At 65.1% G+C, this 56210-nt stretch carries 60 protein-coding genes and 1 pseudogene (1 of these 61 running past the window's edge); 31 read left to right on the top strand and 30 right to left on the bottom strand.

All coding sequences use genetic code 11. The features are described from left to right. From AC5Y4F_RS25660 to AC5Y4F_RS25650, 3 genes are all read left to right on the top strand, one after another. On the top strand, nt 1–2227 hold the 3' portion of the coding sequence (locus AC5Y4F_RS25660) for a hypothetical protein (protein WP_231122295.1). 935 nt of this gene lie to the left of the window's left edge; only the last 2227 of its 3162 coding nucleotides appear in the window; its start codon lies beyond the left edge, outside the window; the stop codon is at nt 2225–2227. Between the two features lie 230 nt (nt 2228–2457). Next, nucleotides 2458–2943: a terminal protein gene (locus AC5Y4F_RS25655; RefSeq protein ID WP_231122296.1), complete on the top strand. Its 486-nt coding sequence runs from the start codon at nt 2458–2460 to the stop codon at nt 2941–2943. 65 nt (nt 2944–3008) lie between these two features. Continuing rightward, entirely contained in the window at nt 3009–3620 is a 612-nt protein-coding gene (locus tag AC5Y4F_RS25650; RefSeq protein WP_232232241.1) for a hypothetical protein, read from the top strand. Between the two features lie 420 nt (nt 3621–4040). On the opposite strand, the gene AC5Y4F_RS25645 is transcribed toward AC5Y4F_RS25650, so the two are convergent. Next, complete coding sequence (locus AC5Y4F_RS25645; protein ID WP_139813796.1) at nt 4041–4496, bottom strand: hypothetical protein; 456 nt, start codon at nt 4494–4496, stop codon at nt 4041–4043. 212 nt (nt 4497–4708) lie between these two features. Between AC5Y4F_RS25645 and AC5Y4F_RS25640 the strand changes: the two genes are divergently transcribed. Continuing rightward, nucleotides 4709–4999 carry a hypothetical protein gene (locus AC5Y4F_RS25640; RefSeq protein ID WP_036473510.1) on the top strand — a complete coding sequence of 97 codons (291 nt, stop codon included), beginning with the start codon at nt 4709–4711 and terminating at the stop codon, nt 4997–4999. A 936-nt stretch (nt 5000–5935) separates the two neighbouring features. Here AC5Y4F_RS25640 and AC5Y4F_RS25635 read toward each other — a convergent pair. Then, entirely contained in the window at nt 5936–6406 is a 471-nt protein-coding gene (locus tag AC5Y4F_RS25635; protein WP_036473513.1) for a DIP1984 family protein, read from the bottom strand. Between the two features lie 45 nt (nt 6407–6451). Continuing rightward, nucleotides 6452–8011, bottom strand: a complete 1560-nt coding sequence (locus tag AC5Y4F_RS25630) for a hypothetical protein (protein WP_036473515.1) — start codon at nt 8009–8011, stop codon at nt 6452–6454. 76 nt (nt 8012–8087) lie between these two features. Between AC5Y4F_RS25630 and AC5Y4F_RS25625 the strand changes: the two genes are divergently transcribed. Next, nucleotides 8088–8615, top strand: coding sequence for a hypothetical protein (locus AC5Y4F_RS25625; RefSeq protein WP_083063902.1), 528 nt, complete (start codon nt 8088–8090; stop codon nt 8613–8615). Between the two features lie 188 nt (nt 8616–8803). Further along, the gene (locus AC5Y4F_RS25620) at nt 8804–10888 is read left to right on the top strand and encodes a serine/threonine-protein kinase PknH/PknJ (protein WP_231122297.1); all 2085 of its coding nucleotides are present in this window, start codon (nt 8804–8806) and stop codon (nt 10886–10888) included. 104 nt (nt 10889–10992) lie between these two features. Here AC5Y4F_RS25620 and AC5Y4F_RS25615 read toward each other — a convergent pair whose 3' ends face one another. Further along, nucleotides 10993–11400: a hypothetical protein gene (locus tag AC5Y4F_RS25615; RefSeq protein WP_139813798.1), complete on the bottom strand. Its 408-nt coding sequence runs from the start codon at nt 11398–11400 to the stop codon at nt 10993–10995. 248 nt (nt 11401–11648) lie between these two features. Between AC5Y4F_RS25615 and AC5Y4F_RS25610 the strand changes: the two genes are divergently transcribed. Both AC5Y4F_RS25610 and AC5Y4F_RS25605 read left to right on the top strand, forming a co-directional pair. Beyond that, the gene (locus AC5Y4F_RS25610; RefSeq protein WP_499999368.1) at nt 11649–12572 is read left to right on the top strand and encodes a DUF4333 domain-containing protein; all 924 of its coding nucleotides are present in this window, start codon (nt 11649–11651) and stop codon (nt 12570–12572) included. A 48-nt stretch (nt 12573–12620) separates the two neighbouring features. Next, nucleotides 12621–13211 (top strand): hypothetical protein, encoded by a 591-nt coding sequence (locus AC5Y4F_RS25605; RefSeq protein ID WP_036473529.1) that lies wholly within the window; start codon nt 12621–12623, stop codon nt 13209–13211. Between the two features lie 306 nt (nt 13212–13517). On the opposite strand, the gene AC5Y4F_RS25600 is transcribed toward AC5Y4F_RS25605, so the two are convergent. Genes AC5Y4F_RS25600 through AC5Y4F_RS25590 form a run of 3 tightly spaced genes read right to left on the bottom strand, consistent with a single transcriptional unit; the run spans nt 13518 to nt 16593 of the window. After that, the gene (locus AC5Y4F_RS25600; protein WP_036473531.1) at nt 13518–15374 is read right to left on the bottom strand and encodes a hypothetical protein; all 1857 of its coding nucleotides are present in this window, start codon (nt 15372–15374) and stop codon (nt 13518–13520) included. Nucleotides 15375–15376: 2 nt separating this feature from the next. Further along, the gene (locus AC5Y4F_RS25595; RefSeq protein ID WP_036473533.1) at nt 15377–16009 is read right to left on the bottom strand and encodes an RES family NAD+ phosphorylase; all 633 of its coding nucleotides are present in this window, start codon (nt 16007–16009) and stop codon (nt 15377–15379) included. Next, a complete protein-coding gene (locus AC5Y4F_RS25590; protein WP_036473535.1) occupies nt 16006–16593 on the bottom strand; it encodes a helix-turn-helix domain-containing protein in 588 nt (195 codons plus the stop codon). Before AC5Y4F_RS25590 ends, AC5Y4F_RS25595 begins: the two co-directional genes overlap by 4 nt. A 153-nt stretch (nt 16594–16746) precedes the next feature. Between AC5Y4F_RS25590 and AC5Y4F_RS25585 the strand changes: the two genes are divergently transcribed. Beyond that, nucleotides 16747–18168, top strand: a complete 1422-nt coding sequence (locus tag AC5Y4F_RS25585) for a neutral zinc metallopeptidase (RefSeq protein ID WP_051641723.1) — start codon at nt 16747–16749, stop codon at nt 18166–18168. 316 nt (nt 18169–18484) lie between these two features. Here the strand turns inward: AC5Y4F_RS25585 and AC5Y4F_RS25580 are convergent, their stop codons facing one another. Beyond that, nucleotides 18485–18751 carry a hypothetical protein gene (locus AC5Y4F_RS25580; protein ID WP_036473540.1) on the bottom strand — a complete coding sequence of 89 codons (267 nt, stop codon included), beginning with the start codon at nt 18749–18751 and terminating at the stop codon, nt 18485–18487. Between AC5Y4F_RS25580 and AC5Y4F_RS25575 the strand changes: the two genes are divergently transcribed. Beyond that, nucleotides 18750–19328, top strand: a complete 579-nt coding sequence (locus AC5Y4F_RS25575) for a sensor domain-containing protein (RefSeq protein WP_255359027.1) — start codon at nt 18750–18752, stop codon at nt 19326–19328. The genes AC5Y4F_RS25580 and AC5Y4F_RS25575 overlap by 2 nt on opposite strands. Nucleotides 19329–19846: 518 nt before the next feature. Next, nucleotides 19847–20701 (top strand): hypothetical protein, encoded by an 855-nt coding sequence (locus AC5Y4F_RS25570; RefSeq protein WP_499999365.1) that lies wholly within the window; start codon nt 19847–19849, stop codon nt 20699–20701. 124 nt (nt 20702–20825) lie between these two features. Here AC5Y4F_RS25570 and AC5Y4F_RS25565 read toward each other — a convergent pair whose 3' ends face one another. Continuing rightward, nucleotides 20826–21218, bottom strand: a complete 393-nt coding sequence (locus AC5Y4F_RS25565) for a hypothetical protein (protein WP_036473545.1) — start codon at nt 21216–21218, stop codon at nt 20826–20828. A gap of 2 nt (nt 21219–21220) precedes the next feature. Further along, nucleotides 21221–21799: a DUF4333 domain-containing protein gene (locus AC5Y4F_RS25560; protein ID WP_231122300.1), complete on the bottom strand. Its 579-nt coding sequence runs from the start codon at nt 21797–21799 to the stop codon at nt 21221–21223. A gap of 361 nt (nt 21800–22160) precedes the next feature. On the opposite strand from AC5Y4F_RS25560, the gene AC5Y4F_RS25555 reads away from it, so the two are divergent. Next, a complete protein-coding gene (locus tag AC5Y4F_RS25555) occupies nt 22161–23264 on the top strand; it encodes an FHA domain-containing protein (RefSeq protein WP_036473549.1) in 1104 nt (367 codons plus the stop codon). Nucleotides 23265–23321: 57 nt separating this feature from the next. Here the strand turns inward: AC5Y4F_RS25555 and AC5Y4F_RS25550 are convergent, their stop codons facing one another. The 9 genes from AC5Y4F_RS25550 to AC5Y4F_RS25510 all read right to left on the bottom strand — a co-directional run bounded on the left by AC5Y4F_RS25550 (nt 23322) and on the right by AC5Y4F_RS25510 (nt 31668). Then, nucleotides 23322–23933, bottom strand: coding sequence for a hypothetical protein (locus tag AC5Y4F_RS25550; RefSeq protein WP_231122301.1), 612 nt, complete (start codon nt 23931–23933; stop codon nt 23322–23324). A gap of 3 nt (nt 23934–23936) precedes the next feature. Then, nucleotides 23937–24731, bottom strand: coding sequence for an SseB family protein (locus AC5Y4F_RS25545; RefSeq protein ID WP_232232243.1), 795 nt, complete (start codon nt 24729–24731; stop codon nt 23937–23939). A 104-nt stretch (nt 24732–24835) separates the two neighbouring features. Continuing rightward, the gene (locus AC5Y4F_RS25540; RefSeq protein WP_036473551.1) at nt 24836–26866 is read right to left on the bottom strand and encodes a serine/threonine-protein kinase; all 2031 of its coding nucleotides are present in this window, start codon (nt 26864–26866) and stop codon (nt 24836–24838) included. An 8-nt stretch (nt 26867–26874) separates the two neighbouring features. Further along, nucleotides 26875–28086, bottom strand: coding sequence for a DUF7373 family lipoprotein (locus AC5Y4F_RS25535; RefSeq protein ID WP_036473554.1), 1212 nt, complete (start codon nt 28084–28086; stop codon nt 26875–26877). After that, nucleotides 28083–29156: a DUF7373 family lipoprotein gene (locus tag AC5Y4F_RS25530; RefSeq protein WP_083063901.1), complete on the bottom strand. Its 1074-nt coding sequence runs from the start codon at nt 29154–29156 to the stop codon at nt 28083–28085. The genes AC5Y4F_RS25535 and AC5Y4F_RS25530 overlap by 4 nt, the downstream gene beginning before the upstream one ends. Next, on the bottom strand, nt 29137–29361 hold the full coding sequence (locus AC5Y4F_RS25525) for a hypothetical protein (protein WP_142279298.1): 225 nt from the start codon (nt 29359–29361) through the stop codon (nt 29137–29139). Before AC5Y4F_RS25525 ends, AC5Y4F_RS25530 begins: the two co-directional genes overlap by 20 nt. After that, a complete protein-coding gene (locus AC5Y4F_RS25520) occupies nt 29358–29765 on the bottom strand; it encodes a hypothetical protein (protein ID WP_036473556.1) in 408 nt (135 codons plus the stop codon). The genes AC5Y4F_RS25525 and AC5Y4F_RS25520 overlap by 4 nt, the downstream gene beginning before the upstream one ends. 87 nt (nt 29766–29852) lie before the next feature. Further along, nucleotides 29853–30605 carry a sensor domain-containing protein gene (locus tag AC5Y4F_RS25515; protein WP_051641689.1) on the bottom strand — a complete coding sequence of 251 codons (753 nt, stop codon included), beginning with the start codon at nt 30603–30605 and terminating at the stop codon, nt 29853–29855. A gap of 43 nt (nt 30606–30648) precedes the next feature. Further along, nucleotides 30649–31668 carry a sensor domain-containing protein gene (locus AC5Y4F_RS25510; protein WP_051641690.1) on the bottom strand — a complete coding sequence of 340 codons (1020 nt, stop codon included), beginning with the start codon at nt 31666–31668 and terminating at the stop codon, nt 30649–30651. A 236-nt stretch (nt 31669–31904) separates the two neighbouring features. On the opposite strand from AC5Y4F_RS25510, the gene AC5Y4F_RS25505 reads away from it, so the two are divergent. From AC5Y4F_RS25505 to AC5Y4F_RS25485, 5 genes are read left to right on the top strand one after another with little or no spacing between them, the layout of a single operon-like run. Then, nucleotides 31905–32687 carry a sensor domain-containing protein gene (locus AC5Y4F_RS25505; protein ID WP_036473566.1) on the top strand — a complete coding sequence of 261 codons (783 nt, stop codon included), beginning with the start codon at nt 31905–31907 and terminating at the stop codon, nt 32685–32687. Nucleotides 32688–32727: 40 nt separating this feature from the next. After that, nucleotides 32728–33408, top strand: a complete 681-nt coding sequence (locus AC5Y4F_RS25500; RefSeq protein ID WP_036473568.1) for a hypothetical protein — start codon at nt 32728–32730, stop codon at nt 33406–33408. Between the two features lie 12 nt (nt 33409–33420). Next, complete coding sequence (locus AC5Y4F_RS25495; RefSeq protein ID WP_036473570.1) at nt 33421–34032, top strand: hypothetical protein; 612 nt, start codon at nt 33421–33423, stop codon at nt 34030–34032. A 35-nt stretch (nt 34033–34067) separates the two neighbouring features. After that, on the top strand, nt 34068–35228 hold the full coding sequence (gene macS, locus AC5Y4F_RS25490) for a MacS family sensor histidine kinase (protein WP_036474078.1): 1161 nt from the start codon (nt 34068–34070) through the stop codon (nt 35226–35228). After that, nucleotides 35218–35892 (top strand): response regulator, encoded by a 675-nt coding sequence (locus AC5Y4F_RS25485; protein ID WP_036473572.1) that lies wholly within the window; start codon nt 35218–35220, stop codon nt 35890–35892. The genes macS and AC5Y4F_RS25485 overlap by 11 nt, the downstream gene beginning before the upstream one ends. Nucleotides 35893–35944: 52 nt before the next feature. Here the strand turns inward: AC5Y4F_RS25485 and AC5Y4F_RS25480 are convergent, their stop codons facing one another. The 6 genes from AC5Y4F_RS25480 to AC5Y4F_RS25455 form a co-directional block, all read right to left on the bottom strand. Then, entirely contained in the window at nt 35945–37258 is a 1314-nt protein-coding gene (locus AC5Y4F_RS25480) for an acyltransferase family protein (protein ID WP_051641691.1), read from the bottom strand. A 135-nt stretch (nt 37259–37393) separates the two neighbouring features. Continuing rightward, nucleotides 37394–37684: a YiaA/YiaB family inner membrane protein gene (locus AC5Y4F_RS25475; protein WP_036473574.1), complete on the bottom strand. Its 291-nt coding sequence runs from the start codon at nt 37682–37684 to the stop codon at nt 37394–37396. 44 nt (nt 37685–37728) lie between these two features. Then, entirely contained in the window at nt 37729–39015 is a 1287-nt protein-coding gene (locus AC5Y4F_RS25470; protein ID WP_036473576.1) for a hypothetical protein, read from the bottom strand. Nucleotides 39016–39255: 240 nt separating this feature from the next. Then, nucleotides 39256–39735, bottom strand: coding sequence for a hypothetical protein (locus AC5Y4F_RS25465; RefSeq protein ID WP_139813799.1), 480 nt, complete (start codon nt 39733–39735; stop codon nt 39256–39258). A 48-nt stretch (nt 39736–39783) separates the two neighbouring features. Then, nucleotides 39784–40767 (bottom strand): hypothetical protein, encoded by a 984-nt coding sequence (locus AC5Y4F_RS25460; RefSeq protein ID WP_139813800.1) that lies wholly within the window; start codon nt 40765–40767, stop codon nt 39784–39786. A 60-nt stretch (nt 40768–40827) separates the two neighbouring features. Further along, the gene (locus AC5Y4F_RS25455; protein WP_499999390.1) at nt 40828–41637 is read right to left on the bottom strand and encodes an ESX-1 system-associated protein; all 810 of its coding nucleotides are present in this window, start codon (nt 41635–41637) and stop codon (nt 40828–40830) included. On the opposite strand from AC5Y4F_RS25455, the gene AC5Y4F_RS25450 reads away from it, so the two are divergent. The 7 genes from AC5Y4F_RS25450 (at nt 41540) to AC5Y4F_RS25420 (ending at nt 46405) form a co-directional block, all read left to right on the top strand. After that, complete coding sequence (locus AC5Y4F_RS25450) at nt 41540–41851, top strand: hypothetical protein (RefSeq protein WP_139813802.1); 312 nt, start codon at nt 41540–41542, stop codon at nt 41849–41851. The two genes, AC5Y4F_RS25455 and AC5Y4F_RS25450, sit on opposite strands and share 98 nt — an antisense overlap. 362 nt (nt 41852–42213) lie before the next feature. Beyond that, nucleotides 42214–42519 (top strand): hypothetical protein, encoded by a 306-nt coding sequence (locus tag AC5Y4F_RS25445; RefSeq protein WP_036473583.1) that lies wholly within the window; start codon nt 42214–42216, stop codon nt 42517–42519. Between the two features lie 114 nt (nt 42520–42633). After that, nucleotides 42634–43632: a hypothetical protein gene (locus tag AC5Y4F_RS25440; protein ID WP_036473585.1), complete on the top strand. Its 999-nt coding sequence runs from the start codon at nt 42634–42636 to the stop codon at nt 43630–43632. A gap of 371 nt (nt 43633–44003) precedes the next feature. Next, nucleotides 44004–44342: a DUF732 domain-containing protein gene (locus AC5Y4F_RS25435; RefSeq protein WP_064942984.1), complete on the top strand. Its 339-nt coding sequence runs from the start codon at nt 44004–44006 to the stop codon at nt 44340–44342. A gap of 49 nt (nt 44343–44391) precedes the next feature. After that, entirely contained in the window at nt 44392–44691 is a 300-nt protein-coding gene (locus tag AC5Y4F_RS25430; protein ID WP_139813803.1) for a hypothetical protein, read from the top strand. 101 nt (nt 44692–44792) lie between these two features. After that, nucleotides 44793–45041: a hypothetical protein gene (locus AC5Y4F_RS25425; RefSeq protein ID WP_196771085.1), complete on the top strand. Its 249-nt coding sequence runs from the start codon at nt 44793–44795 to the stop codon at nt 45039–45041. 263 nt (nt 45042–45304) lie between these two features. Continuing rightward, nucleotides 45305–46405, top strand: a complete 1101-nt coding sequence (locus tag AC5Y4F_RS25420; RefSeq protein ID WP_139813804.1) for a hypothetical protein — start codon at nt 45305–45307, stop codon at nt 46403–46405. Between the two features lie 10 nt (nt 46406–46415). Here AC5Y4F_RS25420 and AC5Y4F_RS25415 read toward each other — a convergent pair whose 3' ends face one another. From AC5Y4F_RS25415 to AC5Y4F_RS25400, 4 genes are read right to left on the bottom strand one after another with little or no spacing between them, the layout of a single operon-like run. Beyond that, entirely contained in the window at nt 46416–47135 is a 720-nt protein-coding gene (locus tag AC5Y4F_RS25415; RefSeq protein ID WP_036473593.1) for a Csf3-related protein, read from the bottom strand. Between the two features lie 9 nt (nt 47136–47144). Further along, a complete protein-coding gene (locus AC5Y4F_RS25410) occupies nt 47145–48011 on the bottom strand; it encodes an RAMP superfamily CRISPR-associated protein (RefSeq protein WP_036473596.1) in 867 nt (288 codons plus the stop codon). Further along, nucleotides 48008–48475, bottom strand: coding sequence for a hypothetical protein (locus tag AC5Y4F_RS25405; RefSeq protein ID WP_036473597.1), 468 nt, complete (start codon nt 48473–48475; stop codon nt 48008–48010). The genes AC5Y4F_RS25410 and AC5Y4F_RS25405 overlap by 4 nt, the downstream gene beginning before the upstream one ends. A 55-nt stretch (nt 48476–48530) precedes the next feature. Beyond that, entirely contained in the window at nt 48531–49178 is a 648-nt protein-coding gene (locus AC5Y4F_RS25400; RefSeq protein WP_036473599.1) for a hypothetical protein, read from the bottom strand. A gap of 223 nt (nt 49179–49401) precedes the next feature. On the opposite strand from AC5Y4F_RS25400, the gene AC5Y4F_RS25395 reads away from it, so the two are divergent. From AC5Y4F_RS25395 to AC5Y4F_RS25370, 6 genes and pseudogenes are all read left to right on the top strand, one after another. Continuing rightward, nucleotides 49402–50289, top strand: a complete 888-nt coding sequence (locus AC5Y4F_RS25395; RefSeq protein ID WP_036473601.1) for a hypothetical protein — start codon at nt 49402–49404, stop codon at nt 50287–50289. Further along, nucleotides 50289–50708: a hypothetical protein gene (locus AC5Y4F_RS25390; RefSeq protein ID WP_036473603.1), complete on the top strand. Its 420-nt coding sequence runs from the start codon at nt 50289–50291 to the stop codon at nt 50706–50708. The genes AC5Y4F_RS25395 and AC5Y4F_RS25390 overlap by 1 nt, the downstream gene beginning before the upstream one ends. Continuing rightward, nucleotides 50705–51544, top strand: coding sequence for a phosphoadenosine phosphosulfate reductase domain-containing protein (locus AC5Y4F_RS25385; RefSeq protein WP_036473605.1), 840 nt, complete (start codon nt 50705–50707; stop codon nt 51542–51544). The genes AC5Y4F_RS25390 and AC5Y4F_RS25385 overlap by 4 nt, the downstream gene beginning before the upstream one ends. A gap of 383 nt (nt 51545–51927) precedes the next feature. Continuing rightward, nucleotides 51928–52557 (top strand): TetR/AcrR family transcriptional regulator, encoded by a 630-nt coding sequence (locus tag AC5Y4F_RS25380; RefSeq protein WP_036473607.1) that lies wholly within the window; start codon nt 51928–51930, stop codon nt 52555–52557. Beyond that, the gene (locus AC5Y4F_RS25375; protein ID WP_036473608.1) at nt 52554–53798 is read left to right on the top strand and encodes a glycosyltransferase; all 1245 of its coding nucleotides are present in this window, start codon (nt 52554–52556) and stop codon (nt 53796–53798) included. The genes AC5Y4F_RS25380 and AC5Y4F_RS25375 overlap by 4 nt, the downstream gene beginning before the upstream one ends. A gap of 56 nt (nt 53799–53854) precedes the next feature. Next, nucleotides 53855–54076: pseudogene (locus AC5Y4F_RS25370) on the top strand (F0F1 ATP synthase subunit C); the annotation flags it as partial. Between the two features lie 242 nt (nt 54077–54318). Here AC5Y4F_RS25370 and AC5Y4F_RS25365 read toward each other — a convergent pair. Beyond that, entirely contained in the window at nt 54319–55446 is a 1128-nt protein-coding gene (locus AC5Y4F_RS25365) for a hypothetical protein (protein WP_064942985.1), read from the bottom strand. A 386-nt stretch (nt 55447–55832) separates the two neighbouring features. Between AC5Y4F_RS25365 and AC5Y4F_RS25360 the strand changes: the two genes are divergently transcribed. Further along, nucleotides 55833–56210 (top strand): hypothetical protein (locus AC5Y4F_RS25360; RefSeq protein WP_499999346.1); only part of this gene is annotated, 378 nt, incomplete at its 3' end.

The following is a 56210-nucleotide window of genomic DNA, read 5'->3' as shown; positions in this document are numbered from 1 at the left end:
CGGCGCCGGCCTGCCCGCCGCTCGGCTCGGCATCGAGCAGGCGATCGTGTGGCCCCAGCAGACCCGCCTCTTGGAAGCCTGGTCGACGCGGCTGCGCGAAGCCCGGGAAGAGTTCGCCAACGATGCGCCACTACGTGCGCTCGTCGATTCGGCTGCCGCGGAATATCTGCAGGCGCTGGCCGACCCCGAACCGTGGGCTGATCCAGCGTGGCGACAGCACTTCCAGCCAGCCTGGGCCGCGGCGATCGCCGCGCGAGTGCGATTCCGTGGCCGGCGGGCAGCGATGCGGATCTCGCGCGAATACCGGCTGTGGCCGGTGTATGCGCGCGATGCCGCGATGATCTATGCGACTGGCCTCGACGAAGCGACGGGTGAGCCAGTGGATCTGTCCGACACCCATTCCCGCCTGGGACGCATGACGGTGACCCACCAAGCGGCGGTGACTGACGAGCTCATCCTCGAGGTCCTGACCGCTGAGAACACCGCCGAGGTCGCCGCTGCGCTGAGCGCTGCACTCGAGGGACCCGGCCAACGAACGCCCATCGCCGTCGCGCCCAAGATGGAAGCCAGCAATCCAAGAGGTGTGGAGAGCCCGGCATCGGAAACCGCTGCTGTGGATGCTGACCAGGGGCCCCTCAACGGGGCGTCGGTAACGGCTAAAGGATCGGCAGCCAAGGACGATGTGACACCGTCGCCGACGACGGCCGGGACCCAATCTGGCCGCGCCTCGAACAGGGCCGTATCTGGCGGCGCACCGGCCGCGGTGTTACACACCGACGGGCTCTGGCTGGCCGATGGCACCCGAGTCGAACTGGGCCCACCGATCGTGCACGTGGGTCAGGTCGCCGAGCTTGCCTATACGCACCATCTCGGGTACCGCCTCACCGCGAAATACAATGAGCCAGGACAAATTTGGATCACCGAAGCGGCGTGCCAGGAATTCGGTATCGACGTCGCTGCCATCAGTCGCCGCGATCGCGCCAAGTCGCTGCGCCAACTCACCGAAAACATCGACTTCGTCACCGGCGCGGTCAACGAAGGATGGAGCCTAGGCGGGGCGGGGGAGGACCCTAACGCTCACCGGCTGGGCACCTGGACCCGCGTCTATCGAGACGACAAGCGCGGTGTGATGATCGCGCTCATCCCCGGCATGGGCACCGGCGCGGATGAGATGCCGATCTTGTCCGATGAACCGGCGCCAGCTCAGATCGCCAAGCGGCTGCAGCTACTGGCTGACGCGTTGCGGTTCCCGTGGAAAATCAACGCCGGTGTCACCGCGGTGGACTTGATGTTGCAGACCAGAACCAAGACGTGGTCCCCACAGGAGTGGCGCGACGTCGTCTTCGCGCCGTCGACAACCGCGCCGCCGTTCGGTATCGGAGATGTGGAATCGGACTTCGATTGGTCACGCCGACCCACCAGCGACGAACGCCAACGCCGCTACATCCACGCCTATGACCGTGGCGGCTCCTACGTGGCCGGCATCGCCGGTCTGGAGTTGCCCATCGGCGACCCAATCCACCACCCCGATGGGGCACCATTTAACGCCAAGACACCGGGCTACTGGCTAGTCGACATCCCCGAAACCCCCGACTGGCGGCTGCCCTATGTCCTCAACCCGAGAGGACTGCAGTTCACCGGCCCCAAGTGGGTATGCACCCCGACGTTGGAGCGCGCTATCGAGCTCGGCTACCAACCACAAATCCTGCAAGCATGGCTGTGGTCGCGCCACGGCCGAGTGCTACTGGGCTGGTACGAACGGTTCCGCGACGCCAGTGCGATGCTGGACCTCGACGATCCCGACGCTCAAGCCGCGCGTGATCAAGCCAAAATCATCCGCACCCACGGGATCGGCATCATCGGCTCCGATGAGCACCTCAAAGGCAAACCCGCCTACAGCCCCGAACGGCGGCTGCACGTACTCGCCAAAGCCAAGGCCAACATCGTCTACCGGCTACACCAAATCGGTGAGAAGACGGGGCAATGGCCCTTGGCGGTGGCCACCGACACGGTCCTCTACGCCTCCGATGACCCGGATCCGGTGACAGCCTGGCCTGGCGGGCCAGAGTCGTTTGGCCGCGGCTTCGGGCAGTACAAGCCGGAAGGCTCTGGGCTGCTCGACGAGCACCTCGAGCACCTCAACGGACGTGACTACCGCGGCAAACGAGACTTGATCCCCGCCCGTGAGTGGCGCGCCAATCTGTGCACTGACGCTGAGGGCTGCTGATGGCGCGCCGAGGCAGACGCAGCCGAATCAGTGCCAGCGACCTGGCGGGGTACGGCTCGGTCGCTAACGGAACGGTCGACGTCGACCGCGCCGCACGGGGCTTGGGTGCATCCAAACGCGATGTCCGCCAAGCGATCCGGCAAGCACAAGCAGCGCAAAGCAACACGTTCTTGCGGCGGATCTCAGGCCGGCGTGAGGCCGACTCCGCAGAGGGCAGCAGCATGCGAGGCATGTTGCAGGCAGTGTTCGGCCGGGGCCCGCGTGGTGGGACAGTCAACGCCAGAGCCGCCGCGCAATCACTCGGAGTTTCCCAGGGCACCGTACGGCGCTGGGCCGCTGGCACCCAACAACCGTCGAAGGGCCGACTGGCGTCGATCCGGGCAGCGGCGCGGCGCGTCACGACGACCAAACGGGGTCGACGGGGGGCCACGGCGGACTTCCGCAGCAGCTCACAAGGCAGGCAGGCGCTTCGCACTGGCAGCAAAATCTGGGTCAGCGGTGAGCAAGGCGTGGGCGGCTACGACCAGGGGTATGCGCGCGATCGCCGCGTGGCCAACGACATCAGTCCCGAGGAGATCGAGGCCCTGTTGCGGGCTTATGAGGACGGCGGCGATGAGGGCCTTCGAAAGTGGATGAAAGAGTTCTTCGACGACAAGTACGTCGCTGGCTGGGACTTCGTCACTATAGACGATTTCGGTATCGGTACCCCCGAATGAGCCTGCAAGCCAAAGCAATACGACCCAACGCTGGCCCCCGGTGGAGCCGCAAAAGACTCATCGACATGCTGCTCGACTGTTACGGCGCCACCAACCGGAACACCGTCGACGCGGCGGCGGTCGCCGCGTATGCCGGTGTCACACCCTCCACCGTTCGCCGCTGGATCTCCAAGCGACACCCGCCATCTCGGCGCATGGCCATCCCGAAACATCGGATCGCCCAACTGCAACGCGGTCCCGCCGATGTCGAGCGGCGCAACGACCAGCAGTATCGATACGCGCTCAATGCGCTCGCATCGATCGAGGACGAGAGCGCAATCCTGCCGCCCTGGCGCGAACAAGGCTGGCTCGACCCGCACACCGTGGCCATCATCGCCATTCACGCCAAGCCCTGGCTGCAAGTCGCCGTCACCAACGCCAGCACACGGGCATTAGGGGAACTGCGACGCCGGGGAACGCTAGTGGCCAGCCGGACGGTGCCGACACGATTCCACGCCCAAGTCCTGGCCCACGCCGTGATGGTCCGTCAACAAGCATGGCGAGTCCACCCCGCACCGCGCTATCTTGCTGCCGGCCGTACACAAGCCTGGATGGCAGACGCGCCCCCGGTCGACCTCGCCACGCTGGCCGCTGACCTGGGAATAGTGCACCCGGCCTCCGACCAGAGCGCCGGTTAGGCTTAGCAAGTGGTCCTGTTCAGGCGCTTCGCCGCGCGGACTCGAATCAAACGCGCCTCCGCCGAAGCCTTGAGTCAGCCGCTCTTTGGCATGCGGCGTCAGAGCTCGATCGACTCATCGGCGATCGACTTGCCATCAGGGACGGCGCCCCCCGTCGCAGCGACCCAGGCCGGGGCCCCCGCGCCGCGCTCAATGGCGGTGGCGGTGGCCGCTGAGCCAGTCAGTGAACGCCAGCATCACGCCGGTGCTGTCGTCACGCTCGAGGCATACGGGCTGGCAGATCCCTACCGACCTGACGCCTATGCGCAGTGGCTTCCTGACTGCCCGAACTGGCGTTTGACCCGCCGTGCGTACAGGCGACAACGACGCCGTCGACGACGAGTGGGCGCGGCCTGAACCAGTGTCTTGCTCGCCGGAAGGTCAGCGCGAAGCGGACTGCGTAGCTTTGGGCGCCAACGTGGGCAACGTGATTGTTGTCAAAGGATTCTGAGTGGGCCTGGTGGGGCTGCGGTGGCTTTCCTTGCTGGTTGCTATGGCCACAATCAGTGCGACAATCAGTGGAATCATAATGAGCGGCAGCCACATCCACCATTTGGTGTACGCCGGACGGGTGGGTGGAGGCGCCCATACATGGATGTGGCGGCCGCCTGCTTGGTAAGTCGCCCACCATAGCGCGTAGTCGTGAACTTGACCGGCTTGGCGGCGCAGCACCGTGCGGGCGCGCGCGTTTCGCGCCAACGAGATCGGATTCCACACCAGCGAGCCCATGCTCCACCAACCGGCCAGCATGCAGTGCTGTTGAGCAGCATCGATCGCGGCCTCGCACTGCGCATAGCTACCGGTGGTGATGCACGGCTGATTCAGCCACAACATCACAGCGCCAGTGTGTTTGAACGTGCGCACCTGAAACGTCGGCTCCACTGGCGGCGGTGGATATGCCGCCGGAGCCGAGCTTGAGGGCGCTGGATAACCCGGCGACGCTGGCGGCAGATAACCGGGTCTCGCGCCCCCGGCGCTAGGAGGATAACCGCCCGGTAGTGGCTGCGGGTTCGGCTGCGACACCCTTCGACCTCGATCTCTCAAGACGCGTGAATCTTGCAGCAATCAAAGTAGCCGAGTTTCATGACGACACGAAGCTCTTGGTGGTGCTGGTGCCGACGCTGTGGTTGCTGGTGACGGTGCAGCGCGTGCTGGCGGTATCGACTGCGCAGGTGCTGGACCACGTTGTTGGCGTAGGTCAGACTGTCGCCCGTGGGCAGCGGGATGCATCCGGCCGCACCGGTGGATTCGCGGGTGACGCCGTCGGATCCCACGCGCTGCGCGCTGAGGAGTTTTTTCGCGTGTGGTCTTCGAAAAGCCACCTGGGCTCGTGGTCGTGATCCGCATGGTTGGCTCCCTGAGCGGGCAAGCGTCTCAGGGTTTGACCCGATCTGGATGGTGCATGACCCTTCCGACCCAACAGCTGTGCGATAGGCTCGACTCGTCGGTCAAACCCCCTGCCCGGAAAGAGCTTTCGATGCGCATTGCCAGCGGGCCACGGTGGGGGTGGGCCGCATTCGCCGCGGTCTGCTTGACCGCATGTTCGTCCCATCCTTCGTCGTCGGCGCCGACCCTGGCGCCATCCACCAAGGAGCCCATACCAGCGCTGAACGGAAGCTACACGTTCACCACTGACGGCGCGCGACTCACCCGTTGACGGTCAGCCACGCGCGGGAGGCGTCGTGTCCAAGACGGTCTGGGAGATCAATGCATGCGGGCCTGGTTGCGCTCATGTGCAGTCCTCACTGGGCTGGACGGCTGAGTTACACCTTGTCGAACACACATGGCAGGCAACGCGGAAACTGCCCGCCGACTGCGCCGCGGAGCCCTCCAACATCAGCTACTCGCTTGACGCCCAAACATTGACGGGGACCGCCACCAACTCCTTACCGTGCGCGCAGCCTCCGGGTGTCGCCGTGGTCCCAGCAACCCTCACTAAGAACTGAGGCCACGGCAGGCCCAATCCTGTTCGCGGGCACGACATGCCACGAGCGGCTGGCGTGTTCTGCGCCTCGACGAGAGTGTTCTGCGAGACCCTGGTGGCGGCCTACCGCGAGGTGTATGCCCCATGCCCGCCCTCATCGTCCCGGATCTGCACGTGGTGATGTGCTGTGTGCCGTGCCCTGTCACCTGTGCGCGATGCTGGGCTGCGATGTGAAAGGGGAAATCGAATCCCCCGCACTGCCCTTCGTGCGCCAGCAGAGACCGGGCTTGGCCCGCCGGTCAAGGCTTGTGCACGCCTCCGCGACGACTACCTGCTACACCTCGGGGTCCTGTCACTCCTGTAGGTCGACCTCCCAGTTCGATCGTTGGATCCGCACGTCGAGCTCACGGAGGTCGCGGGCAACCTGATCGGCCCGGGCCCGCAGATCAGCGACCGCCACCGCAGACAGCATCTTGAGCTCTGAGCGCAATTGCCGCGTGTAGCCCTGCTGATTCTTCCCGGCGGCCGCGTCCGCTGCGCTGGTCAGAACATGGTGGCGCCACCGCAGCGCGTCGCGGCGGCCCAACGCGTCGGTCAGCGTGCCGTCCGAGCCGATCGTCGTGGCGGCGTTCGTACGGTTGATCCGCTGGATGAGGATTTGATACTCGTCGATGACGCCGTCGACTTCGGCGAGCAAGGCGGCAGCATCCTCGGCTGGTTCTTCGCCCTCCTGGTAGCGGGCGTTGCTCACGATGCGGGTGCGCAACTGTTCGATCTTGCGGACCGCATCCGCCCGCAGCGACAACGCCTCTGCCAATTTCACAGCTACTCCTTCACAGTTTGCCCAACCATGATGGTCCAGCACCGGTTAGCCGGCAACGCCTTTTCGGCTGCGCGCGGTGCCCTCAACCGGATTGGTCGATTCGAGATCCTGCCGCGCGGTCAGGTAGCTCTTCGACAAGGCGAGCGCCACGCTAGCCGCGGCGACGAGAACGTAGACCGGCAGCAGGTGCATGAAATCGGTGTAGCCGATGGCGAAGTGGACGATAAGGACCGGCGCGGTCGCGCACGCACATCCCAACAGCAGAGTCCACCACACCGCGCGCTGGCCCCGACGCCAACCCCACGTGCTGATCAACAGGACCGCCAGCCCCGCCCCGATCAGGGCGCCGCCGAAGCCCGCCCGATCATGGGCGATGAACGGCAGCAGATGCGCGTCAGCCGCCTGCAGATGATGGGCGCAGGTGCCCATGAAGCCGAGGTCGGTGGGCACAAACACCGAGGTGAATCCGACGACGGAGATGACCACGCCGGCCACCGTTAGGCCTGCGCCGACGCCGACCATCAACAGCTGCCCGAATAGCGCCCGGCGGCGCTGCGCCTCAGGCCCTTCGACCACCGGCGCCCAATGCGCCCCGGTCGCCCGCCGGCACACCGCCATCACCAGCGTCGGGAATAACACGACGACGACCACCGTGTGCAACGGTTCCACGAACCCGCCGGTGCCAAGGAAATAGAAGTAGCTGCCGAAGACAACCACACCCGAAATCAGCAGAACACGACGCGCCCACCGGTAGCCTTGGCGCATCGCCGCAGCCACGCCGAGATAGAGGATCCCGATGCCGATCATGTTGGCGGCCATGGTGATTCGATCATGCTGCAAAAAGCCGACCAGATGTGGGTTGAGCCGATGCAGATCGGCCACCGTTGCACCCAGATAGGCGCGGTCATAGCCCAGTAGCACCGGGCCCAACGCGACCACGCCCGCACCCAAGCCGGCCACGATCAACCCCAGCCCGGTCAGCGAGGCCCAGAACCAATCGGGCCAGCGGCGCGGACCCGCGGCGAGGCTGCAGCGCGACGACGGCACCGGCGAGGTGGGGGTAGCCGCTTCAATTACCCGGTTGAACCAGCCCGGCCCCGCCTCGAGTAGCACTGAGGGCCGGGCCAGCACCGTCGTCGACGCATCGGTGAGCGCAGACACCGCCGGCGCCAAATCCGCGCCGCTCAACCGCACAACGGGGCCGTCCGGATCGCCGACGCTGACGGCGTCGACGTCGCCGGCGATCGCTGCACATGTTTGCGCGTTGTCGGCCACCACGGTGACCCGGCACCGGCGGCCGGCCGCCGCGCGACGCACGGTCGCGACATCATCGACACCGACCGGGTTAATCTCGATTACCGAGGCGCCTTGCACAGGAAGAACCGCGATGGCCTCCCACGCGATCCGGGGTGGGACCGAGGCGCCGAACCGGCCGGCCCACTGCGCCGGCACAGCCGGGTGATCGAACACCAGAGGAATCCAGCGTCGCCCGCCGGTGTAGCGAATCAATGCAGCGAGCAACCGCAGTGCCCAAACCTGGCTGAGGCGCTCACCGAGCAACAACGCCGCAGGCCGACGAAGCGGCACATAAGTCCAATCCGGCACAGCCCGGATTCTGACACGCCTCGGTGTCATTGGCGCAAGGCTCAAGGCGCGCTGAAATGGCACACAACTGTGTTAGATGTGGACGAATGCAGACCAGAACCCAAGCCACGGCTACCTGGGCATGACCCGCGTACTGATCTGGTTGATGCCGCTCTACGTGCTCGCGTTCACGGCCCTCGATGCCCTCTTCGGCCCCCATCGCCAGCACGGCCCTCTACCGACAGCAGCGGTCATCGCAGCCGGCGCCGGGGCCCTGCTGTTTTTCGCAGCCGGCATACACCTGGCCGCCTCCTGGGAACGGCAACGACGAACCGCAGTCCAAAACGGGCGCAGAACTGGTGCGGCCCAAGCCTTCCTAGACCGCCACCCCCACCTGTCGGAACTGCTAGTGGTGGCAGTCGGATCCCCCTCAAATCAGGCACTGGGCTGGCTGATCGGCCTGGCACTATCCGGCGGCACCAGCTACGGCCTTACTCTCGCGCTGACGGCGGCGTTCCACGGAGCCCCTATTGCGTTGCTGGTTTCGGTGAACATCGCCAGCTACACCGTGCTGGTGGCCACCGCGACTTACCTCAACAGCCGCACGACCGCCCCTGACATCTGAGCGCCGGCGTGAACCGTTTTTCGCAGCGGTCGGACCTCGGCCGCCGACAGCCGCGAGCTGAGCCCCGGGGTCCCCGATTACTCAGTTCTTGGATTCTCCCGTCGGGACCGACGGCGGCTCATTACTCTCAGGAGCCGTGAAACCACAGCTGGCCGGCCCGCAATGACTGCGGGGAGGACGTCAACGCTATGCCATTGACGACCGGCCAGACGTTCGCCGGGTACACCATCATTCGCTTGCTTGGGTCGGGCGGAATGGGCGAGGTGTATCTCGCCCAACACCCACGGTTACCGCGCCGAGATGCCCTCAAGCTGCTACCTCGCGAGTGGTCGGCCGACGACGAATTCCGGGCCCGCTTCAACCGCGAAGCCGATCTCGCGTCGACGCTGTGGCACCCCCACATCGTCGGTGTCCACGACCGCGGGGAAGAAGATGGTCAACTCTGGATCTCGATGGACTTCGTCGACGGACTGGACGCTGCCCGGCTCCTGGCCGATCGATACCCCGCTGGAATGCCCCCCGAAGACGTCGTCCGCATCGTAAGCGGCGTCGCCAGCGCGCTAGACCACGCCCACAAGCAAGCTTTGCTCCACCGAGACGTCAAGCCAGCCAACATCATGCTCACCCATCTCGACGACAAGGGTGAGCAACGAATCCTGCTGACCGACTTCGGGATAGCTCGTAACGTCGACGACATCAGCGGGCTGACGAAGACCAACATGACGGTGGGCACGGTGGCCTACTGTGCACCGGAGCAGTTACTCGGCGAAGACCTCGATGGTCGTGCGGACCAATACGCACTGGCTGCCACGGCTTACCATCTGTTCTGCGGCTCGCAGCTCTTCCACAATTCAAACCCCGCGGTTGTCATCAGCCGTCACCTCAATGTGCCTCCACCAGCTCTGGCTGACCTGCGACCGGCACTTGCCAAATTCGACCCCGTGCTGGCCGTCGGTCTCGCCAAACGTCCCGAAGACCGCTTCGAACGTTGCTCCGATTTCGTGCACGCCCTGGCCGAACAACTCGATTCTGCCAGTGCCTCAACACCGTCGGCTCCTACCGTGTCAGCGCCGCGGGCTACCCCTTCGGTCGATGCCGAGGCCGGGCCATCGCGGCGACGGCGGGTAGCCGTAGCCGTCACCGTCGCTGTTCTTGTGGGCGCTTCAATCAGCGCGGCCGCGTTGCTGATGCGGCAGTCCTCGCACGACCAATCCGCGCGGAGCACCGCAACTACCGCGGCGCCGGCTGCGTCACCGGTCACGTTCGAGAACATGCGGGATTTCGTCACCAGCTATTACGGGGAGCTCCCAGCTCATCCCACAGACGCGTGGACAAAACTCGATAGCAAGTACCAAAACCAAACAGGGCAACGTGAATTCGTTGATTTCTGGGCGACAATACAGTCGGTGACCGTTCTTTCGGTCAGCCCCCGCGACGCCAGCAGCGTGGTTGCCGAACTCAAGTACGTCCGACCAGACGGAACATCAAGTACCGAAACCCGTTGGCTCAAAGTGGTGTTGGTGAACGGCGTGATGCTCCTCGATGGATCTGATCGCGTCGGATCAGTCAGTGGATCGCCGACGTCACCAACGCAGCCGTTATTCTCGCCAAAGGCGATCGATCAAGTGTTGCTGACTGCTGACCAGCTGAGCAAGGTGCTCGGAGTGACCGTCGCCAGCACTCCCGCCGGTGATGGGGGCGGCGGCCTTGCCATTGAATCGTCGTCGTACGGGATGTCGGATCATTCAAGCCAAGTCACGCCACGATCATGTGTTGGCGTGGTGTTCACCGGTGAGCATGACGTCTATGCCCCCTCCCAGCCCACCGAAATCAAAACTCAAACCATTGGCCACGTGTACCTCGGTTCGCCGGGCCCGCACCTCATCGAACAAACCGCAGCGGTGTATCCCTCCGCGAAAGACGCCCAGGACTTCTTGAATTCGGCGCAGGCTCAATGGAATACCTGTGCGAAAAGTGAAGTCGATGCCTCCCTGGGCTTCGAGAACGGCGCCGGTTATGTCTTGGGCCCAGTGCAGCGGCAAGGAGACCTCATCACCGTTTCCATGGCCACAAATAGTGGGGAGAACGGGCCAGATGCATGCCAGCAGGCAATGGGAGCCCACGGGAACGTCATCGTCGAAACGCGCAGCTGCCAGGTCCCGAAGATCGCTTCAAACTACGACCCCGATCAGGGATGGCCGCGGGATCCTGCATGGGCTGTCCCCGATGCCAAACGGGTGGCCACCGCAATGCTGGGAAACGTCAAGCCGTAACTGCTGCAGCCGTACTAGTGCAACTTCATCTGGGAATCGGCCGGTGCGTGGGCCCCGATCGGCAAAAGCCGAAAGTCCGCCCTGACCTTACCCGAGCGGATAGGTCAATCCATCCGGCGCTCACGAAGCCGGAAGATGAGTCTTTGCCGCCAGTTCGCGCCCGGCCCAGATTTCAGGAGCTGGAATTGAGAGCCTGAAAGCCCGCTCGGGTTGCCGCGCGGATCGGCCCCCGTGATCAAGACCGGGCCACGCAGCAAGGGCAGGGTGAATGCCGACATCGTCGCAGCGGCAAAGAGATTGAGTGTCGCCATGCGATTAACCGGCGCATTTCGGCCGGTATGGCCGAACCAAAACACCGCGCCGCCACGAGCGGTGAGCGTTTCGACTTGCTTGCCGATGCAATCGGTTACGACGTGATCGCTGATCGCGACCAGGTGCATCCGTTCCTCAGCAGTGACGACGATGCCCAGCTGGGCCCGCGTCCAAAGTAGCGCTTGCTCGTAGGGATCCATGGAGTCGCCCTTGCTCAGCGGAATCGTCCCCACATACCCGTATTTGAGCACACCAGGGGCGGCCATTGGGCGGGGTGGCCACCAGCCTCGGCCCGACGCGGGTCGCGAGCGCGGTCGCCGCATGCGGCGACGACCGGTGAGAGGACGGCAGCTGCGGATCCCGGCACCTCCCGCTTCTACTCGACCTTGCCCGGCAAGGAGCTGCGCGACGCACCTTTGCGTAACATCATGAGCCAGGCGAGGGAGTGATGATGAACAGTCCGGAGGACGGGGAGACCACCAGCGCCTCGGGGTCATTGGCGCGAGAAGGCGGCGAAGAATCCCGCCTGGTCGCACCGCATGATGATCCGGAGCGCACGGTGGTCGTGCCCCGCGGGCACTCGCACGACGACGAAGAATGCACCGTCGTGGTGCCCAACCCTCAGCAGTTGGTTGACGACCCTGAGCGCACAATGGTGGCGCCCCCGTCGCTCGAGCCGCGACGCAGTGAAGACGCCGACGTCGCAGATGACAGCCGACGAGGTAGGCCTGTCCAGGCCGCTTCCGACGGACAGTACGGACAACTCGGGAACTGGCAGCCGACCCCGAACCAGGAAGCCAGTCCGCCATCTGGGCCTCCGCCAACGGCGGCGCCGCCGCAGCATCCGAGGCCTGCCCCTACACCGGGCTATCCGCCTGCTGCGCCCCAGAACGCATCAGCACCGGCGGTTCCCCAGCCGGGTTTCGTTCCCCAACCACTGCACTATGGGCCGGCCAGCCAGTACAGCTTCCCGCCGCCCGGGCCTTACGCCGCCGCGCCCTACGGCCCGGTTGCACCCGCACGCCCCAGGCGCCCTCAGCGGTCTAAGGCCCTGTTGTGGGGTGGCCTGGGACTGGCTGGCGCGCTCCTGGCGACGGGTGTGGCTATCGGTTTGTCCAAGCCCAGCTTCCTAACCACCAAGAAACTCGACATCGGGGCTGCCGAAGCGGAGGTCCAAGGCGTACTGACCGACGAGGTCACCGGCTACGGCGACAAGAACGTTTCCGACGTCAAATGCAATGACGGCGCGAATGTTCCTGTGAGGCAGGGCGCCAGTTTCACCTGCCGGGTTAGCGTCGACGGCACCCCTCGGCAGGTCACCGTGACGTTCTTGGACAACAACGGCAACTACGAAGTGGGCCGACCCGACTAACCGGTCGGCTCCCCGGGGCCGACCGTATGTGTCTGTAGTCTGCGCGGCATGGCCGATAAGACTGCGGTCGCGCACCACGAGGCGGCCCACACCGTCGCTGCGCTGATGACTGCGAACAACGGGCTACTTGATGACCGGATGGCCGTCACCATGGGCACGATCGACGGAGGTCCGTCCGGGGGCAACAGCAAGGTACTGATATCAAGCGATCACCCGGTGCAGGCCGCGTTCATCTATTACGCGGGCCCGTGGGCAGAGGCCCGCTTGCAGTGGGGTAAGCCAGCGCACGCAGTGGACGACACGGACGAAGACGGTAAGTCATTTCGCCAGACCGTCGCTGAGAAATTCGACTTCGGGGCTGACAGTGACGGCGCCTGCTATGCGGGTCTAATCCAGGTCGTCCCAAGCATTCCCGACAACGAGCCGTACTGGTCGGGCCAACTAGAACAAGCCTGGCCAGTCGTCGAAAAGATGGCCGGTGCGCTGCTTGACCGGCTCAACGGCGCAGAGCCGCGGCCCTACCTGCCCCAGTTGGGCGGCAACCGCACGATGCGAAACGTCTCCATGAGCTACGGCGAGGTTGTGGACTTGGTTAAGCCGCTGCTGGAAACGTGCGCGATGTGGCGCTACCTCTCGTAGCCGAGCGCCGCGACGATCAGCGGTACCGACAGCAGCAATGAGAGCCGTCGCTATCCGGCACGAATCTGACTGCGGGACACCAGGAATCTTCCGCGCCTCTGAAATGCGCGGCAGCGCGTCGCTGGGCGATATCCGTTGCAGGGTGCCTGCCAACCGGAGAAGGAGTCGATCCTTTGGGCCCGGATCGCTGGGCTCTGTTTGTCAGTCCGTGGGCAACCGTGGAATGACCCGTCGATCCTTTGGGCCCGGATCGCTGGGCGAAGTCCTCGTGAGTCATTGTAGCCAGTGGCACGCTAGGCCGGCGGGTCAAGGCTGCACCGGTGGTTGCGCCGCTCGAGCGAGCATCAGCGCCGTCGCTGAAAGATCGGGGTCATAGGTGCGACCGCACCCGGCGCAAATGATCTTGCGGCGCCGCCGTCGGCTCTCTACCCGGTTCTCATATCCACAGCCGGCGTGGATTCGGCTCAACCCCGCAGCGGGCACCACTATCACCGGGACGCCGTCGCGGGTCGCTGCGGCGACCATGCTCGACCGCAGAGCGCCAGGCGCTGCATGATCGCGGCGGCGATCGATTTGGCGCTGTAGGTCGGCAGGAATCCTAGTGTGCTCCATGGTGTTTCGTATCACGGCGGAGATATTGGTGTCATCGACGACTAGGCGCCCGCACTGGCTGACCAGCGCGCTTGCAACCCGCCGCCACAAGTCCGTGCGGTGGCCGAGGGCTCGTGCACGGCCGTGCGCTTGCTGTTGCCATAACAGTTTGTCGGCCCGCCGCCACGCTTCAAGCGGTTGGGCGATCTCGAGGTCGGAGCCGCGCCAGGCGAGCGCGAGGGCGGCGAATCGAGCGGGGGAGCGCCACCGCGCAGCATCGGCGGCGGTGATCTGTTCGTCGGGCCGGATCGGATGCGGCCGCGGCCCCTGGTCGGCAAGCCACGTGCTCAGCCGGTCCCGGATGTCGTTCAATGCCGCATCACGAGCCGAGGCGATCTCGGCGTAGCGCTCTAGCCGGGTCCCGACGGAGCCGGGCGCGATGATGCGGCCCGAGATTCCCTCGACGATGGGCACGATCACGTCGGCCAGTTCGGATGGGATCGCCACTGGTCGGTCTGAGCGCCAATGCGCGACCACGACACCCTCATCGATGGCATGCCAGCCCAAATGTATGGCCAGGGTGGGGAGATCGCCGCGGCGGGGGACAGTCGGATGGGGGAGCCGCGCGGTGATCGAAAGCCGCGCCCGCAGATCGGCGCCGAGTCGGGTGACGGTGAGTTTGGCGCGGGTGATATCGGCGTCTTGGGGCAGCCAGCGGTGGGCTTGGACCGGCAAGTCAATCCACTGTGGTTGGCCCCCAAGGGATCCGCATCGCATCCGCACCGTAATGCGTCCTGCGTGGCGCTGCTCGGCGCGGGTCATGGATGCCCACTGGTCGGGGTCAACCCACGGCAGGTGCAGGACGTTATGGTAGCGCCCGGCGGGATCGGCGAGCAGCATCGGAGTCCGTGGCGGCGCGCCGGCGGTTCGCTGCAGTTGGACCGCGAGGGTGCCGGTGCCGTCAAAGCGGTGGTGGCGCAGCGCAGCTGGGCGGCCTTGGGCGCGCTGTTGCTGGATTCGGCGCACCGCCGCCTTATGTTCGTCCATGACGCTGTTGAACGTCGCCCAGAACAGCGTCGGGTCGCCGTGTTGGCAGTAGGTGCGGTAGAGGGCTTTCTGCTCGGCCGCCAGTTGTGCGCCGCGGTCGCGGCGGCGCTGCGCGGCGTCTTGCCTCACGTCGGCGATCGCTTCCCGGCGGGCGTGGCGTGCGGCTTTGAGTGCGGTCCTGGCGTCGTGTAGTCGCTCGGTGATCGCGGTGTTCACGCGTTTGCCTCTGGCTGCGGAGCGGGCAGCCTTCAGTGCCTCGTTGGCCGCGATGGCCTCCGCTTCGGTCGCCGCGACGTGAGCTTCAGCGGCCGCTACCGTCGGATACGACGACCAGATCGCCTTGATGTCTTCGTCATAGGCCAGTTGCAAGGTGACCAGATCCTCGCGCAGGCTATGTGCGAGCCGCAGTTGCTGGCGGACCACCTCAGGAATTTGCCACCGGTAGTGGACGCCCATCGTGTGAACGGTGATAGCGCCCTCGGGTGTCACTGGCCCCGGCTGGACGGGCTCATCATCGGAGGCCATGGTCATAAGATCGTGTAGCCAATCTCGCCAGCTGCTGCTTGCGTGATCGACCAGACGAGCGGGTGCGCGAGCGGGCGTGAGAACGCCGGCATCATCGGGATAGAGTCGGCGGCCGCGGTCCACAGCACAATGTTGGGCCGCCCGGTCATCGTCGACGGGACGTAGAGCCCGTCCAGGTCAGGCCAAGTCGTGTAGATAGCACGGGCCCAGCGCCGGCATACCGAGCGTGGCGCGGCCAGTAGTGCGGTCGAGGCGCTGTTGCGCAGCAGCCAAGTTGTGGACAAGTCGAGCAGGTGCAGTGGCCGCTGGGGGTGCCAGGCGGTCAGGGTCGGAGTGCCTGCGCGGGTGTCGATCACGCGCGTTGTTTGGTAGACCTCGGCCAGGCTGGTTGCGAGATCGGCTGCGGCATACAGCACACCTTCGCTGCGTGCGCCAGGTGAAGGGCCCGGGTGGGGGTCCCACCGCATCGATGGCAGCGGCCCGTAGGTGCGCAGTTGGTTCCAAGGCAGCACGTGCTCGCCGGCGGTGCGGTGGACCCGCCATAGCGTGCCGGTGTAGTCGATGCTGTCTTGCGGTTCTTGGACGAGCTGCGCGGGAGGTGTTCGAGGCGCTTTCGGTTTGGGCTGGGGGCTCACCAGCGTCCGAGATCCTCGAGGAAGCCGGCGACCAACTCGGCGTCACCGCCGGCGGCCAGATGCTCGATCGGCGTGCGGTTGTCAAAGTCGGGCTGCGCGGTGTGCATGAACGCATCCAGGACCGCGGGGGTAGCGTCGCGTGGTATCGCAGGCACGATTACGTCCAAGCCCGGAAGCAGCTCCTTCCCGAGGAACTGCCAGCGGGGGATGCGTCGGCTTCCCTGAAGATCGAAGGCCCATAGCGCTTTTCCGGTGATCCGCCGTGACACGCGCGACCGATCGACACCCAAGATCGCGGCGGCTTCTTTGATGCTGACCGATCCAGAAAGCGCGCCGGTGAGTTGCCGCAACGCAACACGGGCGCGGGCCTGGCGCTCATCGTCGGCCGACCATGTCTCGATGACTGCCTCGGCGCTGGGTTCGGCGTGGGTGCGAAGAAAGTCCACCTCCGTCTTCGACAGCGTGGTTGCTCCCGGGATCGCCGCAAACGCGGAATCTAGCTCGTTGAGAACCTCCTCCACCGAGAGGTCAATCCGGTGCTTGGCCAATAGGGCACCCAACGCGGGCGCCGCCGAACCGTTCATACGCACATACTAGCACGCATGTGCTGTTCTGTGCGGCCCGCGCATGGGCCACACAGAACGGGGCGCGCGCGGATCTTGCGACGATAAGGTTGCCTCGTGACTAGCCGACTGCGCGGTGCGGTCGCTGCGGCGACGGCGGTCAGCGTCGTCGCGATGATCGCCGTCGCCGCCGCGGGGTGCACCACCATCATCAAAGGACACGGTGCCTCGATGCTCTACGACCCTTTCCACGTCGGGGGCCTGCTGGCGGTCGACGGCCCAAGCGGACCTCGCAGCGACGCACCCCAACCCACCGGCACAGTGGAAAACACCGACCATGGTGAGGACGACACTTTGGTGCTGTTGTCGGTCAACGACATTCAAAGTTTCTGGCGCTCCAACTACAGCAAATTTTTCAAAGGCGAATTCAAGCCCGTCGACGAACTCGTCTCCTACGACTCCGAGGATCCGGCCAGCCCTGCCGTATGCCATCACCGAACCTACAAACTGATCAACGCGTTGTTCTCGCCGCGCTGCAACCTGATCGCCTGGGACCGCGGGGTGCTTATCCCCACCGGCAAAACATATTTCGGATCGATGCCGGTCACAGGCATCTTCGCTCACGAGTATGGTCACGCCATTCAGGACATGGCCAACATCGCCCCCCGCGGCACCTCGACGATCGTGCTAGAACAGCAGGCGGACTGCTTTGGCGGTGTCTACATGCGCTGGGTTGCCGAAGGCAAGTCGACGCGCTTCACCCTCAGTACCGGTGACGGGCTCGACCATGTACTGGCCGGCCTGATCACCCTGCGTGACCCGATCCTTACCCCCGACGATCGGGAGCTGATCGAAGAAGGCCACGGCACCGCGCTCGACCGTGTCAGTGCTTTCCAGATGGGTTTTGTCTCAGGCGCCTCGGCGTGTGCCGCGATCGACGACAACGAGGTCAAGCAGCGTCGCGGGGATTTGCCGATCGCGTTGACCTACGACCAATCCGGTCGCTTAGAGACCGGGGAAGTGCCGATCACCGAGCAAACCCTGTCGTCGCTGATGGACACCCTTGGGGCGATCTTCGCCCTGAAAAGCCCCCCGCAGCTGTCCTATACCGCCGCCGGCTGCGCTGACGCCCAAGCCAGCCCGCCCGCCTCATACTGCCCGGCCACCAACACCATCGCTGTCGATCTCGCCCAGCTCCAAAAGATGGGTGCGCCCGGTAATGAGCAGTCCGGTCATGTGCTGATCCAGGGTGATGACACCGCGATGTCGGTGGTGATGTCGCGGTATGTCCTTGCGGTGCAACACGAACGCGGCCTCAAGCTCGATTCACCGGTGAGCGCATTGCGGACCGCCTGCCTTACCGGCCTGGCGCACCGCAAAATGGCTGGCACGGTGTCGGTGCCGTCGGGCAATGCGCTGACCCTGACTGCCGGGGACCTCGACAAAGCTGTTGCCGGGCTGTTGACCAACCACCTGGTGGCCAGCGACGTCAACGGGCAGACCGTGCCGGCGGGGTTTACCCGGATCACCGCATTTCGCTCCGGGGTCGTCAACAGCAACGACGACCTGTGCTACCAACGTTTCACCGACGCCTGAACAGAGCCGCACGCAGGTGCTGGATCAATGCGGGCCCGGTGAGCGAGCAGCGACACGGTGCGACGACAGCCGCTCGCCGACGAGGCATTGGATCCGCAATCCCACTGAGGATTTCACCGTATTGAGGCAGGGTTAGAGCAATGAGCACCGATTGGGGGCCCGGGCAGGGCGATGAGCCGACGATGAACCTCCCGCAGCGCCCACCAGCGCCGCCACCGACGCCGGGGGGAGGATCCTTCCCGCAACCCGGCCCGGCCTGGCAGCCGCCTCAAGCCCCACCACACTGGCAGGGGCCACCGAGTGGGCCGCCGTATCCCTACCCAGTGGGCGGTCCGGGCATGCCGCCCATCGGATACCCGCCGCCGCGGCGGCGCCGGCGTTGGCCCTGGTGGGTTGCCGGTGCGATCACCGCCGTGATCACGGTAGTGGTGATCACGCTGGTGGTGGTGGGCGGCAACGATTCGACGACGACGTCGAACTCGGCGGCGCCGTCATCGACGCGGGCACCTGCCTCGAGCTCGAGTAGGCCGGCGCCGCCGACACCGTCACCGAGCGCTTCGCCGGCGGCGCCGGCGCTAGACATCGCAGCGCTGCCGAGCCTGCTGGCATCTGCCGACCAGGTCGGCAATGTACTCCACGACGTGCAGATGCGACCGCGTGAGGTGGCGACGTCGCTTGCCTCAGACGTGTCGATAGACCCGGCCAAGTGCGCCAGCGCCGTGGCCCCGGCGTTGGCAAGCACCTACACCGGGTCGGGGTATACCGGCGTCGCGGTCCAAGGACTGATGGAGGCCAGTCCGGGACGCCACAAGGTGATTCAGGCGGTGGCGGCGTTCTCCGATGAGGCTGCCGCGCAACAGTTTTACACCCAACAGCTCTCGGCGTGGCGAGGGTGCCGACTGACCGGCGTCACCGTTTCCTTCACCAACGGCCAACCCGATGACCACGCCACGATCACGATCATCAGCGAGACCGACGGCATCGCCAGCACGGTGTTGCTGCCCGCCGGGGCGAGCGAACACCAAGGCAGTGAGTGCGAGCGCGCGATGGGTGTGCGGCGCAACGTCGTGGTGGATGTGCGCGCGTGCGGGCAAAACACCATCACCACGGGCGCATCACTTGCTCGCGTGATCAATGACAACATCACCCGCCACTCATAACCGGCCAGAACTGCGCCCCTGCGGCGGCGGGAGTTTCACGGGGAAGTCAGCGCATGCTACGAAACCCTCTGCAGCACAGCGGCAGTGGGAATGATGACACGGGTGATGGCTCGGGGTGCAGACCCGCAGGGCACGATGAAGGTCTGGGGATGAGTGCACGGGAGTTTCGCGACGATGATGCGGGCTATCAAGCCTGGCTGACTGACCACCCGGATGGCTTCGTGATCAACATTGCGCGCAGCCACACTGCCACCGGCGCCCGTGTGCACCGTGCCAGGTGCCGAACGATCAACGGGACGAACCCACGCGCCGGCAGCTGGACCGGACCGTACGTGAAGGTCTGTGCGCAGCATTCGGCCGAACTCGAGCGGTGGGCGATCAAAGAGCTGGGGGAGCCGCTTGCGGTGTGCGCGATCTGCCACTCGGGCCCGCGAAACCTGGAATCCACCACGACAGGGCGGAGCCGGCGAACAGGCCCACGCCGTGAGTATGAGGGTCGCAGCGTGGTCCACGGGCCATTGCCGGGGCGTGCGGTCGTCGAGGCCTGGGCAGATGCCTACATCCAGTCTGGGGACCGGCGTGTCCGCCAGAAGAACCTAAGCAGCGAGATTCAGGCTCGCTGCAGGCAGCTCAAACCCTCGGATGGCCAGGTGCTGCACGCCACGTTTTTCGGAGCAAAGCCCGACGGTGCTGACGTGGAAAACCTGTTGCTCTACAACATTGGCTCGTTTGCGATCGCTGGGTGTAACGGGATTCGCTTCGAGCACGGTGCTGTCGTGCCAGCCCCTCCGGATGGTGGCGAGTATCCGTTCTGCTACCGCTATGCGCTGGCACCGCGGTCGGCCTCCTTCACCGACTGGCGGCAGGGCCGACTGCTGGCGTCGTTCGACTGGACGGACCTGGGCGCGTTCTCTGGCGAGAAGAAGCTGGAACAAGTGTGGCTAGCGCTCGCGCGCGGGCCGGTGAAGGTATTCGAGCCAGAATGCACGCCCCATACACCTTTTGGTGTCAGAGTCCGGGTCCGGCCGCCGCGCGGGGGTCGACCACCGGTGTGGGGTGCTGGTTTGGTAAAAGGCATTTTCGATGGCGTCATCTCGGTGTTCGCCACCCATGCAGACGCGACCGTGCTTGCTGAAGTTGTGGCGCGGCTTGCGACAATGCTGGCGGCCGATGCCGCCGAAATCGAGGCGCACCTGCTTGATCAACGACGCGGCGTGCTCGGCGCTGTGCCGCGGCTTGTCAAGCCTTTCGGTGCCGGGGGTGTCCAGTGGAGCCCTGGAGACGATTGGTGTGTGGCCGGTGAGCTGCTGGCCGTTGAACCCATCGGCTCGCGGTGGGAAATCAGCGGAGAACTCGTCGAGCTCTCCCGCTGACACCGCGCGGATGGCAGCCCGCCAGGATGGGCAATGGATCCCGGTGGGACGATCTGATCCCATCTGCAATCGCACGAAACTCGCGGCGCTTCGGGACGGAGAATTCCTGTCCTCCCGAGGAGGTTTAGAAGGCAAGGGCGTAGCAGAACAAGAGCAGCAGTAGCAGCGGGATCAGGGACACCAGGGTCAGCACGGCGACCACCTGGAGAAATGGGTGCGGGCGTACGGCCACGGCGCTCGCGGCCAGGCCAGTCGCGACGACGATCAACCCGGTCGAAGTGAGGACCCCGATTCGTGCGGAATGCACGATCGTCGCGGAATTGTCGGGGAAATAGCCCTCTTCGAGTTTGACCCCGAACACCGGGCTGCTCAACTCGTTGAACAACAGCAGGATCACCAGCGCCAGCACCACCATCGCCAGCAGCGCTAGGCACGCCCCTAACAGGTTGCGGTTAGGCGGCTTTGGCGCCTGGCCGCAGTGGATTCGTGCCGGCTGGCCCATGTCGTCCAAGCGCATGGTCAGATTTTTGTTCCCTTCGGGGCGCTGACCTCGTAGCCACCCGCGTCGTCGGTGAAGGTGACCGTGAACTGGTGTTTGATGTGGTCAATGGTGGCCTGGCAGGTGAAGGTGGCTCCCTTGAGAATGGTGGGGTTGTGGCCGTCGTTGCAGGTGACGTCGCTGACGTTCTTGGCGGCGTAACCGTTCGGATCGGACAAGACGTGCGTGACGCCGGCTGCGACAGCGCGGACGTCGAGTTGTTTGGTGACGAGAAAACCGGGTGCTACGAATCCCGCGAAGAGCACCGCCGCGGTGATCGCGGTGAGCGCGCCGCCCAGGTAGAGCGGAAGGTGTTTGCCGCGCAGGCCAACTCGGGGACTACGGGCCGTGAAGGCGGTTGGTGCCCAGGGGTTCGCGCCTGGTGGTAGGTGAGGATGCGGGTAGGGGAAGGGGCCGGCCTGGGGCGTCATCGGGAAGGCTTGTGGGCGGGGCAGTGGCTGGATAGGCGGTTCGTAGAAGCCCTGGGGAGCGACCGGCGGCATCCCCGGCGCGTACGGGTGGCGCGGTGGCGCCAGGGGCGGCTGCTGTGGGTGTTGCATCGGCGACCTTTCTCTGTGCGTGGCCGAGGGCCGCAATGGCATCGTGCCCGAACAGTAACCCAAGCAGTCCCCATAGCGCAATGGTTTAGAAACCACAGCACGCTTGTGGGGCCGTCCCGCTTGCGAGTCATGGGCCCGGTGAAGCAACCGCGTCAGCAGCTCACTCTAGGGTGTCTACCTGGATTAATGTGGTGAGTCGCCCATCGGTACGCACGACGCGAGAATCGCAGAACGCCGCAGGCCCTCGACAGCGGCGCTGTGCTTTCTAGCCCACCTTTACGGTTCGGATGAGGTAGCATTTAGCCGAGCGCTTTGTTTAACAGCAGAGCATCAGTGCCTCAACCGGGAAAGGGAGCGACGATTGATTGCCAGCCCAGTGACGACGCCCGCGCTAATTGTGCGGGTCGGTCGCGCGACGCACACTCTTCACGCCGCCGCGGGCGCGGTATTCATCGGCAGAGATCCTGAGGCGGCGGTCGACATCGATGATGAGCGGGTTTCACGGCGCCATGTTGTCCTCGAACCCCACCCCGATGGTTGGTACGCCGTCGATGTCAGCACCAACGGAATGTTCGTCGACGGAGAACGCCGCACCCCGGTACCCATTACCGCTACCACGACCCTGCACCTCGGGACCCCAGATGGGGTGGCCGTGACCCTTACCACCGACGTGACTCAGGATGAGTCGACCCAGGCACTGGGGTCAGCTCAGACCGAGCATCCGTCGCGAGCCGAGAAAATCGCCGCGGCGGGGCGTCTGCGGGCTGGCCAAGCGGTCCGTGCGCGTCGTGAGCAGTTGGGGATCTCCCAGCGGGGCCTGGACAACGACGGGATCTATAACCAGTCCGCTCTCATCAATTTCGAGCTGGGTCGCAGCTGGCCGCATCCCAGCACGCTGGCAAAACTGGAAAAGAAATTGGACTTGCCCGCCGGGTACATCGAGGCGCAGCGACGCGAGGGCGAGCTAGCAGCAGCGGCCGTCCCTGAGGCTGGTAGCGACGAGGCGACCGAGGTGTTGACCGACTCCATTCACGCGCCGACTATTTCGCGCACGGTCGAGCTCGCTCTGCAAGCCGTCAGCGTGACCATCGCGGACTTGCCTGAACCGAACGCCCCGGACTTCACCGCCAAAGCCACTGCGATCCTGGCTGATCTGCGCAGGCTCGAGGGCCTGGCGTTGACTGCTGCGCGCCAGCCCACTGGGGGCGCTGCGGCCATGAAGGCGTTGAGCCGTGTGCGGCGCACCTACAACGATGTGATGATGCGCGCCGCCGCCTCGCCGTCGGCGACGTTGGGGCAGCGGCTTTACGGGGCCCGCCACCGGGCGGAGCTGAGCCTGGAAGAGGCGGCCATAGGCTCCGGGCTGCCCGCCTCAGCCCTTGAAGACGCCGAAGCCGAACGTCCCGTAACGCCCGATGTCGCCGACGCAATCGAGCTCCTGATCGCCGACCTGTTAGACAAATAACCGATCACGATGTGAGCGAACGATGCTGTCGGGGCGCCGCGCGCGTCTTGGCTGTCGTCAGAAGACGTGACTGTGGGGAGCCGCGATCACGAAGCCATGGGTTTGTGGACCGCTGTTGTCGGCACCGATGGCCTTCGGCGCGTTGAGCCTGCACACCAGATCCGCCGATCGCGGCACCCCGCAGACCAGCGATTGGGTGTTCGAGAACGCCCAGAACACGATTTTGTGCCCCGCTGGCAGCAGGACCGGCGCCTGGCCCGTGGTGTCGCCGAAGAATCGTTCGGGCGGGGTGGGCAGAAACCGCGCCGGCCCGTTGGCCTGGGCGTAGACCGTGGGCAGTGTCACCACCCGGGTCCCCGCCGGCGCCCCGGGCAGATCACCCGCGCACGTCACGTCATGCATCACCTTGACCACGGTCTTTTTGCACAGCAGGCCACTAGGGGTGGTGAACAGCAGATCAGGTAGTGCCGTGAGGTCGCGGGTCTGTTTGGGCAGTGGCCCGCTGTCGTCGATCAGTGCATCAATGTCATCGGGCGCTGCGGTCGCATGCAGGGGCAGACCGACCAACGCCGGCCAGGCAAGCGCCAGCGCGATCAATATGAGCGATCGTTTCGCAGCAACATCCTTGAGCCGGGTTCTCGGCGCGTGAAAGATGTTGGCGTTCTTCATTTTTTATTGGGTGATTTCGGCCAGCGAGACCCACAGGTATGGGCCTGCCGGGTTGATGACGATCCCGCTGTGGCCTTGCGCGCGAGCCATGTTCACCACTTGTTCGACCGTGAGGGGCCCGGCCGCATCAGCGGGGCTCCAAGCTAGAACTTCTGGGCCGCTGGTGAAGCCGAAGATGCTGGAGCTGCCGTCGGGATGTGTGGTGTTGCGAACGGCGATGTGCCCGTTGCCTTGGGAATCGTCGGCGGCGATTGCCAACGGTCCGTTCTGGCGCACCACGTCGACGACGGTGTGCCTGTCGATCTTGCCGGCAGCGTGATCGGCCAGCGCCCGTTTGAGCGGCTCGTTATTCGGATTGCGCAAGGCGAAATCGATTTCGGCGGCCGACAATGCACAGGTGGGGCCGGCGGGGTCGATATAGAGCCAGTCGTTGCCTTGGCTTTGGGCCAGCTCCAGGGCCCCGGTAGCCGACTGCACCAATGACTGCGTGCGCGTACCCGGCGGGTGCAGGCGGGCGATCTCCTCATGACGGGTATAAGCGAACAGCGCCGACCCTTTGCCGTGGGGGCCTGTGCCGCCGCGGATTTGGAGGCGAGACCCGGCCGCGAACGGTGTTTGGCCGGTAAATGCATCGGATCCGGTGATGTCGAAAAGCACCTCACCGACCATGCACAAACGGAGTACCTCGAGCGCCCCGCGCTGGTTGGGTTGTGCGGCGAAGGCGGCGACGGCTTGTCGCAGCGCCACATTGTCGACCAGGGTGGCGCGGTTTCCGTTGTCCTCGGTTGGCATTGCCATACGGATTCCCCTGACTGCACAGATAGCGTGATTCAACGATGGCCTGGTTCTTAACGCGTCGTGCGCTGCAGCCTGAACGCGGCGCGCGGTGTCTCGTTGGCGGTTTAGTGGATTTGGTTGCCAAGTTTGGTGACCAGCGCGGTGTTGAGGTAGGTGGTGGCTGCTGGGCCGCCGGCGTTGAGGGCGGCGATGGTGGCGGGGTCATCGACGATGACGAGCGTGCCGCCGAAACTGCTGTATTTGGCGGGCAGGCCGCCGTATCCGCCGCCGCCGGCGCCCGGGTCGGTGCGCAGCAGCAGCATGACGTCGCTGCGTTGAGCGATGTAGTCGACGTCGTCGATGTTGAACGGGACGGTTGGTGGGCCGCCGGGGGCGCGTTTGTAGTGGGTGTTGTAGGGGAAGCCGATGCTTTCCAGGTAGCTGCTCGGCGGTGATGGGACCGCCGCCGCGGTGGTGTTGGTCCCGGTGTAGTTGACCGCGACGATGGATTTGCCGCCGAAACTTCGATGCTCGGAGCGGATCTGGTTCTGCTCGGACTGCGCCTTGTCGACCAAGGTTTTGGCGGTGTCGGTGCGGCCCAGCGCGGTGGCGATCCAGTTCAGTTGGGCCTGCCAGTTCCAGTCTTGGGTGTTGTCGGCGGGTTGGGTCAGCGTGGGGGCGATCGCGGCCAGCGAGTTGTAGGTGGTCTGGTCGATGTTGTCGGTGTCGATGATGAGGTCGGGTTTGGCAGCGGTGATGGCGGCGGTGTCGGCGGCGGCGAAGACCGGTGGGGTGGAATGGATGAGCGGCTGCAGCCAGCTCGGTGTGGTCGCGCCGGGCGCGTTCATCACCACTACAGGGGCGCCGAGTGAGAGCACGGCATCGGGGTCGCCAGCTCCGAGCGCGGCGATGGCCATCGGGCGGTGCTCGAGTTTGAGGGTGCCGAATTTGGTGTTCAGGGTCTGCGGTTGGTATGGGCCCAATCCGGTCCTGGTGGTGCCGAACAGGTGAATGCCCACCACTGTCGCTGCGACCAACGCGGCAACCACGATGGTTGCTCCCACGATCAGCCGGGTGCGGTTGCGGCGCTTGGGTTTAGGACCGGACTCGGTTGGGCGACCGGTCGGGGTTGAGGGGGGCGGTGCGCCCGTGAACGGCTGCGGCGCCGCTCCATTCGCGGATGCTGCGCGGGGATCATAGGCCGGCCACACCGGTGCGGAGCCCGCCGGTAGGGAAGGTCCGGTGGGTGGGTAGGTCAGGGTGGGATTGGTCGGCTGGGATGGACGAGGTCCGGTGATGGTTGGCGGTGCCGGATTGTTAGTCAGCGCCGCAGTAGTCGCCGCAGCCAGTTCGCCAGCGGTCTGGAAACGATCAGCTGGATTTTTGGCCAGCGCGCGAGCCATCACCTCGTCGATCTGCGGTGGCAGGGTGGGGTTGATGTCGCTGGGGTGCGGGACAGGCCGCATCAGGTGTCCGACCAATATGGCCTCAAGGGACTTGTTGGAGGGGTCCTCATACGGGGTGCGGCTGGTAAGCAGCCGAAACAGGGCACACCCCAGCGAGTAGATGTCGGTGCGGTGATCGGCGGGTCGGCCTTCGATGGTCTCCGGCGCGGCGTAGGCCGCGGTGCCGACCATCGAGCCCGTCGCGGTCAGGGCGGTGGCATCGTCGAGAGCGCGTGCAATGCCGAAGTCCGCCAATAACACTCGTTCACGCTCACTGCCGGGCGCTGCGACGAGGAAGTTGCCGGGTTTGATATCGCGGTGTAAGACGTGCTGCGAGTGGGCGTAGTCGAGTGCGGCGGCGACGTCGGTGATGATGCGCACGATACGGGCCGGGGTGAGGTTGGCGCGGTCCAAATCGTTGGCGGCGGTTCCTTTGACGTATTCCATGGCGATCCACAGGTGCCCGTCGGTTTCGCCTCGGTTGTAGACCCGCACGATGTTCGGGTGGTCCAGGCTCGCGGCCAGGTTGGCTTCGCGGATGAAGCGCTCCCTGAATTGGCGGTCTCCGCACAGTTCGCCGGACAGGATTTTCAGCGCCTCGCTGCGGGGCAGCGTCGGGTGGCGGGCCAGATACACTGTGCCCATCCCGCCCTGGCCCAGCACGCCTTCGATGCGGTAGCCGGCGATGATAGTTCCTACATCAAGGGGCATTCAGCGGCTCATTTCCCTGTCAGCATGCGGTATTGGGCGGCCATCATCTGGTGCACAGCGTGTTCTTGTTCGTTTTGCATCTCGAATGCGTAGCGGTCGGCGCGGGCCACGCACCAGTAGCCCAGGGTTTCGTTGAAGCATTTCGCCTTGGGCATGCCGCTGATCCCGCCGACCTGGTTGGGCCCGGTCTCATCGGCGACGAGGCGCGCCGCGGAGGCCGTGTCGGGGGTTTGGTAGACGCGGGTTTCGAGGACGTAGGAGACCTGTTGCACGCCAGCGGATTTGAACATCGCCGCCAAGTGGACGGGGTCGCCGGTGGCCAGGTGCAGCGCCCCATGGGCGTCATAGATCCCGTCGCTGATCGATTCGTTTTCTTGGCGGGGGGCCACCGTGTGGGCCATCAACCCATCGGGGTCCAGCGGCAGTTGAGCCATCTGATCCGGCGGGGTCGGCTTGAATTTGTCGACCAGGAGCTGCTGCAAATCCAGTGTGGTGGCGATCAACCCGGCAGCCGTATCGGGTTTGTCAGCCGACGTCGCTGTTTGTGCCAGCACGTATTGTCCGTGTGCGGTCAAGGCGGTCACCGAGAACCGCGGGCCGGGGTCGGGGTATTGCGCTGTCCATTGGTAGGTCAGTGCCGTCGTAGCTGGGTATCGGGGAATCGAAAACAGTTGCGTCGGGATGGGTTTGGTGTCAAAGGGCATCGTCAGGGCAGCGCCTTTGGCTGCCATCGCGGTGATCGCGGCGCTCGCATCAGCCGGGCTGGCCAGTTCCAACACCGTGGTCAGCAGGTCCTTATAGGGGCCCTTGTCGGTGTGACGGGCGCTGGAAAACCCGGCCAGCAAGTTGTGGCCGTTAAGCGCCTCCCCCAGGGGGGCCCCGAGCAGCGCGTTGACCGCATCGACGTCTTTGACCACGCCGGATTCGATTTGCGCATAGTCGATCAGGTCGGCGTCGACCTCCCACGGGCCCACCACCACGCTGGCCAGGCGGCGCCCTTCGGCCCAGCCGCCGCGCAGCGCGTCGCCGGCCAACCCCAATGGGGCGCGGGGGGTGGTGGGGAAGTTCCCAGCATCGAGCAACGCCAGATTCACACCGTCGGGGCTGGCCTCCCCGGGGGCTTTGACCGCGCTGCCGGCGATCGTGGTACTGCAGGCCACCGTCAGCGCCGCGACTCCGACGGCCGCGGCGCGCAACCATGAACGGATGCGCCCGGTCATGGCGCGGTCAGCATCAGGTATTGGGCAGCCATGATCTGATGGGCCTCAACCTCTTGGGCCGCAGTGGCTTTGAACGCGTAGCGCGCTGCGGTGGCGATGCACACAAACCGCACCGCCCCCAGGTCGGTGATGTCGGGCCCGCGGTCAAAGCAGCGCGCTGAGGGTAGACCGTTGATGCCGGGGGCGGAGTGATAGCCCAGGAACGGCACGTCGATGCGGGCAAGCCCATCAGCGGCGCGCTGGGCGCCGGTGGTATCGACGGCCTCGTAGATGGTGGTGCGGTCGACGGCGACGTGGGTAATGCCGGCGTCGTTGTACATCGCCTGGGTGGCAACCGGGTCGGATCGGAAATGTAGTGAGCCGTGCGCGGAGTAGACCCCACCCTGGTTGACGTTGGGGTCGGTGGCCGGCACGGTGCGGGCCAGCAGACCGGTCGGGTCGGCCGGCAAGCTGGCCAGCCGATCGACTGGGGTGGCTTGAAAGTGGTCAGCGGCCGGGCCTTGCAAATCCAGGGTTTTGGCGATCATGTCGGCGACCGCCGCGGAGCTTTCCTTGGATCCGGCGAACTGGAAAAACACGTACAGGCCGTGCGCGCTGAACGCTGAGGCTTCAAAACCTCCTGACAGCGGGGCCACGTAGGCCCGCGTGTTGGGATAGTTGGGGATCGCCAGCCGGGTCGCTGGGATGTTGCCCGGGCGGATGGTGCCCACATCAGCGGCGGCCATCGCCGCAGCCGCATCCGTCGCGTCTTGGGGGCTGGGGAACCGAAACACCCCGTTGTCCAGGATCTTGGGCTTGTCAGCGCCGGCCTGTCCCTGTGGAGGTGGCGGGGTGGCGCGCCCACTGACGAAACCGGCCACGAAATGATGCGCGGCGGCGATCGCGGCGATCGAATCCCCACGCACCAGCGCCGATAGCCGTGTGGGCTCGGGAAACGCTGTCGTGGGCGCGATTTCGGCGTTCGTCGGGCTGATCAACGTGGCGTCGATCTGCCACGGTCCGGCCACCATGTCGGCCATCCGCTGGGCCTCGACGCGGCGCCCGGCGGCGTCATCGGCGACGTTGCCCAAGGGGGGGCCGGGGCCGGCGCGGATAGTTACCGGGGTCGAGCAGGGCCGCGTTGGCCGCCGCGGGCGCCGGGCCGCCGGATTTGACGGCTACCCCCGTCACCTGGTTCGAGCAGCCGCTGCCCACGACGACCACTACGGCGAGGCTGAGCAGCAGCGGCGATAAGCCCCGGCGCGCGGCGGCGATGCTTGTGTGTCGGATCTTCACCGGGCGGCTTTCGCTGATCCGCTCCGGCGCCTGTTGGGCCGTTTGCCCGACCAGCGCCGCAACGCCATGCGGTCGATGAAGATGGCGCTGGCCGCCCGCCGTTCCGAGACAGCCTTGTCGGCCACCGCCATCACCGCGAGTTGGCGGACTCGGGCACCGAGTCGCTTCTCCTGGTCGCGAATGCGATGCCATTCGGCACCGTCAGCGTCCAGGTCAGCATTGTCGTTGAGATAGTCGATCGCCGCGTCGACCGCGCACTGCTGTAAGTCGGGATTGTCCGGATACAGCAGTGCGGCCTCGCGCGCGGCGCGGTGCAGGCGGTTCCGCGCCGCAGCATCCAGCTGGCGGGCGCGCGCGCTGTTGAGCAGCGTCGCCATCGGCTCAGCCGCCGATTCGTCGCGCACGTCCGATCCCTCCTTTTCTCAGGTCCCGCGGCCGGCCTGTGTGCGCCGGCAACGATGGGGAGAATGGTAGTCGCTACTACCAGGGCGTCAGCTTCGATCGCTGATTTTGCCCATCATCGCCCTGGCCACATCGCTGGCGTCCTTGCCTGGCGCGGGCGCCACGTCGCGGAAATAGACCGCCTCGACCTCCACCAGGCAATTGCCCCGCACACCGAGCGCGCGCACCCGCCGCAGTTTCGTGTGCAGGTCTACCTCTTCCACGGTGGCTTCCACGACTGAAGCACCGGCGTGCACCTCGGTGATCTCATTCTGAAATCCCAGGCCGCTGTCGAGGCGCTGACCGGCGCACCGCGACCACTGCGAACCGAATTTCTCAAACAACGCATTGGCCGCCGCCGTGTTCGGTAACGCGACCACACCCTCGACGAGATCGATCACCGTGGGAAATTCGCCGACATCGGCGGCCCACCACTGTTCGTGAGCAACGTTGACCACCTGCGCATTACGGTAGGCCTCGCCCATCAGGATGTGCGCCAGCGAGGCGCAATCGCTGCGTGAAGCGTCCGGCCAGTCCCAGTACATCTCCGCCGGGCCGCCGAACTTCGGCGGCATACTGTCATCGAGTTTGAACGATTGACCGAACACGTGGGACAACTCAGCATCGGTCAGCATCGCCTGCTTGATGACTTCGCCGACCAGCGGGCGCGGTTTGAGGTCCGGCGCCGCGCGCACAGTGCCGCTGACGACATCAGCGCAACCGGCCACCAGCGTGATCAACGCCGAGGACACCAGCACCAGGATCAGCCGAACGACATTGGGCGCCAAGCGCATCCAAGCCATGGCCGCTCCTCTCTTCTCGCGCGAGTAGCAACGGTGGGTCTGGTCAGCGGGGGTTGACACGATCGGCCATCCGGGTCGCGATCTTGAGGCCCTGATCGGTGCGGTTATTACCGCAGCTGCGCACATCGATGACGATGTTGTTGCGGGCGGTCATGGCCCGTTGGCACTGCCAGCCCCCCGCACCTTCCTGGGTGTTGATGATGCTGAGCATGCCGTCACGGTTGGCGACCGTGCTGGCCATCCAGATGCTGTCTGGTTGACCCCGCTCGAGCAGGCGCAAGGTGGCGCCGTTGCATTTCGGCCAGGCCGCAGCCTGCTTGGCCACGAAGTCGCTGGCCGCCGTGGCGGTCGTGAAGTAGATCGCGGCGCTGTTGTCCAGGTGCTCAACGACTTTCGGGTCCTGCAGGGACTGGGTGCGTATCCCTACCCAACCGGTGCCCTCAAGTTCGGACTCGAGCGCGGGGATTTGGATCTCGCCGCATTCGGGCCGGTCGGTATTCACGCCGCTGTAGGCCACGTCGTCGCTACCGGCGTCCGGTGTTGGCGCGATGTTCGTCGCGCCCTCGATGCTGCTGATGGTCGCCACATCCAGCAGCAGCCCGGGCAGCGCCGACAACGGCACCGTTGCCGCCGCTTGCCGCGTTGGGCTCGGGCTGGCCTGCGTCGAGGACGGGCGGGGGGAGCGAGTCACTGCCACGCTGCCCATGTCATCGGGGCTGCTGGCGACGTTGATCACGATTCCGGCGGCCACTATGGCGACTATGACCGCGGCGGCGGCGCCGATCCGGGCCCACAGGGGGAACCGCTGGTGGCGCGGCGCCGCGATCGCAGCAGGGTAGCCCGGGCCGGCGCCCCAGGACGGCGCCGGCGGCAGGGGCCGGACCGGGGGAGGGCCGCCTGCGAATCCGAGTGGCCGCCGCGGCAGCACCACGGTGGCTTCCTCGCCGGGCCCGGGGCCCATGGGCGGCATCGCAGCAGGCTGGTAGCCGTTGCGCATCGCGGCATTGCCCGATGGCGGGGCGGTCTGGGCGGTGCTGAGCGGCGGGTTCGCGTGGTGGGGCATCTGCTGTCCTTCGGGGATAGGCGAGGTTGCGGGGTGCGCAGTGGGTCGCTGTATGGCGGCCGGGGTTTGTCCAAGGCGAGGGGTGAAGCCCTCGGACGCTGCCGCGCTGTCATGCATGCTTTGGATTAGACCACAGCAAAAAACATAGCGCAATGGTTCATAACATTGCACCACTGTGGTTTTGTTGGTAGCGTCTGCATCCGTATCCACCAGGCCCAGCAAGGAGAACCGCCCGAATGAGCGCCTCAAGACCACCCGCGAAGACCACAGAAAACAGCGCACCAAAACACAGCACCCGTACATCGCGGCTGACCGCCACCGGCCGCTGGGCAATCCTCGCCGCCACCGCCCTATGCCTGCTGCTCACCGGCTGCACCGCCACCACCACCGGCCACCCCGCAGCCGCCGCAGACCTCGGCCGCTGGCAACCGCCGGCGATCCTGCCCCAACACCTGCCAGACCTGTTGCTCAGCGAAAACGACATCAACACCGCTGCGCACACCACAGGCATGGCCGTGCGCACACCGATCACGCACATGTGGCACGACGAGGACACCATCTCCACCCCGGCTTGCCTCGACACCTACTTCCCAGCCGAAGCCAACGCCTACCAAGGCACCAACTGGACCGCCATGCAAGGCCAAATCCTCGACGACGCAACCACACCGGGGAGCGCCCGCCACGCACTGGTCCAGGCCCTCATCAGCTTCCGCGACGCCGACTCAGCCCAACAATTCTTCAGCCAAGCCAAAACACGCTGGTCGGGCTGCGCAAACCACTCGCTCACCGTCGTCCTGCACAGCCACGCCCCGGTGACATGGAACTTCGGCGAGCTGCGTGCCACCGACACCACCTTGACCAGCACCCAAACCCAAGCCAGCGGTGAAGGTTTCACCTGCCAACGCGCCCTGGGGCTGGCCAACAACGTCATCATCGACACCCTGTGGTGCGGCTTCGACACCACCAGCCAAGCCAGCGACATCGTCGCCAAGACCACCGGCGCCATCTCCCAGGCCTGACCCAGCGAGCTCGCCAGTCCATCGTCGACTTGATGGGCACATGACACAGAAGAAGGAGGTGCCGGCAGTGCGCGCGCTTGCCGTCCCCGTCTCAGCAATACTCATCGGCGCCGCGAGCGTGGCATGCCACCAAAAGCCGGCATGTTGCGCCGCCCCGCCGCTACCCCCTCCGGTCAACTTCGACGACTACCGGTCCGTCAACACCGACGACTACCGCACCTATTCGACCTACGGCTGGAACGGAATTCAGTTCGCCACCCGCGCCGGAATCCGCTGCCGAATCTATGACGGCCCACACTCGTTCCAGTACGCCGCCGCAATCGACTGCTGGGGGCCGCTCCCTGGCGTGGCATCTGGGGTGAACTACGCAAAGGTATCCGAGTGGCCCTACGACAAAGACACCTTGACGCCGATCACGCGGGGACCCGCGCCCCCAGGGCACACCGAAGTCTTCTCCTTGCTCAGCCACACCGACCTCAACGAGCAAGAGACCTACCACGCCGGCCCGACCGAGAAAAGAACCGTCGACCCCGCCAGCTACCACCTACTCAATCCTGGGCAGAAGATTGTCGTCCCCGGAGGACACCGCGGCGACGACGACCTCAACACATCAATATGCGCCGTCGTCACTGACGACTCGATCACCTGTGAAATCCAGAACCTCTATCACGACGGCACACATGGCTTCCGGATCCTGCCCCAAGTCAGCCAGACCTACTGATTGGATGATGTTGTGGCTAAACAGATCACCGAGCGCGAACCGCGCAACAACAACAGCAACCTGATCGGCTTGCGGGGCGCCATACTCTGCGCCGGCGTGGCCACTGCGCTTACCGGCCTAACAGCCCCTCCCGCTGCCGCAGATCCATCCAACTACACCGGCTACCACCCCGTCGACCCGAAACCCTTCCAGACCTTCAACACCTACGGCGGCGGCGGCGCACAGTTCACCTCGCCCAGCGGCCAACTGTGCCGAATCGTGGTCATCTCCCGCGGCATGTTCGCCTACATCGAATGCCTAGGCGAGCTACACGGCTCCGCCGAAGGCAACAACCTCGTGCGGATCACGACCACGGCCCCAAGTGGCTTTTCGAAGACCACGCGCGAAGAGTTCCTCAGCACCCAGCGCGTAGGACCCGACGGCGTCACCCGCGAACCCACCGGTGCCGCCGGATTCATCCCGCTGCCCGCAGGCAGCAGCCTGACCTACACCAGCAGCGTCTGGTCCGGCACCTGCGCAGTCGACGCGACCAGCACCCGCTGCACCGTTACCAGCAACCACAGCGACGGCACCGTCACCACCAAGAGCTTCGCATCGACCGCCACCGACGCAACAATCGACTGATGTTTGCCCGGTCCGCCGCGGGACCCAGCGCCTTTATGCTGACCACGATGGCGAATCACGGCCCCGATCCCACCACGCCGCTGTGGCGCGCGGCGCAAGTGTTCCGCCTGCTGAGCTGCATCTACGCCACCGGCTTTCAAATCGCGATCAACCCGGATCTGGTTCGGCCCGTGCTGGGTTGGGTGCTGTTCGCCGCGCTGATCGGCTGGAGCGCGGCCTGCGCGATCGCCTATCTGCGGGGCTTCGGCCGCAAACCGGCGTGGGTGCTCGCCGAGCTGGCGGTCGTCGTCTTGCTGATGTGGTCGAACAACCTCGTCGCGAGCCCGCACTGGGCGGCCGACAACCAGACCTGGCCGACGACGTTGTGGGCCAGCAATCCCACGATTTCGGCCGCCATACAGTTCGGCCCCGCGGGCGGCATGCTGACGGGCCTGGCGGTGATGGCCACCAATTTCGCCGTCAAGAACTACCTCGCGCTCAACCTCGGGCACAACGCCACCGTCATCATCGAACTGGCGATCGGCATGGCCATCGGGATGGCCGCGCAGACCGCGCGCCGCGCGCACGACGAGCTGCAACGCGCGGCGCAGTTGACGGCCGCGGTGCAAGAACGCGACCGGTTATCCCGCCAGGTCCACGACGGCGCCATCCAGGTGCTGGCGCTGGTCGCCAAGAAGGGGCACGAGATCGGCGGCCCGACAGCCGAACTCGCCGACCTGGCCAGCGAGCAGGAGCGCGCGTTGCGGCGCTGGCTGGCGTGCGCGGACGTCGATCCCGACGCCGACAGCGCGACGATCGACCTGCGCGCGCTGCTGCGGTGCCGGGAGTCCGATCGGGTGTCGTTCAGCCTGCCGGGCACTGCGGTGCCGTTGGGACGTTGGGCGGCAACCGAACTGGATGCCGCGGTGGGCAACGCGCTGGACAACGTGGTCGGCCATGCCGGTCCGGATGCGCACGCCTTCGTGCTCGTGGAGGACCTCGGCGATTCCGTCGTGGTCAGCGTCCGCGACGACGGCGTGGGTATTGCCGCCGGCCGGCTCGAGGAAGCGACGCGTCAGGGGCGCCTTGGCATCGCCCAATCGATCGTGGGGCGCCTCACGGCGCTGGGTGGCAGCGCCGAATTGCACAGCGAGCCGGGGGAAGGCACCGAGTGGGAGTTGTGCGTGCCACGCGGACAGGGACGCCATGGCGGATGACGAGACGCCGACCACGGTGATGGTGGTCGACGACCATCCGATCTGGCGTGACGCCGTCGCGCGCGACCTGGCCGAAGGTGGCTTCACCGTGGTCGCCACCGCCGACGGCGTGGCCGCCGCGGGACGGCGGGCCGCCGTGGTCAAGCCCGACGTGGTGGTGATGGACATGCAGCTGACCGACGGCGACGGTGCCCAGGCGACCGCCGCGGTGCTCGCGGTCTCCCCCTCGTCGCGGGTGCTGGTGCTGTCAGCCTCCGACGAACGCGACGACGTCCTGGAGGCGGTCAAAGCCGGCGCGACGGGATACCTGGTCAAGAGCGCCTCGAAAGCCGAACTGGCACAGGCGGTTACCGCCACCGCAGCCGGGCGGGCCGTGTTCACCCCGAGCCTGGCCGGGCTGGTGCTGGGCGAATACCGGCGCATCGCACAGAGCAAGGACAGCACGGACGACGGGCCCGCCCGCCCCAGCCTCACCGAACGCGAAACAGAGGTGTTGCGCTACGTGGCAAAAGGGCTGTCCGCCAAGCAGATCGCCCAGAAGCTGTCGTTGAGCCACCGCACGGTGGAAAACCATGTGCAGGCGACCTTCCGCAAGCTCCAGGTCGCCAATCGGGTGGAGCTGGCACGCTACGCCATCGAGCACGGCCTGGACGAAGAGCCGTGACCCGCGGGGCGGCCGGATAACCACACTTACCCCGCGGGCCAACGATCTTGGGCTACCGCGTTGCGAGGCGGTGTCGCACCGGGAGTGTGGCCAGGATTCGCGCACTCACCAGCGCGCTCACCACCACGGCCATGCACGCCAGGCCGTCGTCCTTGAGCCCCCACCTGATCGCCGCGAGCAGCGCCACGCCGGACGTGCACAGCAGGGCGCCGATGGCCGCGCCGCGCCACCGCGACGTCACCGCGGGCGCACCGTCCCAGCCGGACAGCGGGTTGTTCTCCAGCGGCCGCAGCGCCACGAACAGCACCGCCACCGCGACCATCACGATGAACACCTGCGCGAAGCTGATGGCGAGGAAATCCTGCGCACCCGGAAAGCGCGGGCAGCCAAAGAAATCGAAGACCAGATGCACACCCAACAGCACCGGCATGTGCCACAGATACAGCGTCATCGCGCCCGAGTTGCCGATGGCGGTCCACCACCACACCCGCGGCCGCTGCGCCCAGCGCGCGATCGCCGGTGCGGCCGCGATCGCCAACGCGCTCAGGATGATTGCGTGCCCGGCCAGCAGCAGCGACGGCGGGCTGGTGTTGGACAGATGATGGTCACCGGTGCCGACCATGCTGATCTGATACGGCCCCCAGCGCACCAGCGCGACGTCGACGGCGAAGAAGACGGCGGCGACGGCCAGCGCGGCGCGGCCGCCGAGCAGCCCGCGACGGTAAGCCACGCCGAACATCGCGGGAATGAGCCAGACGGCCAGGTTGAGGTAACCCAACGGCATCATCGCCGGCCAGTGCAGCCGGATCACGTCGATCATCGCGATCGCCCCGTAGACCGCCGCCACCCCGGCGGCCAGCCGCCCGGCCGTGCTGACGCGGTGCAGCAGCGGCATGGCGGCCAGCACCAGGACGTAAGCCCCCAGGAACCACAGCAGCTGCGTGCTGACGCCGGCGATCGGATCGTAGATGTGCCGCGGCAGCGCCCGATACAGCACCGTCAGCACCACGGCCCAGAACGCCAGGTAGTAAAACACCGGCCGGAACAGCCTGGTGCAGCGCCTCATCAGCCAGTCACCCCAATTGGTGCCCGGAGCCCAGGAGGACACGCACGCCGCCGCGCCGGCGAAGAAGAACAGCGGCATGATCTGCAACAGCCACGTCATCGCCTGAAACAGCGCCGAGGTGGTGAGCAGGTTGTCCCAGATCAAAACGTTATTGCGGATGATGCTGGCCGCCATCACGGTATGGCCGAGCACCACGCCGACCAGCGACGTGATGCGGATGACGTCCAGGACGCGGTCGCGATCGGCCGGCGTACTCGCGGCCACCTCGGCGACGTCTGGAAACCGGACAAGAGTGGTCATGGGAGCGGAATTGCCCTTCTGTGCTGTGACTGCGGAGCGTTGTGGTGGAGCAGGAATCGTGCGATGAGGAAAGCATCGCCGGTGGCGCGGGCGCGGGCCTGCGCACTTCTACGCGACAAGGCTGAGTAGTTCTACTCAGCCCGCGGCGTTGAGCGGGTCGTAGTCGGCCAGCAGCCTTTCGATGCGGGCCTCATCGAGCCGCACCCGAACGGTTGCGGCCTCCTGCTGGTCGCGGATCACCTTGGCCAGGGTGAACGCGCTCGACACCAGAAAGAGGAAGGTGACCCCGAGGAACAATCGCGGCCAGGGGTCAAGCGGCAGGAAATAGATTCCGCCGAGCGCGGCCACGAAGCTGATCGCGAATGCAACGGCGGCCTGGACGAAGAAGGCGGCGGTGGTTTTCGACATGCTGTTGGGAACGGTCATGCCAATAAGCCTGCGGCAGCGGACCGTTCGCGGGATCCGTAAGACTACTCAGATTTCGCGGTGCGGTCGCGGGGCCGCGCCAGCAGCGCCGCCGCCGCGCCCGCCGCGCCCACCCCGATCGCCGCGGCGGCCACCGTCGCCACCTCGACCGCGGCGAACTCGGAGTCCACCAGCGGTTTGACCACCGCCACCGCGGCCACCGCGGGCATCACCAGCCGCACCCACCAGGCCACCACGCTGTCGCCGGGGACTCGCGAATTAGCTTCTGTGACAAACACATACAGCGCCATCAGCAGCAGGGGCGCCGCGCCGAGAATGACCAACCCGATCCAGCGCGCACCGTGCGCCGACAAGACGGCAGCCGTCACCGCGACAAGCGCCATCAGCACCACTCGCGCGATGGTGTTCGGCCGCGCCTGGCGCGTTACCGCCAGGTCCGCGGCGACGCGCACCACTGCCCACCCCGAGGCCAACGCAGCGGCCACCCCGACAGCGACGCCGGTGATAGTCATCCACGTCCGACCCGCTTCGGCATAGAACTCCGGCACAGCTTCGCCCAGGAGTTTGGCACTCCATCGCCACGGCCCCACCACCCCCTGGTGATCACCCACCCACAACACCAGCGCCGCCGCGGCCACTACCGCGACCGCCAGCGACATGGATCGCCCCGGCCTGGCTACGCGCGCGCTTCGGACCGTGATGAGTTCAACGCCCACCATCCCCAGTCCGAAGCCGACTAACTGACCAGACAGCCGGCCCTGGGTAGCGGCCGTCCCGATGACAACGGGGTCACTGCCTGCGGCGACGCGCGCAGTGACTGCCACCGCAAGGTAGACGGAGATGAGCAACCCGGCGATCACGAGCGGCGCCACCAGCGACGCGATGACCCGAGTCGACGCCCAACAGACAATGGCGCCAACGACGACCGCGGTCCCCGCCGCGGCGACCGGTAACCACGAAAAGTTCTCGGCAGGGTCTTCACCGGATGAAAACTGCAGCAGCAGCAGCGATCCGAGGGCGGTGGCGAACTTCGCTGTCAGCACCACATAGGCGAGCAGTTGAACGGTGCCGGCTGCAGTCCCCGCCTTCGGGCCCAGTGTGGCACCAACCAATTCGGCGGTGTTGCGCGCATGGGGTGCATAGCGGCGCAGTCGCGCCAAGGCGTAGATGACCGGGACCATGACCGCTGCACCGAGCAGCGCGCCCAGTCCGTACTGCGCCGCAGACACAATCACCGCAACGCTCAGTCCGGCGGCTTGCCACGTACCGAGGACGCGCTCACCGGAGCCGGTTTCTGGCTGGGTCTGTGCCTCTAGTGATTTTTTCGGCATGTCCTTAAGCATGACTTACGCCTAATCCGGTCGAGCGGGAGCGGCATTACTGCCGAGCGCCACACTATGACGCCTCGCTCTTGGCTTGCGTATTTCTCGGCGAGGCTTCGTTCGGCGTCGGTCGCGCGGGGGCGCGGGTTTAGGGGGACTGCCGGATACTTCCGACGAGCTCTGCAACTCGCTCGTTATTGCCGCAGCGACCGACCTCAGCCCGAGGCGGGCTCGGTCGTGATAGCGCCGTCAGAGCCGTCGTGGTGCCGATGACCGTGCTTTGGCGGCCTTGTACGCCCATGACCCCAACATCAGTGCGATCAGTAACGCGCCGCCCAACATGGTGTAGCCGGTGTTGCGGTGAAAATCCCGCATGCTCGCCGGCGAGTACACGCCCTGGTGGATATTTTCCTGTGTTGCATGCCAGTTCACCGGCGCGGTCAGCACCGCTGGATCGGTGCCTGCCCGGTTCAACTTCTCGATCGTTCTTATCGACCGGTACCCGCGGGAGGTCAGCACCGAGCAGGTGTCGGCCGGGCCCATCCGGTGTCCATCGCAGTGCGGCCCAGTCAGATCTTGGTAGGCGACTAGGCCTGCCCCGAAAAATAGGGCGATGAACATCAGGCCAAGGGCGCCGACCGCGAGGCGGCCCACGACGTGCCAGAAAACCGCCCCTATGGTGGCCCCGGGGGCCGCGGGGTGTGGCCCGTCTACTTCAGCATCGGACACGACGACCCTCCGGCGAGTGGACCACCTCATGAGACGACACGCTGGTGCCTATCTACAGTCGTGAAAGTCGCTGGCTAGTTGCCGCTGCAATTGAGCCGCCTCTGCCGTCTGATTGCCCAGAGGGGCTTGGGGTTTCGGCGATCCACTGTCGTCGCGGCAGTCAGGCACTTGAAGATCTCCGGTGAACTGGTGGAAATTATCGGGCTCTACCATGAGGTGCCATTGCAGTTGTAGCGGGTGCTGTTTGGTGGGCGCTATGGTGGAAATGACTGATTTGAGGTCGCGGTAGGCCGTAGCAGGGTCTGTGATGTAAACCGAGAGCGCGGTGATTCTGGCGTCGTCGACCCGCACGTAATAGATCGGCAGTGCCAGCCGCGATATCAGGGCGTCGATGTTTGCGCGCTGCTCGGCGGTGATTGGGATACCGACTTCCCAGGTGGGGAATTTGGTCGGCTCGGCCGAACGGATATAGACGGTCATCGGTTCGGGCTGCACAGTGGCCAACACTGCGCTCAAGACGTCGTTGGTGTGGTCGATATCTGATACTTCAAGGCGCACCGTGGCACTGTCACGTGACCACAGGATCGACGCCTCTGGCACACGGGTCCTGAGTTGTCGTAACTGATGTGTGTCACCGGCGATCTGGGCGGGGTTGAGCTCTGCGCCGCGTTTTACCTCGACTCGGTCGCCAATGACGAAGGTGGTGGACTGGCGGTAGCCGTTGAAATCCCCGCCTTTGATGCGGGTGATACGTGAGGCCACCGCCGCGATCTGTTCCTCGCTTGCCTTCGGCATCGCGACTACCAGATTCAACTGGGCGCCGTTCTCAAAATCGTTGGTATATAGTGGATTAACGTCATCAACGCCCGGCATTTTGGCGATCTCGGCCTGAAGGTGGCGCACCTCGGCGCTGCGATCAGGAGGCGTGCACGCAGCCACGACCAAGGCCAGCCATGCCATGGCCGCCACGCATACCCGTTTCACCGGTGCCGGGAGCCGGCGCGTGACACGCCGCGACACTGCACTGATCACGAAGCCAAGCACCTTGCCTGCCTTGCCTTTACATCCCGATGTGAGTAACTGTGCGTTACCCTAGACTGCTTTGCAGCCCGTCGAGATGAGGCTGGTGCCCTGGGCGGTGACGTCGTACAGGTAGTGGTCAGCCACCACATATGTTGGAAGCGCTTCAACATAGGCGCGGCCATACACCGCGGTGAGCACCGCGAAGTCTTCCATCACCGGATTGCCGCTACGCCGACCCAATCGGTCTAATTCGTCGTCGACGGCGCTCATCGCCGGCCGGATGCCGTCATTGAGGGCCCTCTGTTGCGGGCTCCACTGGCTCGCGGGGATGTCCTCATCCGTGTCATGCCACGCCGCGGCGGCGTCATTGAAGTGAGCAAACACCGAGGTGAAGTCCGCGCATATCGAGTTGCTGGCGCGAAGGAATCGCTGCGGGTTGGCCGGATCGTCCGTGTGCGGTGACGCGTTCGTCGGTGGGGCCGCCGCGGTGACCAGCGGTCCGCGCAGTGCGGCCGCCCCGTGGCGAATCGCATCGCAGATGGCAAAAATCGCGTTGCCAGCCGAATAGGTAACACGCAACAGCAGATCATCAGGTGAGGTGTACTGCGGGATTCGGTCTGCGTAAGCGCGCCAGTAGGCGATCAGCTGCTCGTAGAGTTCCCGAACCACCCGGTGCGGGGTTTGCCTGGCCAGCATCCCAGTCTTATCGGCGGCCTCACGTATTGCCGTGCCGGCGGCCCGATATTGGGCGCTCAACTGCGCACTCCAGGCAGATGCCGGGATGGATTTGTCTCTGTCGTGCCAGCCAGAGGCTTTCTCGCTGGCCGCCAAGGGATGGGCAACGCTACTCCACCCCCCGCAGGTGGGTTCTTCGGTGATGACGCTGATCGGTGCGGAGTCTCTAGCACTAGCCAGGCCTGGACGCGGCGGCGAGGAATGCCTGACAACGACGATGGTCACCATGACCGAGACGGCGATAGCTACCGCAAATGCCGCCGCCCCCACGAGCATCCACTCCTGTTTGCCGCTCTTCGGTCGCCGGCCGGCGGGTGAAGACCACGGCAGCGGCGAAGCCTCCGGCGACCCCCAGTGATCATCCGGCCGCGGCACCCTCATGTGAACTTTCCTCGAACTGGAGAACCTTCGTTATGCCCGCAAGGCTCGATGAGGTGGTGCCGTCCACGCCGCTGCTGGTCCCTGCAGCAGGTCCGGCGCTCTTGGTACATCCCGTCGCGGCTATGCCAGCGGCGACAACGCTGACAATCACCGCGCCGGGATAACGACGTGAAGACATGGCCAAAGCCTACGGTGAGCGGCGCTGCGTCGAGATGGAAAACCGACGGCGGTAGCGGTGCAACCAACGATGTTCACCACGATATTCACGAAAAGTGTGGTCGAGAGTTCGGATGTCAGTTGAGATGGTCTCGAGAACGGACCGCGAAAGGAGGTGAACAGATGAAGAAAACGCTTCCTCTCGTGATGATGCTCTGTGGGCTCGTGTCGGGAGTCCTCGCAAGCCCTGCGGCGGCGGACATGAATAGCTACATGAACTGCATCCTGTTGAGTAGACAGCACTTGAACCCGGAACCACCTCAGGCAAAGCAGCTTGTCTACAACACGATCGGACAAGAAGTCTCCCGGAACATTCGCAACAACGGGAGTTCCTCGATGGCGGAGATCTCGCGTCTCGAAGGCAACGGGATTGACCCACAGCTCGCACAGATGATCGTCCAGTGTGCCAGCGTGAACGGGCCGATGTGATGTCATGTCGCGCAAGTTGCAAATGCTGGATCGGCCTGGTTCTTCCCAAGGGCCGCCTCCCTTCTGGGACACTTAGAACCTGTGTGGGCTCGAATCGTTGTTGCGCCTTGGTGGGTGAGCTGGCTGGCGAACGCCGCGTTCGGCGCGATCACGCTTGGCGCAGTCGCGGCGTTGCTGTACCCGAACTTTTTCGCCGTCACCGGATGGTTGTGGGGACCGCTCACCGTGGCGGGGTTCGCTCTACTGATATCCGCGTGCCTGGCTTTCGTCCAGCGCCCGTTCCGCCGGGCTTATTCTGCAGCCCTCACTGGACTTAGCCGCCAGCAGCTGCCCCAAATCAACAGGGCATTGCGCCGCGGAGAGATCCCTTCTGAACCGCGCGTGCTGGTGGCTGCCGTCAAGGTGGGCACTTTGCGGCTGGCGCACACGCGTAGGGCCCTGCGCGGGTCGAGGGCATTGATATGGCTGACGCCGGCCTTCCTCATCCTCGCCGGAGTTTTGTCCTTCCTAGCCAACGATATTCGGCGCGGAGTGTTCTTTGTCGGGTTCGCGCTGTACTTCGCGGCCTACTACGCATGGCTCGGGTACCGCAAGGATCAGCTGACCACGCACGTGGAGTCGTTGCGCGCAAGCGCAGAAGCTGACGACGCGGCGGTGGACGTCGACTATGCTGCGCCGCCGCGGCGACTAAGGATGTCGATCCCGCTGTTTATCGTGGCTGGAATCGCCACTGTGACAATCGCATACCTATCGGATCGCCCCAACCCGGACTGCCGGACCGTCGACTCGGTCGCCAACTTCAACTTCAAAACCAATAGCGTGCTCACAGCGCGGCTGACAGCGACCGACGTGGATCTGGCCAGCTACCGAGATTGGTCCAACCAGCTGCAAACCTACGCACGACAAGCATCCACCCCCGACATTGCTCGCCGCCTTCACCGGATCGCCGACCTATCCGTGCAGGCAGTGGCGCGGCGACAAGCTATCAACAACGACGAAATAGCCGGGCGCCCAAGCGATGCCATCCACAGCGACCAATCCGCATATCTGAGCACGATCAGCGAGCTGCTCGACGAACAGCAAGCCCTCATCTCAACCTGCCACCGTTCCTGACCCCGGCTCCCTCGCAAATTCATCGTGATGGCCGGCCCCGGTCTCAACCCGATTCTCACAGCGGCTATCACTGCACCGCTTGAGACTTCTGGAAGTGCTGGAGGAGAACTCTCTCAACGATTTCCGTGCCGAAACTCGGCCGATGGGATGCGGGCCTTCCACTGTGGCTTTCCCGCCTGCGGACACGTCTGGTTGCCAGGCGGTCCTCCGAGGGAGGCCTCGCGTCCACCTCAAACCGCCGGAAGCCAGTCCGGCTCGATGAAAACTGGCCACTTCGACAAAAGAACGATCGGCGATTTCGCTCCGCAGGCCTGTCGCCAGGGGTACCTTTTTCTGGCCAGGCGACCGGTGGCCCGATAGAAGGTGGAACGATGATAGCCGTGCGGTGGACGTCGACCCCGCTTGTCACCGCGGTTGCCGCGTTGCTGGCGCTGGCGCCGCTGGCGAAGGCGGATCCTCTCACCGCCTATGATGTGCAGTTCATCAACGCGCTAGCCGAGGTTCAGTGGCACACGTCGAGCCCGACGACCACCGTCCGGTTGGGGCATGACGTATGTAACGGGATATCGATGCAGGGATTGACCCCCCGGCAATCGGCCAACAGTGGGAGTTGGTGGGTGGTCCCTCCGGGCAGCGCCGGCGCGTTCGCGTTCGTCAAGACAGCGATCAGGTTCTATTGCCCGCAATACCTTTCAGCAGTCGACTGGTAACGGGCCGTGGGTGGGGTTAGGCCCTCGCGAAGACGATAGGAAGGTCAGGATGACGAGGGACAGAAAGCTTTTGGTAATCGCCATCGCCGCTGTCGTCGCCGTGGTTGTCCTGGTGTGGGGTGTTTCCACCCATGGTTTCAAGGACATGCGTTCATACAACTTGGGGCATAACGCAGGACTTCAGGACAAGAACTCACGCTACCCAGCCGGATGCGTCACGATGCTGCTGCTGGCCCTAGAGAGCAGTGATGCGGCAGGTCTCGACCAAGACGACTTCAACTCTGGTTGCAAGGACTCTGGAGACTGGTCAGGCATTAAGGGAGCCCCTGATCAGCCCAAACTCGGCTGAGTTACTCTCTGCCTGCCATCATGGCAAGGTGATGGGTGCTACGGATTATGGCCTTCTGATCGCCATCGGCCAGGCACTGCCCTGACGTGAGGATGGCACGATTGACCGACATGGAGGAAGACCTGCCTACCGTCAGCGTGCGTTTGTGGCGTGCCGACGCGATCGTCTTGTTCGACTGGTTGGCCCATACTGATCTGAACACGGTGCCGATCACGCATCCGGCGCAAAAGCAGGCGCTGGCTGATCTTTTGACCCGGTTCGAATGGGCGGCCGATGCGGATGTGACCGCGGCGACTGCTGACGAGGTCGCGGCGGCCCAAGCAGAAGTGTCGCGCGACATGGGCTGGTGAGGGAACAGAATCCGTTCGTGGCGGTGCTGACGAGCCTGCTGTCAAGATTGACCAACAGAGTCAAACCGGCGGCAACCGGAGCGGCACCAGAATTCGCGAACAACGGACGTCACGACTGCCCGCCAAAGCCATCGGGTCTTGTACGCGGCTGCCAACGCGGGCGCGTACATCTCCACGTGAAGCGCTCGCTGTGGGTCCAATCATCAGTACGAAGACGAACTCGACGCTCAGTGCGCGCATGGCTTCGTAGGTACCGTGGTCGAGTGTCTGACGAAGAAATGGCCGCATCGGAGCACGGCGTGCATCTGGAATGGTGGTACGACCTGGACCGGCCTTTTCTAGCCGAAGTGGACTTGCTTGCCGCCAGGTCAAGCTACTCGACGTCGTTCGTTACAGAGGACGGCGTCTTCGCCGCGACTGTACGTCTGCCACGGACGCCCGACGCTGAAACCGGGCTTGCGGATTATTTGGCGCCTCCGCGCGATTGGGCGGCAGCGCTACCCACGCCCGATGAAGAATGGGGAATCCACTACAAGGACCATACGCTGGGCTTCAAAGGTGTTGTCATCAAACGTCTTGCCTTCAGCATTCAGGCTGGGCCGGAGGTCGTGGAGCCCGCCATACGTTCGGAGTGGGGGCAGGACCTTCTAGCGTTGGAGATTCTCAACACGATTGATACCTGGTGGGAGAATGTCAGGACATGGCTCGAGATTGCAACTAACCAACGCCTCGCACAAGTCGGCCACGAGGCCAGCGATTGGTTAAACCCGAATACGCGGACGTCGATATGGACGGTCGACGAAAGCGGGGAAAGGAAGCCGTTGAGGGCCGGCGGCACTGTTGTTCAGGGCCCTGAGCGAGTCCTCGGTGTGACCGCAACGATTCTGCAGGATTGCTTGGCGCTCGCACACATTGAGCCGCCACTGGCATGGACTCTGTTGCGGGACGCGCGCGCTCTGCAAAACGCCGATCAGTACCGCCGCTCGGTCATCGATGCAGCCACTGCAGCAGAGCTGGCTGCGACCAAGCTGGTTGACGATCTGCTAGTGGGAACCGAGTCGGGGGAGCGAGCAAGGCTCCTCCGCGACCGAAGCCATCAGGGACTTGGAGGGAAGGCAGTACTGCTGAGGGAATTGGGGCAGGGCCCTTCGGAGGGTTTCAAAACTGATCTAGTGGCCAGGCGAAATGACGCTGTGCACGAAGGGATAGATCTGAAATATCTCGAGTGGCAGGCGGCGTTTCGTGCGGCGTTAGCCCTTGTCGAGCAAGGCTTTCCACTGCCCACGGCGCCGGGTTCAAGCGGGCCGCTAACGTGTTATTGGTCTCAGGCCGTAGAAGCGCAGAATGTCCATTCGTGGCCGTGATGCGAGCCTGCTAGCGGGCTGGTTGGTAGGCGTTGGCGCGGCTCGCAGGGTGCAGGTACGGGGGCCGGACGGCGGCGGTACCCAGCTGTCCTGTCTGGACACCGGGGGTGTGGGTGAGGCAGCGCACCGGCGTTGTGCGGCCGAGTACGCCGGGCTCGTGTTCGTGGCCGGCGGCCCAGCGTGAGATATCGGGGGTTTCGGTGACTTCCCATCGTGTGACGAGGCCTTCTCCGACCCCGCGGTGCTTGCCGATCGAAAAGAGGTCGGTGAGCAGCTCACGGATGAGGTCGGCGTCGCCGACGGCGCGCCAGGTCAAGGTCGCGGCGGGATGCGCCATGACAGGGACGATGCGCTTTTGATAGCGGCCCTGGGCGTCGGAAACTGCTTGGCTTCCAATGACGGGGGTCAGCTGCTGAAGCCGGCCCCGATTCGTGCGTGAGGTGCGCCAGCGCATGTCGGGGTCGGTGACGTGATGGGGGTGGAGGTCGGCGAAGGTGGCCATCCAGTGCCAGTCGGCGTCAGAGGTGGGATTGCCGCATTTGGCGAGGGGAAGGTCCAGTGTCTCAGGGTCTTTGGTGTGCTGATAGGTGAACTCTTCGCCCGCTGTGCGGGCGGCCCACTTACGGCGGTGCCACAGTACTGAGGCGAGTAATCCATCCAAGGCCACGCCCCAGGGGCGGGACAGCACGACACCGTGTGGTGTGGTGGCGGTGATCTGCAGAGCAATCATGTGTGTGTGTCAACTCAGTTGCGATAGCGTGGTGATCGCCTCGTCGCGGTGAGCGGTTAGGTCCGCTGCCCAGTCGATGTTGTCGCTGGGCAGATTTCCGCGAAGCGTGGTCGCGGTGACGGTGGCGGTGACCTGTCCGTGGCCGGCGGCGATGCGGCCGCCGAGGTGTCCTCGGGTGGCGAATTCGTCCAGGACGGAAAGCAGAAATGCTGCTTGGATGGGGGTGGCGTTGGTGAGTCGAACCCAGGTCTGAAGTCGGGTTCCGGCCGGCAGCGTCTCCACCCCGAATCGTCCGAGCGGACTGCTGTTTTCATCCGAGTCCGTGCTGGGAGGCCAGGCGGTGGTGGTGCGGTGATCGGACAGGTGGCTAAACGATTCTTCTGCGACGCCAAGCACGGCAGACAAGGCTTTGGATCGCGGTGGGCGGGGCAGGATGTGGGAGAGTTCGGCGATCTCGGGCAGCACCTTGCCGACGTCCAGTAGCCCCGACATGATGCGGCCCGACGCCGCCCCGCCGAATACCGCGACCTGGGGCAGTAGAGCCTTGAGGCGGCGTTCTTGCTCGTCAGTAAGGGGCCGCGCGGATTTGGCCAGCCGGCCGCCGTTGGTGAGTAGGTGTGCTGCCGGGATGGGCAGGGCGGTGTCTTCGTAGTTGAGCACGGCGGCGGTCAGTGACTCTCCGATGCGGCGCAAGATGCCGCGGAAGCCGCTGCCCGACACGATCGGGACAAGTATCACTTCACCGGTAGGGGTGATGATTTTTTCTCGGCGGAACAAGGCGAAATTGTCGGTGCCGATGGCGCTGTAGTCCTCGCGGTGCACGATCGAGGATCGGGCCAAGACGTCGATGTCGAAGTGAACGCTGATCAAGCTCACCCGCGGGCCGCTTTCCGTTGTTCGGCAACAGCTTCGGCGATGATGCGCACTCGCAGCAGCAGTGCCGGCAGACTGTCACGTAGCACGGCGATGACGGGTAGCGACGGTTGGCGTAGCAGCATGGCTAGCTCGAGGCGTCGATCCCGCTGCCGGGGCGCGCAGACCTCGAGCTGTATGGACACATCAGACCACCAGCGATCCAGGGTGTCGGCGCGGTAGGCGGCACGGCGAACTCGACCGGGCAGCAGCTCGTCCCAGTAGGTTTTGCGGTATCGCGGGTCGGCGAGCCAGCTTCTCTCCCAGTCGATGCTGTAGTGCAGTAGCAGCAGCAGCCGTTCAGCGGTGTCGGCGGGACTGGGCCGGGCGGCTTCTTTCGTTTCGGCGTCCGGGGCGGGTTCGTCGAAGGGGGGCAGTTCGGGAACCAGGGCACGCCACGCCTGGGTGGGAGTGGGAGCTGCCGTCATGGGTGAAGCGTAAATGGCCCGGCAGTCACCGGGTGGTGATCGCTCGGCGCGCGGGTTAGGGCTGAGGCGTCGGCATGGTGGTGAGGGCGCGAGCTGCTGCCCACAGTGGCGGGACGGTGCGCCATATCTGCAGTGCTGTCCAGGCAGCCAGGATGCGCCCCCAATGGCTGGACGGCTGAGCGCGCAGTAACCGCGAGGGAGGCGCCGGATGGCTCAGCTGGGTCCAGGTTGCGCCCACGGTGGTGCGCAGCCAGATCAGGTCGGTCAGCCGGGTCGCCGCAGCGGCATCCCAGGGCACGACGAGACCATCGGTGGCGAGATGTCCCCATTGGGCGGTCGGCAGGATGTGGCGGCGTCGAGCGGTCGGAAGGATCGCGGCTTGAGAGGTCGGCAAGGCGCCGCCAGCGAGCGCGTCAGCCAATGCGGCACCGGTGGAGTACTCCGTCACGGTCGTCGCAGTGACCAGTAAAGCCAGTTGTGTGGTGGGAGGGGTGCTGTAGGCCCAGGCGCATGGCACACAGAGCCGGCGGGATCCGAATGGCCAGGCGTCGAAACCGGTGAACTTCTCAGAAATGATGCGCGAGCTCAGCACGGTCGGCCCCTCTTCGCCGCAGCGCCCGCAGCGGCCATCTACCGGCGACGGCGCGTCCACGGCGGGTCGACCGGCGGCAACCCATGCCGCGGCGGCGGGATCGGAAAGCATGCTGGCGCCACGATACGGCCGGATCGGTTGGTATCGTGAGCGACACGAAACGCACACAGGGGTCGGGTGAGGGTTTCACCTGAGGCGGCTCCGGAAGGCTGATTATCAGTCCATCCGGGGCCGCCTCCCTCTTTTCGGTCTGGCGCGCGCAGCAATCCCGCTTGGTGTCCAGGTTGGCCCATACACTGCCCTTGATCGTCGAGCTAGGGAAGTTTGAGACCGCGTGGGTGCCAAGACCGCCAGACCGAACCGGGAACAACCCGTCGTCGTCGATGTCGAAGGTGGCCCGATCTCCGCGCGCGACGTGAAGGCCGCCCGCGAGGTGGCCGAGGATGCGATGACAGAGCGTGGCTTCCAGCGCCTGGCCAACCAGATCACCGACGAACTGCGCGACGCGGACACCTCACTGACCCGGGCGGCTCGCGACCGTGATCGCGCCACGCCTCGAGATAGGAGCCATATCGAGTCCGGGCGCCTGCGCGGCGAACTGCCGCCCCGCGAGGAGTTCCGGGAAAGGCTGAGCGGTCGCCAGCGCAAGATCCGCTCGGCGGTCAAGAACCAGGTGATGGCCGCCGCGCCGGCGTCGCAGCACGCCGCGATCGCGAGCATGCTGACCAGCGAAGACCCCACTGAGTGGCGGCGCATCAACGAGAAGCTGCACCGCTCGGCGGGTGACGTCCAACAACTGGCGGACACTGATCGGGCGAAGGTGCAGCGCCTCGACAGGGCGATCCAGGCGTATGAACGCCTCAACGACCGCACCCACCGCGTCTACGTTGCGGTGAAGCTGCCCGATAACCGTGGCGACATCACCAAGCCCTCCGACCTGCCGGCTAACCTGCGGCCCGGTGCGAGCATCGCGTTCGACCAGTTCACCCTCACTCGACACAACTTGCATGAGACGCCGGGCCACGACAGCTCCCGGCATGTGGTGTTCGAGGTTGTGACGAGCCGTGGGATGTATTTGGGTCGCTCCGACAGCGTGGAAGACACCACCCATATCCTCCCGAGAGGAATGCAGTTCGACGTAGCGTCCGCCGAACACGTCGCCTATGCAACCCGATCCGGAGGCTTCAACGAACGCGTCGTCTTGCAACTGAGGGAGCGGTGATGACCCCCACCGAATGGATCGTGCACCCCAACCGATCCGACATTGGATCCGACGAGCCCGGCCGCAACGGTCATTACCGCTCGCTCACCCGCCCGCGGAAGCCGGCCATCGAACCGTGCCTGGCCCGAGTAAGGCTGCCGCGCAGACTATCCGACGTCGCCGACGCTGATGGCACCATTACCTTCGGCGGCAACGACTGGTGGTTCGTCGTCGGCGCGGCCCGCACCTTCGTCCGCACCCACATCGACTCAAACGTGCCGCCGCCGTTTGGATTCAAGCGCAACGGACAGTGGTGGTGGTGGGACGACACCACCAGCGTGGAATCGATTCTCGAAGGCCCAGAGGGCATCGACTACGTCCGCGAATACCTCGCTCGGCTGTTCCCGAGGTGCACCGTCACCGTCAGCGACGCACGATGACCACGACGCCGGCCGGACTAGACCTGCACACGTTACGCGGCATCGCCGCCCGCCGGCGCGGGGCCCAGGGCCACCAGCATCTGCTCGACCGCATCGCCGAACACCTCGACGAGAACGACGGGTTCGTATCTTGGAGTGGCGGCAAGGATTCCACCGTCGTAGTCGACCTCGCTCGGCAGGTCGACCCGCACATCCCAGTGGTGTTCTTCGACAGCGGGCTGCAGTTCCCTGAGACGCTGCGTTATCTGGAGGACCTGGCGCAGGAATGGCAGCTGAACTACCACGTGATCACCGCTGACCCAGATTTGCTGACGGTGCTGATCGCCGGCGGTGGTTTCGACCATCACGCAGTCGATCGTCGGTTGCGCGGACAGCTCGCCGACATCATGATCACCGGGCCCGCGGCCGAGGCGCACCGCCGCTACGGCCGCGGATCGCTGTGGGGAGTGCGCGCTGAGGAGTCCCACGGCCGACGGATGCTGTACCGGCGCGGTCTGGGCGCCGAAACGCGGGCTCGACAGCACAGTTCGCAGTCAGATGTACGCGCGCAAGTCGGCGGAGTGGTGCGCCGAGCGGACGGCACCATTACCTATGGCCCGATCTGGGACTGGCAACGCTCGCATGTCTTCGAGTACCTGGCCGGCCGCGACATCGAGCCCAACCCGCTCTACCGCAAGCTCGCCGAACTCGGAGTCCCCGAACAGCAAATCCGCGTCGACTCGATCATCGACGCCTCCAAGCTGTCCAACGGACACATCGCCTGGCTGCAAAAAGGCTGGCCAGATCTATATGACCGGCTCAGTCGTGCTCTACCGCGGCTGACTGAATGGACGTGAAAGCCGCTGTCGGACTGCGCTATTGGCGGCGGCGCCTCCTCCTCCTCCTCCTCCTCCTCCTCTCCTCGTGGCAGTGCCAATTCATCTGAAATGTCCCCAAAAGGCATATGGGACATAAGGTAAGAGGCACAGCGGTTGTTATCTACTCGCGTTGGCGCGATTGCCGGCCGCTGGCCCTGTGTGCCGATCTCAGCGTCGTTTGTTCGTGAATCCTGACGTCGGCGCCCGTTTTCCCGGTCGAGTATTTGCGAATGTGGGCGTCGCGAATTCCGTGAGATGGCGGCCGGTTGGCGCACCGCTCTGCGGCATGCACGTAAAGGCCGAGGAACCGCGTACGTGGGCGCACGCTTTCGCGCGCTGATCGCTTGATCTAATATCAGAGTATGCGATCAGATCTGCAGAAGCCGGCGACCTTCACCCAGTCGGCGCGACGGGCGCAGATTGTGGCCGCCGCGATCGAGGTGATCGCCGAAATCGGGTGGGCTCAGGCGTCGATCCGCAAGATCGCTGATCGGGTTGGGGTGGCGATGAGCGCGGTGCTGTATCACTTCGGCACCAAGGACAACTTGGTCGACGCGATCGTCGAGGAGATGTATCGCACGGCGCTGTCGTTCGTCGGACCGGCCGTCGATGCGCAGTCAACCGCGGCGAACAAGCTCGCCGCCTACATCACAAGCAGCGTCGCGTACTTCGATACCCACCGTTCGCACCTGGCGGCCCTCACGCAGCTCGGTACGAGCTACCAGCCGGCAGACGGGCGCCGTTTCGAGGAACTCGAAGTGACGGCTGAGCTACAACAGGAACTGGCTGTCTTGGACCCGACGACGATCTTGACGGCGGGGCAACAGGATGGACAATTCGGCGATTTCCCGATCACGTCGATGGCGGTCGCCCTCCGGGGCGCGGTCAATGCCGCGGTGGAGAATATCTTGCGCGATCCCGCCTTCGACGCCCGTGCGTACGGTGAAGACCTGGTCGCCATCTTCGGTCGTGCCGTGGCGGTGAACCGATGAGCCGGATTGTCATCATCGCCGTGGGTAGCCGCGGCGATGTCGCTCCCCTCACCGGGGTGGGCGTGGCGCTACAGCAGGCCGGACACGAGGTCGCCATAGCCGCCTACACCCCCTTCGCGGACATGATTTCCGGCTGCGGTTTGGGGTTTCGCGAGCTGCCGGCCGATTTGCAGCCTGCCGCCGATGGCGCCGAGGTATCACCCGTCAAAGGTTTGGCAGCATTCGCCTCGCCTAGAGGCATGCGCGCCCTGGGCAACGACATCCTCTCGGCCGTCGCCGACGAACCCGCAGACATCCTGCTGCTATCACCGTTCGCCGAAATGGTTGGACACCCGCTCGCCGAAGCGAAAGCTATTCCCTCTCTTGGGCTCCGGTTGCAGCCACTGTCAGCGACCGCGCAGTACCCGCCGTCGATTGTGGGTTCCTGGTCGGCCGGGTCGTGCGGAAATCGGGTTGCCGCCAACGCAGGCGCCTGGTTACTGGACTCCCTATACGGCGGCGTGGTCGCGCAATTCCGCCGCCAGCTCGGGCTGTCGCGCACCTCCGCCCGTCGGCTGCGTCAACAACGCACCACTGCGCAATGGCCTGTCCTGCACGGGTATTCACCGAGGGTGGCGCCCCGGCCTACGGACTGGCGCCCGGGATTGGAAGTCACTGGTTACTGGTGGCCGGCGAGCGCCGGCATCTGGGAACCGCCTGCTGACCTCGCCGAGTTCCTCGCTGCCGGTCCACCGCCGGTGTTTGTCGGGCTCGGCAGCATGATGACCACCTCGGCGCGAGCCGAGCAGCTATCGGACACGATCCGCCGAGCGGCCCAACTGGCCGACGTCCGGGTCATCGTGCAAGCTGGCTGGACCAATCTACATGTCGCCGAGGACCATATGTTGACCATCGGCGACACCCCACACGACTGGCTGTTTCCTCGGGTTGCCGCCGTGGCGCACCACTGCGGGGCGGGAACCACCGCGGCAGGTATTCGCACCGGAGTGCCCACCATCGCCTTACCCGCCTATGGTGATGGCCCGTTCTGGGCCAGGCGCATCACCGAACTCGGGATCTGCGCGGCCACCATCAACCAGCGCAAACTCACCTCGCAACGCCTTGCCGAGGCAATGCGCATCGCCGTCAACGATCCGCTGCTGAGGGATAACGCCCGCCAAATCAGCGTGCTGATAAGCGCTGAAGACGGTGCTGCACAAGTTGTTTCATCAGTTAGTTCCCTGATCCAACAATTCACGTAGAGGAGTAACCGATGGCCGCGGACCCCGAACTCGTCCACGCAATCATCACCGCATGAGCCCTTGCCGGTGGAGGCTTGATGATGGCCGGAGGCGCGATCGGCGCCGGCATCGGTGACGGCATGGCCGGCGCTCAACTAGTCGCCGGCGTGGCCCGCCAACCCGAGGCCCAACAACGAATGTTCGCGCCCTTCCTCATCACTGTGGGCCTGGTCGAAGCTGTCTTCTTCATCAACCTCGCCTTCATGGCGTTGTTTGTCTTCGCCACACCCGGCAAGTAATACGTCGTTGGCAGGATCGCGGCTTTACCGACTCACGACTCTGCGCAGCCATCGTCGGCCGATTCATATTCGGCCGCAACATCTTCGATGACCGGAACCGACTCTTACCGCCTCGGCCACCACGACACGCCCATCTCACAATGGCGTCAATATTGACCAACAGAATCAGAGTGGCGGCAACCCGAGCGGCACCAGATTTCGCCAACAACCGACGTCACGATTGCCCGCCAAAGCCAGGCCGCCTACGGCGTTGGCAGATCGGTAAGCCAGTCGACCAAATCTGCCGGGCGGCGAGGAAGGAAAGGCTGGAAGACGTTCAGCTCGCGGCTGGTAACCACCTGGTTGCGCGCGGCCTTGTCGATGAATACCGCGTCGCAGTAGGGCACTGCGATCGCCAGCGCATCGATGTCCTGCATGTCGTTCGTCGTCCATTCATGGCGACTATCGCTGTGGTATCGCTCCTTCACCGAAGCGGCCACGCGGGTTGAGGGCATCCCGTCGATGAAATTCCGTACTTTGGCGAGGCATTCGGGTGTCGGGGGATCCTGTATCCCGAGGATCTGGGACAGTGACAGCCCGGTGGCTCTCTGTGCGCGGTCGACCAGGTGTCCGAGCTCGGCGTAAAGCTCATTGGCGTTGACCACGTCGCGCAACTTGGACTGCCGAAGCGCTGGATCCGCATCCAGCTTGCCGACGAGGTCGTTCTCCCGCTCGGCCCGCTTCTTGAGCATGTCGCGCCAGCCGTCCAAGCTGTACCCGGCTTGGAGTAAGGCAGGATCCTCGTGGTCGTCGGGTCCGGTGACCAGTTGGCGCATCGCCCATCGATTCAGACTTGCCATCGGATCAGCGCCTGTCTGTATTCCCATGTCCTGACAGAGCTTCTCAGCCCACCACGATGCTTCCTCCGCGGTGGTTCCCTCGAAGACGATGCCGCCCTTCTGCCCGAAGGCATGCAGCATGTGCGTTCCCACAAGCGGGATGTGCCCTTGAGAGGTGACCGTCATGGTCGGCAGATCGTTGAGCGCGGCCTCGAACTCGAGCTCCATGATCTGGGGGCGTCCCAGGAAGAAGTTGAAGTCGGACAACTCCTCCATCACTGCTACAACGTCCCGGCGCTGGGCGGCGCTGGCGATGTTGTAGATCTCCAGGATGTGCGTCGACGACAACGGGAACATCGCGCGGCCGTCGGCCAGAGCCTGCCGACAGACCGCGAACAGGTCGCGGTAGCCGGGTGGTGCGGTCCCGACCGCGACTTTCGCCAGGTTGATGCAGGCGAACGTGTCCAGGTACACGAGAGCTGGCGGCCTGGGTGGCAAGGCCAGGTCGCTGGGCCAGACGACGTCGGCCCGGACGCCGTAGGCAGTGGGCAACGACCCCCACCCCTCTCGCGCATGGTTGGACGTCGACAATGATCCCCCGTAGGGGAGGGATGCCGCAAACGCTTGATCGGCGCGACACGGCCGATTGCCTCCGCCGGAGCGCTAACGCTGTGTGGCCGAGCTCTATTGATGGTGCATTAGATCGCCGGTTTGCGCCGGCGTAGGAAGCATCCGATTCCTCCTAGCGCGGTTGTCAGGACGATGGCGTCGGCCCCGAGGGTTAACAGGGCGAGGAGTCCTTTGGCGATGTCGACGGGGAAACGACACACCTCTCTCCCGCCTGCTGATCACCTTTGAGGGCGCCGGGTTCGCTCGTGCGGCGTTGACCATGTGCGTGTTCTCGCGTTGTCCGGCTCGGCGTGCGGGAGGATGGGGGTGTGGTGAAGAAGAAAGGTCGCGATCTGCGGACCAAGCGGCACATCAAGGTTGATGATGCGGCCGCGGTGATCGCCGCGTTCCAGTGGTGGGCGAACCGACCACCAGCACGCAACCCCGCCACGCAGTGGGCTCAAGACGTGGCCGGGATGATCTTCGAGAAGTGGTCCGACAGTCCTGTGGTGTTGCGCGTCGACGACGAGTTCGCTGGCGCGTTGATCAACGCGAAGACCGATGTGGAGCTCGTCCCGGACTGGTTGACACGGTTCCCGTTCGATGCCGTCGCTTACAGCCTTGCCACCCCGCTGTCACTGCACGACGGGCGCCGCATGTGTCACTACCTCGGAATGGTCGTGGCCGGCACGGTCAGTCAGTACCGG

Source organism: Mycobacterium sp. NGS56, from assembly GCF_059812425.1.
The sequence above is the reverse complement of the archived record's forward strand: the minus strand, read 5'-3'. Positions and strand labels throughout refer to the sequence as shown.

Coding starts and splice junctions, on each gene's coding strand:
- AC5Y4F_RS25605 (WP_036473529.1), top strand. CDS start 12,621: ATGGCCGATAAGACTGCGGTCGCGCACCACGAGGCGGCCCACACCGTC.
- AC5Y4F_RS25500 (WP_036473568.1), top strand. CDS start 32,728: ATGACACAGAAGAAGGAGGTGCCGGCAGTGCGCGCGCTTGCCGTCCCC.
- AC5Y4F_RS25540 (WP_036473551.1), bottom strand. CDS start 26,866: ATGCCCCTTGATGTAGGAACTATCATCGCCGGCTACCGCATCGAAGGC.
- AC5Y4F_RS25590 (WP_036473535.1), bottom strand. CDS start 16,593: ATGAACGGTTCGGCGGCGCCCGCGTTGGGTGCCCTATTGGCCAAGCAC.
- AC5Y4F_RS25450 (WP_139813802.1), top strand. CDS start 41,540: ATGGATTTGTCTCTGTCGTGCCAGCCAGAGGCTTTCTCGCTGGCCGCC.
- AC5Y4F_RS25405 (WP_036473597.1), bottom strand. CDS start 48,475: ATGACGGCAGCTCCCACTCCCACCCAGGCGTGGCGTGCCCTGGTTCCC.
- AC5Y4F_RS25650 (WP_232232241.1), top strand. CDS start 3,009: ATGCTGCTCGACTGTTACGGCGCCACCAACCGGAACACCGTCGACGCG.
- AC5Y4F_RS25390 (WP_036473603.1), top strand. CDS start 50,289: ATGACCCCCACCGAATGGATCGTGCACCCCAACCGATCCGACATTGGA.
- AC5Y4F_RS25560 (WP_231122300.1), bottom strand. CDS start 21,799: ATGCAACACCCACAGCAGCCGCCCCTGGCGCCACCGCGCCACCCGTAC.
- AC5Y4F_RS25480 (WP_051641691.1), bottom strand. CDS start 37,258: ATGACCACTCTTGTCCGGTTTCCAGACGTCGCCGAGGTGGCCGCGAGT.
- AC5Y4F_RS25380 (WP_036473607.1), top strand. CDS start 51,928: ATGCGATCAGATCTGCAGAAGCCGGCGACCTTCACCCAGTCGGCGCGA.
- AC5Y4F_RS25375 (WP_036473608.1), top strand. CDS start 52,554: ATGAGCCGGATTGTCATCATCGCCGTGGGTAGCCGCGGCGATGTCGCT.
- AC5Y4F_RS25435 (WP_064942984.1), top strand. CDS start 44,004: ATGATAGCCGTGCGGTGGACGTCGACCCCGCTTGTCACCGCGGTTGCC.
- AC5Y4F_RS25515 (WP_051641689.1), bottom strand. CDS start 30,605: ATGGCTTGGATGCGCTTGGCGCCCAATGTCGTTCGGCTGATCCTGGTG.
- AC5Y4F_RS25475 (WP_036473574.1), bottom strand. CDS start 37,684: ATGACCGTTCCCAACAGCATGTCGAAAACCACCGCCGCCTTCTTCGTC.
- AC5Y4F_RS25580 (WP_036473540.1), bottom strand. CDS start 18,751: ATGTCTAGCGCCGGCGCCGCCGGCGAAGCGCTCGGTGACGGTGTCGGC.
- AC5Y4F_RS25615 (WP_139813798.1), bottom strand. CDS start 11,400: ATGGATCCCTACGAGCAAGCGCTACTTTGGACGCGGGCCCAGCTGGGC.
- AC5Y4F_RS25625 (WP_083063902.1), top strand. CDS start 8,088: ATGTGGACGAATGCAGACCAGAACCCAAGCCACGGCTACCTGGGCATG.
- AC5Y4F_RS25385 (WP_036473605.1), top strand. CDS start 50,705: ATGACCACGACGCCGGCCGGACTAGACCTGCACACGTTACGCGGCATC.
- AC5Y4F_RS25545 (WP_232232243.1), bottom strand. CDS start 24,731: ATGGCAATGCCAACCGAGGACAACGGAAACCGCGCCACCCTGGTCGAC.
- AC5Y4F_RS25655 (WP_231122296.1), top strand. CDS start 2,458: ATGTTGCAGGCAGTGTTCGGCCGGGGCCCGCGTGGTGGGACAGTCAAC.
- AC5Y4F_RS25610 (WP_499999368.1), top strand. CDS start 11,649: ATGATGAACAGTCCGGAGGACGGGGAGACCACCAGCGCCTCGGGGTCA.
- AC5Y4F_RS25550 (WP_231122301.1), bottom strand. CDS start 23,933: ATGAAGAACGCCAACATCTTTCACGCGCCGAGAACCCGGCTCAAGGAT.
- AC5Y4F_RS25445 (WP_036473583.1), top strand. CDS start 42,214: ATGAAGAAAACGCTTCCTCTCGTGATGATGCTCTGTGGGCTCGTGTCG.
- macS (WP_036474078.1), top strand. CDS start 34,068: ATGCTGACCACGATGGCGAATCACGGCCCCGATCCCACCACGCCGCTG.
- AC5Y4F_RS25620 (WP_231122297.1), top strand. CDS start 8,804: ATGCCATTGACGACCGGCCAGACGTTCGCCGGGTACACCATCATTCGC.
- AC5Y4F_RS25505 (WP_036473566.1), top strand. CDS start 31,905: ATGAGCGCCTCAAGACCACCCGCGAAGACCACAGAAAACAGCGCACCA.
- AC5Y4F_RS25510 (WP_051641690.1), bottom strand. CDS start 31,668: ATGCCCCACCACGCGAACCCGCCGCTCAGCACCGCCCAGACCGCCCCG.
- AC5Y4F_RS25485 (WP_036473572.1), top strand. CDS start 35,218: ATGGCGGATGACGAGACGCCGACCACGGTGATGGTGGTCGACGACCAT.
- AC5Y4F_RS25600 (WP_036473531.1), bottom strand. CDS start 15,374: ATGGCCTCCGATGATGAGCCCGTCCAGCCGGGGCCAGTGACACCCGAG.
- AC5Y4F_RS25535 (WP_036473554.1), bottom strand. CDS start 28,086: ATGACCGGGCGCATCCGTTCATGGTTGCGCGCCGCGGCCGTCGGAGTC.
- AC5Y4F_RS25415 (WP_036473593.1), bottom strand. CDS start 47,135: ATGATTGCTCTGCAGATCACCGCCACCACACCACACGGTGTCGTGCTG.
- AC5Y4F_RS25585 (WP_051641723.1), top strand. CDS start 16,747: ATGATCGCCGTCGCCGCCGCGGGGTGCACCACCATCATCAAAGGACAC.
- AC5Y4F_RS25565 (WP_036473545.1), bottom strand. CDS start 21,218: ATGCGCTTGGACGACATGGGCCAGCCGGCACGAATCCACTGCGGCCAG.
- AC5Y4F_RS25470 (WP_036473576.1), bottom strand. CDS start 39,015: ATGCCGAAAAAATCACTAGAGGCACAGACCCAGCCAGAAACCGGCTCC.
- AC5Y4F_RS25430 (WP_139813803.1), top strand. CDS start 44,392: ATGACGAGGGACAGAAAGCTTTTGGTAATCGCCATCGCCGCTGTCGTC.
- AC5Y4F_RS25400 (WP_036473599.1), bottom strand. CDS start 49,178: ATGCTTTCCGATCCCGCCGCCGCGGCATGGGTTGCCGCCGGTCGACCC.